The sequence below is a fragment of the Parafrankia sp. EUN1f genome (genome assembly GCF_000177675.1).
Taxonomy (GTDB): Bacteria; Actinomycetota; Actinomycetes; order Frankiales; family Frankiaceae; genus Parafrankia.
The window spans coordinates 1-42,078 of record NZ_ADGX01000075.1 but is presented as its reverse complement, the minus strand read 5'-3'; the positions used below and the strand labels follow the sequence as shown (position 1 = coordinate 42,078).

The 42,078-nt window shown below is 71.4% G+C and carries 32 protein-coding genes, 1 pseudogene and 2 riboswitches; of the genes and pseudogenes, 5 read left to right on the top strand and 28 right to left on the bottom strand.

The features are described 5' to 3' along the window. The 4 genes from FREUN1FDRAFT_RS21820 to FREUN1FDRAFT_RS21805 form a co-directional block, all read right to left on the bottom strand. A partial coding sequence (locus FREUN1FDRAFT_RS21820; RefSeq protein WP_006542360.1) for a transposase domain-containing protein occupies positions 1-395 on the bottom strand: 395 nt, incomplete at its 3' end. A gap of 242 nt (positions 396-637) precedes the next feature. Next, positions 638-1,522, bottom strand: a complete 885-nt coding sequence (gene otsB / locus FREUN1FDRAFT_RS21815; protein ID WP_006542359.1) for a trehalose-phosphatase — start codon at positions 1,520-1,522, stop codon at positions 638-640. A 46-nt stretch (positions 1,523-1,568) separates the two neighbouring features. Then, positions 1,569-2,210 (bottom strand): LytR C-terminal domain-containing protein, encoded by a 642-nt coding sequence (locus FREUN1FDRAFT_RS21810; RefSeq protein ID WP_006542358.1) that lies wholly within the window; start codon positions 2,208-2,210, stop codon positions 1,569-1,571. A gap of 10 nt (positions 2,211-2,220) precedes the next feature. Continuing rightward, entirely contained in the window at positions 2,221-2,553 is a 333-nt protein-coding gene (locus tag FREUN1FDRAFT_RS21805) for a DUF3263 domain-containing protein (protein WP_006542357.1), read from the bottom strand. A gap of 186 nt (positions 2,554-2,739) precedes the next feature. Here FREUN1FDRAFT_RS21805 and FREUN1FDRAFT_RS41730 point away from each other — a divergent pair, with 186 nt between their 5' ends. Further along, entirely contained in the window at positions 2,740-3,201 is a 462-nt protein-coding gene (locus FREUN1FDRAFT_RS41730) for an RNHCP domain-containing protein (protein ID WP_006542356.1), read from the top strand. Here the strand turns inward: FREUN1FDRAFT_RS41730 and FREUN1FDRAFT_RS21800 are convergent. After that, the gene (locus FREUN1FDRAFT_RS21800) at positions 3,146-4,402 is read right to left on the bottom strand and encodes a Glu/Leu/Phe/Val dehydrogenase (protein WP_006542355.1); all 1,257 of its coding nucleotides are present in this window, start codon (positions 4,400-4,402) and stop codon (positions 3,146-3,148) included. The two genes, FREUN1FDRAFT_RS41730 and FREUN1FDRAFT_RS21800, sit on opposite strands and share 56 nt — an antisense overlap. 168 nt (positions 4,403-4,570) lie before the next feature. Here FREUN1FDRAFT_RS21800 and FREUN1FDRAFT_RS46615 point away from each other — a divergent pair. Continuing rightward, positions 4,571-5,533, top strand: a pseudogene (locus tag FREUN1FDRAFT_RS46615) (glycosyltransferase 87 family protein); the annotation flags it as partial. A 418-nt stretch (positions 5,534-5,951) separates the two neighbouring features. On the opposite strand, the gene mptB reads toward FREUN1FDRAFT_RS46615, so the two are convergent. After that, complete coding sequence (gene mptB / locus FREUN1FDRAFT_RS45255) at positions 5,952-7,724, bottom strand: polyprenol phosphomannose-dependent alpha 1,6 mannosyltransferase MptB (RefSeq protein ID WP_006542353.1); 1,773 nt, start codon at positions 7,722-7,724, stop codon at positions 5,952-5,954. A gap of 41 nt (positions 7,725-7,765) precedes the next feature. On the opposite strand from mptB, the gene FREUN1FDRAFT_RS21790 reads away from it, so the two are divergent. Then, positions 7,766-9,502: a hypothetical protein gene (locus tag FREUN1FDRAFT_RS21790; protein WP_006542352.1), complete on the top strand. Its 1,737-nt coding sequence runs from the start codon at positions 7,766-7,768 to the stop codon at positions 9,500-9,502. 26 nt (positions 9,503-9,528) lie between these two features. Here FREUN1FDRAFT_RS21790 and FREUN1FDRAFT_RS21785 read toward each other — a convergent pair whose 3' ends face one another. From FREUN1FDRAFT_RS21785 to FREUN1FDRAFT_RS40000, 3 genes are all read right to left on the bottom strand, one after another. Next, complete coding sequence (locus tag FREUN1FDRAFT_RS21785) at positions 9,529-11,445, bottom strand: NAD-binding protein (RefSeq protein WP_006542351.1); 1,917 nt, start codon at positions 11,443-11,445, stop codon at positions 9,529-9,531. A 25-nt stretch (positions 11,446-11,470) separates the two neighbouring features. Next, positions 11,471-13,162: a PP2C family serine/threonine-protein phosphatase gene (locus FREUN1FDRAFT_RS21780; protein WP_006542350.1), complete on the bottom strand. Its 1,692-nt coding sequence runs from the start codon at positions 13,160-13,162 to the stop codon at positions 11,471-11,473. A gap of 241 nt (positions 13,163-13,403) precedes the next feature. Next, on the bottom strand, positions 13,404-14,027 hold the full coding sequence (locus FREUN1FDRAFT_RS40000; protein WP_006542349.1) for a TetR/AcrR family transcriptional regulator: 624 nt from the start codon (positions 14,025-14,027) through the stop codon (positions 13,404-13,406). 80 nt (positions 14,028-14,107) lie between these two features. Between FREUN1FDRAFT_RS40000 and FREUN1FDRAFT_RS21770 the strand changes: the two genes are divergently transcribed. Continuing rightward, positions 14,108-14,662: a hypothetical protein gene (locus FREUN1FDRAFT_RS21770; RefSeq protein ID WP_006542348.1), complete on the top strand. Its 555-nt coding sequence runs from the start codon at positions 14,108-14,110 to the stop codon at positions 14,660-14,662. 296 nt (positions 14,663-14,958) lie between these two features. Here the strand turns inward: FREUN1FDRAFT_RS21770 and FREUN1FDRAFT_RS21765 are convergent, their stop codons facing one another. From FREUN1FDRAFT_RS21765 to FREUN1FDRAFT_RS21755, 3 genes are all read right to left on the bottom strand, one after another. Continuing rightward, a complete protein-coding gene (locus tag FREUN1FDRAFT_RS21765) occupies positions 14,959-16,452 on the bottom strand; it encodes a metallophosphoesterase family protein (protein ID WP_063745334.1) in 1,494 nt (497 codons plus the stop codon). A gap of 274 nt (positions 16,453-16,726) precedes the next feature. Next, complete coding sequence (locus tag FREUN1FDRAFT_RS21760) at positions 16,727-19,231, bottom strand: ATP-dependent Clp protease ATP-binding subunit (RefSeq protein ID WP_006542346.1); 2,505 nt, start codon at positions 19,229-19,231, stop codon at positions 16,727-16,729. Positions 19,232-19,970: 739 nt separating this feature from the next. Further along, on the bottom strand, positions 19,971-20,933 hold the full coding sequence (locus FREUN1FDRAFT_RS21755) for a ferric iron reductase (RefSeq protein WP_157475135.1): 963 nt from the start codon (positions 20,931-20,933) through the stop codon (positions 19,971-19,973). A 554-nt stretch (positions 20,934-21,487) separates the two neighbouring features. On the opposite strand from FREUN1FDRAFT_RS21755, the gene FREUN1FDRAFT_RS21750 reads away from it, so the two are divergent. Beyond that, positions 21,488-22,033, top strand: coding sequence for a flavoprotein (locus tag FREUN1FDRAFT_RS21750; RefSeq protein ID WP_006542344.1), 546 nt, complete (start codon positions 21,488-21,490; stop codon positions 22,031-22,033). A gap of 105 nt (positions 22,034-22,138) precedes the next feature. Here FREUN1FDRAFT_RS21750 and FREUN1FDRAFT_RS21745 read toward each other — a convergent pair whose 3' ends face one another. From FREUN1FDRAFT_RS21745 to FREUN1FDRAFT_RS21665, 16 genes are all read right to left on the bottom strand, one after another. Beyond that, positions 22,139-23,095: an SGNH/GDSL hydrolase family protein gene (locus tag FREUN1FDRAFT_RS21745; protein ID WP_006542343.1), complete on the bottom strand. Its 957-nt coding sequence runs from the start codon at positions 23,093-23,095 to the stop codon at positions 22,139-22,141. 172 nt (positions 23,096-23,267) lie between these two features. Continuing rightward, entirely contained in the window at positions 23,268-24,029 is a 762-nt protein-coding gene (locus tag FREUN1FDRAFT_RS21740; RefSeq protein ID WP_006542342.1) for a type III pantothenate kinase, read from the bottom strand. Continuing rightward, positions 24,029-25,030, bottom strand: a complete 1,002-nt coding sequence (gene nadC, locus FREUN1FDRAFT_RS21735; RefSeq protein ID WP_006542341.1) for a carboxylating nicotinate-nucleotide diphosphorylase — start codon at positions 25,028-25,030, stop codon at positions 24,029-24,031. Before nadC ends, FREUN1FDRAFT_RS21740 begins: the two co-directional genes overlap by 1 nt. Beyond that, positions 25,027-26,838, bottom strand: coding sequence for an L-aspartate oxidase (locus FREUN1FDRAFT_RS21730; RefSeq protein ID WP_006542340.1), 1,812 nt, complete (start codon positions 26,836-26,838; stop codon positions 25,027-25,029). The genes nadC and FREUN1FDRAFT_RS21730 overlap by 4 nt, the downstream gene beginning before the upstream one ends. 4 nt (positions 26,839-26,842) lie before the next feature. Further along, positions 26,843-27,331 carry an aspartate 1-decarboxylase gene (gene panD, locus FREUN1FDRAFT_RS21725; RefSeq protein ID WP_006542339.1) on the bottom strand — a complete coding sequence of 163 codons (489 nt, stop codon included), beginning with the start codon at positions 27,329-27,331 and terminating at the stop codon, positions 26,843-26,845. Between the two features lie 3 nt (positions 27,332-27,334). Beyond that, positions 27,335-28,480, bottom strand: coding sequence for a pantoate--beta-alanine ligase (gene panC / locus FREUN1FDRAFT_RS21720; protein ID WP_006542338.1), 1,146 nt, complete (start codon positions 28,478-28,480; stop codon positions 27,335-27,337). A 229-nt stretch (positions 28,481-28,709) separates the two neighbouring features. Beyond that, a complete protein-coding gene (locus FREUN1FDRAFT_RS21715) occupies positions 28,710-31,160 on the bottom strand; it encodes an MMPL family transporter (protein ID WP_006542337.1) in 2,451 nt (816 codons plus the stop codon). A gap of 165 nt (positions 31,161-31,325) precedes the next feature. Next, the gene (locus FREUN1FDRAFT_RS21710; RefSeq protein WP_006542336.1) at positions 31,326-32,237 is read right to left on the bottom strand and encodes a phosphoribosylaminoimidazolesuccinocarboxamide synthase; all 912 of its coding nucleotides are present in this window, start codon (positions 32,235-32,237) and stop codon (positions 31,326-31,328) included. A gap of 48 nt (positions 32,238-32,285) precedes the next feature. After that, complete coding sequence (gene purB, locus FREUN1FDRAFT_RS21705; protein ID WP_006542335.1) at positions 32,286-33,593, bottom strand: adenylosuccinate lyase; 1,308 nt, start codon at positions 33,591-33,593, stop codon at positions 32,286-32,288. Further along, positions 33,590-34,138 (bottom strand): 5-(carboxyamino)imidazole ribonucleotide mutase, encoded by a 549-nt coding sequence (gene purE, locus FREUN1FDRAFT_RS21700; protein WP_050795969.1) that lies wholly within the window; start codon positions 34,136-34,138, stop codon positions 33,590-33,592. Before purE ends, purB begins: the two co-directional genes overlap by 4 nt. Positions 34,139-34,149: 11 nt before the next feature. Continuing rightward, positions 34,150-35,415 (bottom strand): phosphoribosylamine--glycine ligase, encoded by a 1,266-nt coding sequence (gene purD / locus FREUN1FDRAFT_RS21695; RefSeq protein ID WP_006542333.1) that lies wholly within the window; start codon positions 35,413-35,415, stop codon positions 34,150-34,152. 88 nt (positions 35,416-35,503) lie between these two features. Beyond that, positions 35,504-36,514, bottom strand: coding sequence for a hypothetical protein (locus FREUN1FDRAFT_RS21690; protein ID WP_006542332.1), 1,011 nt, complete (start codon positions 36,512-36,514; stop codon positions 35,504-35,506). Between the two features lie 145 nt (positions 36,515-36,659). Further along, positions 36,660-37,943: an adenylosuccinate synthase gene (locus FREUN1FDRAFT_RS21685; protein ID WP_006542331.1), complete on the bottom strand. Its 1,284-nt coding sequence runs from the start codon at positions 37,941-37,943 to the stop codon at positions 36,660-36,662. 88 nt (positions 37,944-38,031) lie between these two features. Next, on the bottom strand, positions 38,032-38,460 hold the full coding sequence (locus FREUN1FDRAFT_RS21680) for a DUF3151 domain-containing protein (protein WP_006542330.1): 429 nt from the start codon (positions 38,458-38,460) through the stop codon (positions 38,032-38,034). Between the two features lie 135 nt (positions 38,461-38,595). Continuing rightward, positions 38,596-39,339, bottom strand: a complete 744-nt coding sequence (locus FREUN1FDRAFT_RS21675) for a transglycosylase family protein (protein WP_006542329.1) — start codon at positions 39,337-39,339, stop codon at positions 38,596-38,598. Between the two features lies 1 nt (position 39,340). Beyond that, positions 39,341-39,579, bottom strand: a riboswitch (cyclic di-AMP (ydaO/yuaA leader). A 1,322-nt stretch (positions 39,580-40,901) separates the two neighbouring features. Next, a complete protein-coding gene (locus tag FREUN1FDRAFT_RS21665; protein WP_006542327.1) occupies positions 40,902-41,588 on the bottom strand; it encodes a transglycosylase family protein in 687 nt (228 codons plus the stop codon). A gap of 5 nt (positions 41,589-41,593) precedes the next feature. Beyond that, a riboswitch (cyclic di-AMP (ydaO/yuaA leader) is annotated at positions 41,594-41,840 on the bottom strand. Positions 41,841-42,078: the final 238 nt, after the last annotated feature.

Sequence of the window (42,078 nt, the reverse complement as noted above, 5' to 3'; positions counted from 1 at the left end):
CCGGGCGTGGACGGGCCGGCCAGCGGCCCTGCGACCACCTCGAACAGTGCCTTCACCGGGGCGGGCCCGATCCGGCGGCGCAGGTCCCGCAGCGCCTTCTCCGAAGGCGTGACCAGCACCAGGCCGGGCAGGTCCCGCAGCCCGGCCACGAGCTTGTCCCACACACGGGCGTACCCCAGATGCCCGTACAGGCCCAGCGCGAGAACGAAGTACATCCCGACCCGGCTGGGTAGATCACGCACCCGCTGCTGCACACGGCCGGTTTCCGTCAGCACGGCATCGACCAGCTCGAACGGCGCGTGCTGGGTCAGTTCACCCAGATGCCCGGGCGCGAACACCCCCTCGGCGACCGTGAGGGAACGCGTCAGACAGACCGTGGGACACTGAGCAGGCAACGGGACCTCTGGCAGCAGGCGGATCTTGGCGGATCTCCTACCTACCAGCGGTCCCGTTGCGCGTTCACCACCAGCACCACGACACGCCGACGTCCCTTGACAGCCACCAACCACGCCTAACTACGCGGCCTTGGGGCAAGATCGGAGGATTTTGGTCGCTGGAACGACCAAAATCCTCAGTGCTTCGGGGCGGCTGAGGCAATCAGTGCCGGGCGTCGGGCTCGGGCGTCGGGCCCGGCAGGTCAGGGCATCAGCCGGTCGGCCAGGACCTCCAGCAGCGTGACCATGCCGGCCGGGCCGTCGACGACAAGATCCGCCCGCAGGCGCAGTGCGTCCGGCACCTCGGGGCTGTCACTGCACACGGTGACGCCACCCACGCCGCTGGCCCGCAGCTCGTCGACCGCCTCGAACGCGGGCAGGTCGCCCAGGTCGTCACCGGCGACCAGCACCGACCGGGCCCCGCGCTCGGCGACCAGCGCGCGCAGTGCCCGGCCCTTGTCATGACCGGGTGGGCGCAGCTCCAGCACCCGCTTGCCGGGCGCGGCCTCCAGACCGTGGTCCTGGGCCAGCCGGCTCAGGGCCGGCGTCAGCGCGGCGAGCGTGGCGTCCGGGTCGGCGGTCCGCCGGACGTGCACGACCAGGGCGTGCTGCTTGTCCTCGACGGACGTTCCGGCCGGGGCATCCTGGAGCGCCTCGGTGAGGGCACTGCGCAGGGTGCTCACCCCGGGCAGCGGCTCCGGGCTGGTGGTCTGCCCGGTCTCGGCGTCCCAGCGCTGCAGCCCGTACTGGCCGAGGACGAGCAGCCGGCCGAGGTCGGCGAACCGCGCCGCCTCGGTGAGCTGCAGGACGGCGTCCACCGGCCGGCCCGTGATGATCGCCACGGTGCCGACCTGGCGGGCGATCCGGCTCAGCGCCGCCATGGCGCCCGGGGCGGGCACGGCGTCCCCGGGCCGGGACACGATCGGTGACAGGGTGCCGTCGTAGTCGAGCGCGACCAGGGCGTTCTCCGGCGCGGTCAACAGGGCGGCCAGACCGGCGCCGCCGGCCGGGGTGCGTGGGGTCGGCGGGGATCCCACGGTGGCGGGCGCGGCCCGGCCGGTGGGCGGCGAGGTCGAGGATTCGGTCACGATCGCTCCCGGTCGCATGCGGTGGGTGGTGGCGGGCCGGCTGCCGTCAGGGCTGGTCGCCGGCAGGAAAGTCCCTGGTGATGACCAGGATGAGGGTGTCCGTCTCGATGATTCGCGTCTCGGCGCGGGGGACCATGCGGTCAACCCCGGGGACGGTCTCCAGCAGGGTGCGAGCGGCCTCGGCGTCCTCGGGGTCGTAGAAGACGGTGGTAACCGGGACGTTGTACTGGCCCACGTAGTTGTTGACCCGCTCGACCTTGAAACCGGCGGCCTCCACCTTGTCGGCCGCGCGGTCGGCGAGGCCTTTGATCCGGGAGTTGTTCAACACGACGACAGGCGCGAACACGTGCGGCGCCGCCGGATCGGACCCGGGTTTCGGCGTGGCCGGGGCGGTCGTCGGCGTCGCCTGCCGGGATGGTGTCGGCTCGGTGGTCTCGGCCGGCCTGGTGGATTCGGCGGGCCTGGTCGGCCTGGTCGGCTCGGTGGTCTCGGCCGGCCTCGTCGGCTCGGCGGACTCGGCCCGGGTGGGGCTGGCCCCCGCGGCGGCGACCTCGTCATCGGTGTCGCCGTTGAACAGGTTCACCAGCAGGATGCCGGCGAGCACGGCCAGCACGGCCACGGCGGTGGCGGCCGCCGTGCGCAGGCGGTCACTACCGCGGTTTCGGTAGGGGTGGGAGCCACTGGGCACGGGGCTCTCCTCATGCGTCGTCGGGACCGTCGCCGCCGGGCGCGCCGGCGTCGTCCAAGGCGCCGGCGCGGGCGCGCCGGCGTTCGTCAAGCAGCCGCTGCAGCCGGTTGACGAGCATCGGCTCGGCGGCCAGCGCGGCTGGTGACTTGATCAGTACATGCAGCTTCTGGTAATAGCGGGTCGACGACAGACCGAACTCGGCCTGGATCGCGGCATCCTTGGGGCCGGTATGCGCCGGCCACTTCTTCTCGAATGCCAGCATCCGGGCATCCCGCTCGCTCAGGCCGCCGCCGCCCATCGCCGGGCCGGAATCGGCAGCGTCCGATCCGGGGGCGGGGGGCACGGCGAACCTCCTTGCGGGGCAGCAGCCTCGCTGGGGAGGCACGGACGCCGCCCACTATTTCATCCCGTGGGTCCCACATCCCGGTTCGTTCCTCCGGACACACCGGGCGCGTCGGCCCTCAGTGGCCCATAGCGTCGACGACGCCGGCCCATACCGCGCAGGCGGGGCGACTCATACCGTGGAGCGGTGCGACCGCATGAGGAGACGGCAGGCCCCGAAGAGGGTGGCGGGGGTGAGCCGCGCCGGTTCGCCCGTACGCCGGAGGACTTCGAGTGCCTGGTGTGCGGGGCGGCGGTCCGGGGTGACGGCTACACGAACCACTGTCCGGCCTGCCTGTGGTCGCGGCATGTGGACGTCCACCCCGGTGACCGCGAGGCGGCGTGCCGGGGGCTGATGCGCCCGGTCGCGGTGGAGATGCGGGCCAGGGACAGCATCCTGACCCATCAGTGTGTGGACTGCGGCCATCGGCGCCGCAACCGGACCGCACCTGCGGACGCGGAGGCCGCCCTGTTCGCGCTGGCCAGGATGGTCGCGGAGGAGGTCGGTCGGCACGGGCCGGAGCACGCGGGCCCGCAGCGCGGGGGCCAGCAGGTCAGGGGTACAGGCCCCGGGTCCGGTGCGCCTCGGCGACGCGGGCGACGCCGATGATGTGGGCGGCGGTGCGCAGGCTCACCCGCCGCTCGCGGGCCAGCGCGGAGACCTCCCGGTAGGCGCGCTGCATCAGCTCGCGCAGGCGGTCGTTCACCTGGTCCTCCGACCAGAAGTACGCCTGGATGTCCTGCACCCATTCGAAGTAGGAGACGGCGACGCCGCCACCGTTGGCGAGGATGTCCGGCACGATCACCGTGCCGTTCCCGGTGAGGACCCGGTCGGCCTCCGCCGTCACCGGGCCGTTCGCGCCCTCGACGATCAGCGGCGCCTTGACCCGGTCGGCGTTCCCGATGTTGATCACACCTTCGAGCGCCGCGGGGACCAGCATGTCGACGTCGAGCTCGAGGAGCTCTGCGTTGGTGATCGTGTCGGTGCCGGGGTAGCCGACGACCGTGTCGCCGCCGCGGGCCACGTGCCGGATCAGCGCGGTCGGGTTGAGCCCCGCGCTGTTGTGGACGCCGCCCTTGACGTCGGACACCGCGACCAGGCGGCAGCCGGCGTCGTGCAGGTACTGGGCGGCGAGTGCGCCGACCTTGCCGAAGCCCTGCACGGCGACCGTGGTCTCCCTGGGCTCCTTGTCGAGCTCGCGCAGCGCGGCGAACGCCGCCAGCTGGACGCCACGGCTGGTGGCCCCGGCCCGCCCGGCGGACCCGCCGATCGACAGCGGCTTGCCGGTGACCACGCCCGCGGCGGTGTGACCGGTGTGCGTGGAGTAGGTATCCATGATCCAGGCCATGGTCTGCTCGTCGGTGCCGACGTCCGGGGCGGGGATGTCCTTGTCCGGCCCGATCAGCGGCACCAGCTCGGCCGCGTACCGCCGGGTCATCCGCTCACGTTCCTGCCGTGAGAGCAGGCCCGGCTCGACGGCGATCCCGCCCTTCGCCCCGCCGTAGGGGATACCCATCAGCGCGCATTTCCAGGTCATCCACATGGCGAGGGCCTTGACCTCGTCAAGATCGCAGGACGGGTGGTAGCGCAGGCCTCCCTTGGCGGGCCCACGCGCCAGGTTGTGCTGGACCCGGTAGCCGGACAGGACGAGCAGCTGCCCGTCGTCGCGCAGCAGCGGCACCGAGACGGAGATCGATCGGCGCGGGGTGCGCAGCAGGTCGTGCATGCCGTCGTCCAGGCCCAGGTGGCGGACGGCGTCGGCAAGCTGCACGCACGCCGTGTCCCAGGCGGAGCCGGTCCCGAGGATCACAGAGCACCTCCGTGACTTCTGCTGTCGGGCAGCGTCCAGGGCGTGTGACGCTTGGCCATCGGGACGCCGAGCCGGTGATGTAACGCTAGGTAGCGAAGCGTACTCGCATGGCGATGACTTTCTCACGCCGGTACCTGCCGTGCCGGCGCGGCAGGTACTTTTCGGCAGATGCGACGTGCCTGGGTTAGTCCGTTCGGCCGGTCGCTGCTCGTCCGCTGGGCACTGAGCCGTGCGGTGCTCCTCGTGCTGGCGCTGGCCGGGCAGGTGTTCGGCGCGCAGCAGAGCGTTCTCGGCGATGTGGATCTCTACCGGGACTGGGGGCACACGCTCGTCGCGCAGGGGGAGGTTCCCGGTGACGAGAAGTGGCAGTACCCGCCGGGTGCCGCGGTGGTGCTGGCGCTGCCGGCCGTGCCCCGGGAGTTGCTGGGCATCCCGTACGAGGTCTCGTTCTACCTGCTGATCCTCGGGCTTGACGCGGTCGTGACCTGGGCGCTGGCCCGGCGTTCGCGCCGCGCGGCGAACTGGTGGCTGCTGGGCACCCTCGCGCTGGGCCCGGTCACCGTGGCCCGTTTCGACCTGGTGCCCGCCGCCGGTGCGCTCGCGGCAGTGCTCGCGCTGGGCCGCGGTGGAAGTGGCTCCAGCTCGAGCCCCGGCCCCGGCCCCGGCAGCGGCAGCGACCGCGACCGCGACCGGTTCGGTCGCTTCGGTGGCTGGGTGGCCTTCGGCGCCGCTGTGAAGGTGTGGCCAGGGCTGCTGCTCGTCGCCCTCGGCCGTCGGCACGCGGCCCCGGCGCGGTGCGGGTGGATCACGGCCGGTGCCGCGGCCGTGGTCGCCGGACTGTCCGCGGTGCTCCTGACCGCCGGCTGGTGGCACGGCGCACTCGGCTTCCTGGACGCACAGCGGGCCCGGGGCCTGCAGGTCGAGGCGGTACCGGCCACACCCTTCGTCGTGGCCGCGATGTTCGGGGCCGGCTCCGGCCCGACGTACTCCTACGGGTCGCTCCAGTTCGACAGCCCGGCCGCCCGGGGTGTCGCCTCCGCGTGTTCTCTCGTCGAGATGGCTCTGATCGGTGTGGCGGTGGTGTGGTGGTGGGGGCGCCGGCCGCGGGAGCAGGGGGAGCAACCCGCGGCTGCAACCGCGGCCGGGACGGCGGGCCGCGCCCTGGCGGCGGTGCTCATCATCATGGTCACGTCGCGGGTGCTGAGCCCGCAGTATCTGGTCTGGCTGCTTGCGCTGGCCGCGGCCCAGCTCGCCTGCACCGGCCCGGTGCCGGACGGTCCCGGGCAGCTGGACAGTTCGGCCAGTCAGCCGGACGGGCACCCTCTCGGCCGACTGCCCGGACGGCGAGGCTGGCGGCAATGCTGGCGGCGAGGTGGCCTGTGGGCCGGCCGGCGGGACCTGACGGTGCTGCTCGTGGCCGCCTGCTTGCTGACGCAGATCGTCTACCCCTGGCGGTACAACGATGTCGTGCAGGGCCGGGTGGTCGGTGGGCTGCTGCTGATCGCGCGGAACCTGCTGCTTGTGGTAGCCGCGTGGTACGCGCTGCGGGCTACCGCGAGCGAGCCGCGCGCCGCTGCACCCGCGGTGCCGCCGCCACCACCGCGAGCAGAGCCAGCGCCGCCGCCACTACCGCGCCAGGTACCCCGGCTCGGCCGAGCAGCCGCCAGGTTGCGGCGAGCGGTGACAACGTCGCGGCACACAGCCACACCGACGTGACCACGACCAGCGCGACCACCGCCCTGGTCCGTCGGTCGAGCGCGGCGAGTGCGACGAGGGCTGCCAGGAACGGCACGCTGAGCGCGAGATACCACGGGTAGAGCACGGGGGAACCGAGAGCCACGGCCATCCCGCCGTAGCCCACGACGGCCAGATCATCCCGGTGCCCGCTCGCGGGCGGCCTTGACCAGGCTCGCAACAGGAGCCAGCCGACGATGAGACCAGCCGTGAGCAGGGTGAGGGCGCGGGTGGCCCGCAGCAGGCTGTCGTCCGCGACATCCAGCCCGACCAGCTGGGCCAGCGCGCCGGCTGCGGTCGCGAGGATCGACGCCGGGGCCACACCCGTCTCGAGCTTGCCGGACGTCGCCAGCGCGCCGAGCCAGGTCGGCCCGAAGCCGCCCGCGGCACTTGCGGCGACCACCGCGATCGTCCCGGCGGCGACGTCCGCTCCCAGGGATCTTCGCCATCCGTCCCGGGCGTGGGCGACCACGAGCCAGGCGACTCCGAGGAAGGCGGTGGCCTTGACGCTCCCGGCGAGGCAGGCCAGCGCCACGGCCGCCGCGCCGAGCAACAGGTCGTGGTGCCCGGGGGAGGGCCGCTCGCGGATGCGCATCCGGTCGACGACCAGCGCGGCCGCGAGCAGTGCCGCGGCGAGCGCGTCCAGGTGCGCTCCACCGATCAGATGGATGATCACGAACGGATTGGCCGCGAGCAGGACGAGCACGATCGAGGCGTAGGAGTCGACCGGGCCGGGCGCTGTGCCCGTGCCGGCGGGCGAGCCAGCCGCGGTGAGCGAACCCGGCCCAGCGGTGAGTGGGCCCGGCCTGCGCCACAGGCGCAGCATCAGCAGGACGAGGGCAACAGTGGAGACCACCGCGATGATCCGCAGCACGACCGTCACGGTGGCCGGGCCGGACCCGAGAGCGCTCCCGACCGCTGCCGCGAACCGTTCCACACCCACGGCGAGCCCGCCATAGGGAGCATGCGTCTCGCGCCACCGGGGGTCGACGGCGGCGACGAACGCCGCGCCCGCCGTGCCGGCCGCGTCCGGTGAGAGCAGATCGCCGATCCCGTGGGTCGCCGGATCCAGCCCGTACCGGGCGAGTTCGCCCTGGGCCGCGTAGGCGTAGACGTCCCGACTGAACAACGGAGGGCCGACCGCGAACGGGGTTGCCCACGCGAGGGCGGTGACGGCGGCCGTGCGGGCCGGGAGCGCGTGACGCAGCGCGTACCGCAGCAGGATGACCCAGGTCAGGCAGAGGGCGATCACGGCCAGCACCGCTGTGGCCGCAAGCACGCCCCTGACCGTGTCCGAGGGGGGCGCGGATGGGAGAATTCCCCACCAGGATGACGGGTCGCTGGCCTGTGGGTCCCGGGGGCCGAGCCGCGCCTCGCCGACCATGGCGATGATCGCGGCGATCGTGCCCGCCACGATCAGTCGCCGCCCTGGCGGCGTGCCTGCCTTGCGGCCGGCCGGGGCCCCCGCAGCGTCGGCGTCGGTGGCGTCGGTGGCGTCGGTGGCGCTGGCTGCGTCGGCGGTGGCGTCGGTGGCGCTGGCGGTGTCAGCGGCGAAGATGTCGACGCTGTGTCCGTGCGTATTGATCAAGGTGCCGGTGGGGCCGGCCGTGTGAGCCTGGGAGGTGGCGGGTGGGCCTGCTGGCGACGCCTGATCCGCCGCTCGGGACCACCACCGGCGAAATCCCGGAATCGCCCGAGCTGGCGCGCCACAGTGGGACCGGTCGTCGCCACGACTCACTCCCGCAGACCTCCTGCCTCGCCGTGGGCCCTCGTCGCCGTAGCCGGCTGGCCGAGGCGGCAGCGGCGCTGGGCACCGCGGTGGTGCGCAGGCCCTGGCTGCTGACCGCCGTGCTCTGTCTGATCTCGGTGTGCTTCGACGTGACCGGCCCGGACACTCCCGCTCAGGAGTATCGGGTCTGGCTGTTCGAGCACGGCGGAGCGCTTCTGTGGGACGACGGTTGGTACGGCGGCCATCCCATACTCGGTTACAGTGTGCTCTTTCCCCCGCTGGGTGCCCTGCTTGGGGTCCAGACCATCGGGGTGCTGGCGTGTGTCGCCTCGACCGCGATCGTGACGAGGCTGCTGCGTGGGCCGGGGGGCCGCCGCGGGCATGATCTGGCGCTGGTGTGGTTCGCGGTCGCGACCGTGGCCAACCTGGTCGTCGGCCGGATGCCGTTCGCGCTCGGCATGGCCTTCGGCGCCCTCGCGCTGGTCGGCGCGAGGGAGCGCAGGGTCTGGCTGGTGTGGCTCGGAGCGGTGTTGTCGTCGCTCGCGTCGCCGCTTGCCGCCGGCTTCGTGCTGATGGTCGGCCTGGCTCTGCTCGGGTCGCTGCCGCGCCGGGTGCTCGCCGGGTTCCTGGGCGCGAGTGCGGGGATCATCGTCGCGCTGGCCTTCCCTGACGAGGGCTACCAGCCGTTCCCGGCCGTCACGTTCATCTCCTTGCTGGTCCTGATCGGGTGCGGGTTGCTGCTGGTGCCGAAGGAGCAGCGGGCGGTCCGCAACGGTCTGCTGCTGTGGGCGGCGGCGGCGATCTTCTTCTTCTTCGTGCCCACCCAGATCGGGGGCAACATCGCCCGCCCGGCGACGATGCTCGCCGGGCCGGCTGCCGCGGTGTTCCTGGCCAGCCGTCCGCGGGCGCTGGCTGCGGTGGCGATTCCGCTGATCGCCTGGCAGATCGGCCCGGTCCACGGAGCCCTGGTCACACATGGTGATCCGTCCGCGTCGCCTGGCTACTACACCGAGATGCTGGACTACCTGGACAACGACAGCCCCGTGCCGGTCGGCCGGGTCGAGATTCCCTTCACCCGGTCGCACTGGGAGGCGCGTTATGTGCCCCCGCGGATCCCCATGAGCCGGGGCTGGCTGCGCCAGGCCGACAGCAAGTACAACGCGCTGTTCTACGACGGGACGCTGACGGCCGAGACGTATCACGACTGGCTGCTCGCCCGGGGCGTCACCTATGTCGCGCTGCCGAACGTCGATCTCGACCCGTCAGCGGTGGCCGAGGCCGAGCTGCTCCGTTCCGGGCTGCCGTACCTGGAGCTCGCGTGGCAGAACGCGGACTGGAAGATCTGGCTGGTCCGGGACTCCGCAGGTCTGGTCCACGGGCCGGCCACCCTCACCGAGCTGGGCGTCAGCTCGATCGCGGTGTCGTTCGCGAACCCGGGCTTCGTCACGGTCCTGGTGCACTACACCCCGTACTGGCAGCTCACCGAAGGTGACGCCTGCGTGTTCCGTGCGGCGGGGGGCTGGACCGGCATCCTCACCCAGTCCAGTGGGGCCGTCCGCCTGTCGGCGCGCCTGTCCGTGGACGGTCTGACGCGTGCCAGCGCCCTGGACTGCCCGGCCGACGAACGCCTGCACTGAACCAGCTCCCGGGTCGGGCGGTCGGGTCAGACGGTCGGGTCCGGCGGCCGGGGCATCATCCGCACGATGCCGAGATCCGCCGCGGCGAGCACCGCCGGCATGTTGAGCACGACGGCGCGGCTGCGGTCCTGATCTTCCGCGGAGAGGCTCTCCCACTCGATGAGTGACGGGTGGGAGCCGTCCTGTTCGGTGGGCCCGAACCGCATCCCGCGGCTCTCCCGTTCGCGCCGCCACCTCAGGTGCTCCTCGGGAGCCAGCTGTTCCACCTCCTCCTCGGTGAAGACGAACTCGGGATCATGCTCCCCCAGGGGCACCAGCATCCAGTTCCGCCGGCGCAGGACCTCGCTGTAGCCGATCGCCTGTGCCCGGTTCGAGGCCTGGAGATCAGGTGCCAGCTCCGCCCACGGGCGCAGACCGCGCCGTGAGCCGATCTGCGCGCCCGCGGCGAGCTCCTTCGCGAGGTACTTCTCATGGATGATCTGAGCGAAGTTCTCGATGAGGTCGTTGGCTCCGGGGTCGAGCGGCAGTGCCTCGTCGTTCACGGCGAAGAACCGCAGCCCACCGCCGACGTTGTCCAGCAGCCCACCATCGCCGGCCGGGTCAGTCTGGTCGGTGGTTGGCTCACGCGGGCCGAACACGTCCTCGAAGCTGCGTTGGCGCCCCGTCCGCACGACGATCCTGGTGCGGTTGACGCCGAGGCTGCCGGCACCGACCGCACGGACCACCTCGAGACCGCGCAGCAGGGCCTCCTCCTCCTCCCGATGGCAGACGTACACGAACTCGGGTGGTGTCGGTGCCTCGCCCGGCGCGCGGCTGATCAGGACGAGTTCGGGGGGGAGGTCACCGGAGGCGCTGTCGTGACACAGCAGCGTGACCCGGCCGAGCGCGGGCTCACGCGAGCGCATCGCGGCAGCCTTGACGGACGCGTCCGGTGCGCACAGCACGACGCACAGCAACGGGCCGCCGGCCGGGCTGTTGTCCCGCCACCGCCGCGCGAGCTCCATGACGACGGCCTGCCCGAGGCCCGAGGTGCCCAGGACGACCAGGTGCGGCGGATGGTGCGGTGCGGTGTCGTCGTGCCCCGGCCGGGACCAGGCCGGGGCGTTGCTGTTGAGCAGGGAATGCGCGCCGAGGACCTCGACCGCGAAGAAGTCGAGCCGGAAGCCCGGGTCGCCCTCCAGCCCGATCCACCGCGCGCGCAGGTGCGGGAGCAACGACAGGTCTCCGACCTGGGCGAGGCAGCGCAGTGGGTTGTCCGCCCGGGCGTCGGCGAACCGGCGGAACCGGGCGCGGGTCCGCCCGGCCCGCAGGACCGCCCGGGCGGTGAGGGTGACGGCCAGGTTGGAGGCGGTGTCGGCGAGGCAGCTGTAGATGACGTCGGCACGCGCGACCCCGGCCCCCTGAAGCACGAGCAGCTCGGCCGGATCCCCGTTGATGCGGAGCAGGTTCGGGGGGCGCTCGGCGTCCGGGTACTCGCGTTCGGCGTCCTCGGCGACCAGCACCACCCGCCTGGACCCCACCAGTTTGTCCACCAGCGCCGACGCCGTCGGGCCGCTGCCGCAGACGACGACGTGCCGGCGGGCGTGCCGGGCCCGGAACTGCTCGAACCGGTGCGCGAAAAGGGTGCTGGCCGCGTCGGCGACGCCCACCGCGGTGGCCAGCGGCGCCAGGAAGCGGGCAATCTCCAGCGCGGGAGGGAACTGCCCGCCGCCCTCGAACATCGTCCCGTCCGCGAGGAACAGGGTTGACGCGAAGAAGACCACGTTGGTCCACGTGAAACTTTCCGGCGTCGCCGCGAAGTGCTGGTAGGTACCGATGAGGCTCAGCGCCAGCGCGATGAGCCCCAGCACCACGAACATGCTGAGCAGATGGCGGCGCAGCCACCGCAGCACCCGGCCGACCCGGCTCACGGGCCCGAACAGGAACGCGGGGTCGAGCCTCATACCCCGCGTCACCCGCGGCGGGTCGTCACCGTGACGACGGCTCCGACACGAGGTCGGCGACGACGATCGTGGTGTCGTCTCGAGCGCCGGCGATCAGTGCGGCCTCGACGAGGGCGTCCGCGGCCTTCTCCGGTGGCTCGGCGCCGAGCTCGGTCATGAGCCCGAGCAACTGCTCCGGGGTCATCACCTTCGTGATGCCGTCGCTGGCGAGAATCACCCGGTCGCCCGCGCGCACCGGCTCGTGCAGAAGATCCGCCTCGATCTGGTCGGCGAGGCCGATCGCGTTGAGCAGCGGGCCGTTCTTGATCGCGTGCGGCGTCGTGATCTGGTGCGGGCGCCCCTTCTGCGGCTGCAGCCAGACCGAGCTGTCACCGACGTGGGCGATGAACAGGGTCTCGCCGGTCGACTGCTGTCGCCCGAGGATGACGACGTCGAGCGTGCAGGCCATGCCCCGCCAGGCCGGCTCCTCCCGCGGCTTCTCCCGGACGACCTGGTTGGCCCGCGCGATGGCCTGCCGCAGGCCGTCAACGGGGTCCCGGGCGTACTGGGGGCGGAAGCCCGCGACGGTGGTGACCGCGAGCGTGGACGCGATCTGGCCCGCGGCCTCGCCGCCGACGCCGTCCGCCACCGCCAGCAGACCGTCCGAGACGACCCAGGCGTCCTCGTTCGGGCCGCCACGTTTGCCGCGCCTGGAGCGCCCGGCCGCGGCGAGGCGCAGCGCCGGCGTCGTGGTCTGGGCCGGTTCGGCCGCGACGATGCCAGCCGCGCCTGATTCGGGCGAGGTGCCCTCCGCCTCCGTCTGCGCCTGCGGATGAGCCTGCAGCGGAGGCAGCAGGGGTGGGGCCGGCGGCGCTGGTGCGTGGCCCGAGCCCCAGCTCGGCGCGTGCTCCGGGCCGACGGGGACCCGCCTGGTCTGGGCGGCCGAGGGATCGGGGTAGGACGCCGGCCCGGGGTACCCCGGGCCTGAGCTCCCCGCATCGGAGTATCCCGAGTGCGTGGGTGGCTCGGGGATCGGGAAGCCTCCGGTGGCCGGCCCCCGGCCCTCCTGCGCCGTCGACAGCCGGTAGGCGGAGTCGTCGACGTCGCTGCGGTGCGGGCGGCCGCTGGGAGGCGGGGTCCACCCGGTGGCGTCCGGGTCCCGGCTGTCGTTCATGTAGGTGTCCCTGCTGCCTGAGTCGTATCCGCCCGTGGCGTGCGGTGGGTACACGCCACCGATATTGTGACCCGCGTCCTGGCGGTCATCCGCCGTGGTTGTGGCCGTGTCGGTTTCATCGCCCGGGTCGGGCTCGTTCAGGCTGCTGACCCGGGTGGCATCCGTGTCGACCCACTCGTTCCATCCGGTAGCGTCATCCCACGCCGAGCGGGTGGCCTCGCCCGAGTCCGCGGCGTCCTCGTCGGCGGTCGTTTCGGCCGCGTTGTAGCCCGGTGTGGCCGGCCCGCCCGCGACCGGCCCGCCCGCGGCGGCCGGCGCGGAGAACCCCGGAACCATGCCGTCCGGGTCATCCGTGGCATCCGGGCCGCTCGGCTCGCCCGGCGGCTCCGGGCTCGGTTGCTCCCGCAACGGGATGGCCCCCGGCCGTGAGCGGCGTGTCTCCAGCGTCCGCCGGCGCCCGGCGTCGGCCCCAGTGCGCGGGGCCCGGCTGGAGAGCACGACAAAGACAACGGCGCCCACAAGAAGCACCACAATGAGCATGATCGGTACCAGTGAGCTACCCATGGCCTCCGTCCCCGCCACGCCAACCCGATCACGCTATAGGACGTGTCGGTAGCAGTCCCCATACATAACCAAAGGCGTCTACTCGTAGACGATGGGGTCTGTGTCATGACTCCGACAAAAGTCCGTTCAGGCCCGCTCGGCACCGTTCGGCGAGCAGGTGGACGTGATAGCGGGGTCTGGCCGGGGTGATTCGGGTGTCGGGTAGCTGTCCGGGGCGCCCGAAGGTCATACGGTCATGCGGTCAGGCGACAGGGGCGCCGGGACGGACGTCGGGGGCGGGTTCCAGTGTGGCCAGCCGGCGCTCCAGCAGCCGCACGAGCTCGTCGTGGTCCAGCTCCGCGGGGTCGAACAGGTGCTGCAGTGCCAGCCCGTCGCAGAACGCCAGCAGGGCACGCGCCTCGTCGCCCGGCCGCAGATCGGCGCGGATCTCACCGGCATGCTGGCCGGCCGTGATCACCTCGGCGAGGATGGTCCGCAGCTCGCGATAGGCATCCCTGGGGAAGGCACGCAGCATCTCGCTCGCCAGCACCCGGCTGACGAAGCCGTACCAGACCAGCAGCTCGTCGCGGCGGGCCTCGTCGAGCGGAAGCAGCCCGGTGAGTGCAGCCCGTAGGACGGTGCGTGGCCGGGCGTCGGCGGCGATGTTCGCGAACCGGCGCCGGTAGGCGTCGGAACTGGCCTGGAAGGCCACGGCGAGGATCTCGTCCTTGGAGCCGAAGTAGTGGGCGAGCACGCCCGTCGACCAGCCTGACTCGGCGGCAACCCGGCGCACCGTGACCGCGTCGATCCCCTCACGGGCCACAAGACGGAGCACAGCGGCGCCGATCTCGGCCCGCCGCTGCTCGTGATCTATGGCCCGAGGCACAGTCCGAGTCTACCCGGGGATTTATTTCGGACGTCCGTGTTACAACAGGGGAGGGTTCTCGCCGAGGAGGTGTGGTGCACATGCTTGTCGCGGTACTGGTCGGCTGCGAGATCGGATTCTGGCTGCTGCTGGCGAGTGGTCTGTTGGCCAGGTACGTCCTGCGCCGGCAACGGCTGTCGGCCGCACTGCTCCTCAGCGTGCCGCTGGTGGACGTCGTGCTGCTCGGCGCGACCGTCATGGACCTGCGGGGCGGGGCCGACGCCACCTTCGTCCACGGGCTCTCGGCGGGTTATCTCGGCTTCTCGGTCGCCTTCGGGCACAGCATGGTCCGCTGGGCGGACAGGCGGGTGGCGCACCGCCTCGGAGCGGGCCCGCCGGTACCGAAGCCCGCTCCACGCGGCACCCGGGAACGGGTCCGGTACGAGTGGCGTGAGTTCGGCAAGGCCGCCGTGGCCTGGGCCGTGGCCTGCGGGCTGCTCGCGCTGATGATGGTGCTGGTGGGCGGCGCCGGTGCCGGCGGCGGTGACACCGCCGAGCTTGGGGCCTGGATCGTCCGGCTCACCGTTGTCCTGGTGGTCTGGTTCGTCGGCTGGCCAGGATGGGAGTCGGCGCGGATGGCCGTGCGCCGGACCTGAGCGCTGCCCGCAGCTTCCCGCCCCCGACGCGCCGGGATCCCGCGCCGCCGCGCAGCGCCAACAATTCACCCAAAGAGGGATAAGTAGGACGGGAAGACTCTCGACAATCCGCAAGAAGCGAGGATTTCGGTTGCTTGTCTTCAGGGGGTCATCGCACAGGCTTCTGTGTAGACCTGTGATGGTGTCTTCCAACCCAGGGTCTGTCGAGGTCGGGCGTTGAGCTGGGCGGCGACGCGGGCGAGGTCGTCGGGGGTGTGGTGGCGTGGCGTGGCGGGTACGGGCGGCGCCGTCCGGTCCTAGACGCCGTCCAGTGCGGGCGACCAGGGTCCGTCGGCATCGCCGCGGGGGCGGACCAGGGTGAACGTGTCGAAGGGGACGGGCTCCGCCGTGGACGAGTCGTAGACCGTCACCACGATCCGGGTCGTCCCGCCCGGAGTGCCCGGATCAACCTCGAAGCCGGCGAAGGCGTAGGGGTGGTCCGGGAAGCGGTCGGCGAGCCAGGGTGCGGACTCCATCGCCCGGATCGCCGGGTGATGCCGCTGGCCGGGTGCGGGGTCGCGCACGCCGACGACCACCTGGCAGGCCGGTGGATCGAACAGCTCGTGGGCGGACGGCGTCGACGAGCCGCCCGTACCGACGAGCAGGTGCACGGACCCGGCCGAGGTGTCGATCGTGATGGTGCCGTTCTCGGTGGTGGTGGCAGCCGGTACGGGGCGGGGTGTCCGGGTCGGTGTCCCCTCGATGATGCCCCGCAGCGGGTGGGTGCGTTCGTAATGATGCTCGTGCCCGGACAGCACCAGATCGACGCCGTACTGGTCGAACAGGGGCAGCCACTCCTCGCGCAGCCCCAGGTCGGCGCCGTTGTGGTGGGCGGCGGTGGAGATCGCCGGCTGGTGCGCGACGGCGACGATCCAGTCGACGTCCCGGTCGGCCCGGGCCTGTTTCAGCTCCCGCTCCAGCCACGCGGTCTGCCGGCCGGAGCTGTACCCGTGCAGGTAGACACGGCCGGCGTCCTGGTAGCAGACGTCGTCGCCGCTGAGCACGACGAATCGGACGCCGCCGACGGTGAACGCATACCAGAGGCCGTCGAGGTAGGGCTCGTCGTCGTTGCTCGGTAGCTGGAAGTACGTCTGGTAGGCGGCCAGGCCGAGCGCACCGTTGCCGCGCTCGATCTCGTGGTTGCCGGGGCTTGGCATCCAGGGGCGGCGGTGGGCGGAGGCGCTGATCATCTCGAACCAGCCCGACCAGGCGACCGGCGGGACCGCGTTGACGTTCGCGTAGGCCAGGTCGCCGTTGACCAGGGTGAACAGTGGCGCCACGTGCTCGATCCCGGCCACCAGGGTCGCCGAGGCCGCGGTACCGAACGGGTCCTCGGGGTGATCCGTGCCGTGGTCTCCGAAACAGGTGAAGGAGAACGCCGACCGGCCGCTGGGGGCGGTGCGAAAGGAGGAACCGCCCAGCTCGAGAAGCCGACCGGAGCCGCGGTGCCGGAACGGGGCGTTGCCCGGTACCCGCATCGAGATCTCGTAGCGGTACTCGGTGTCGGGTTCCAGGCCTTCGAACAGCGCGTGATGGGCGAAGATCTCCTGGCGGGTCACCGCGTCGGTGTACGAGCGGGTGACAGCGTCGACCTTGATGTCGGTGCCGGCGGCAGTGTCTGTGGCAGTGGCAGTGGCGGTGGCAGTGTCTGTGGCGGCGTCCGTCGCGGTGGCGGTGTCGTCGATGGGCGCCGGCCGCAGGCGGACCTCGGGTCGCAGCACAGGTGACCTTGTGATCCAGGAGACGGCCATCGAGCTGGCCGGATCGGGACCGAAGGTGAGATGTACTCCGTGCCTGGCCAGCCCGTCGGACTGTCGGCGCGGCGCTGCGGACTGGTCTTCGTCCTGGTGGCGGCGAGGCATGACTTCCGATGCGGGTCGATGGCGAGCCGGTGCGGTGTGCGGTGAACATGCCGAAGGGCGGTTACGCGTGACGCGCAACCGCCCTTCGAACAGGTCTGGCGGTGGTGTGCGCCGGCCAGTGTGACCGCCGGCCGGAACCATCGGTCACACTACCGACACAGTGTCACTCGCTGGACTTGGCCAGGTCGATCGGCGGGGCGTCCGGCACCGAGTTCGGCTTCGGCTCGCCGCGGAAGACGAACTTCGCCTCCTCGCCTTCGCCCTCGACGTCGCCGACGACGATCTCGCCGGGACGCAGCGTCCCGTAGAGGATCTTCTCGGACAGGACGTCCTCGATCTCCCGCTGGATCGTCCGGCGCAGCGGCCGGGCGCCCAGCACCGGGTCGTAACCGCGCTTGGCGAGCAGGACCTTGGCGGCGGGAGTGAGCTCCAGCGCCATGTCCTTGTTCTTCAGCTGCGAGTCGACCCGGGCCAGCATGAGGTCGACGATCTGGATGATCTCGACCTCGGAGAGCTGGTGGAAGACGATGATGTCGTCGATCCGGTTCAGGAACTCAGGCCGGAAGTGCTGCTTGAGCTCGTCCTGGACCTTGGCCTTCATCCGCTCGTAGTCGATCGCGCCCTGACCGGTCGCGAAGCCGATGCCGGGGCCCTTGGAGATGTCCCGGGTGCCCAGGTTCGACGTCATGATCAGGACGGTGTTCTTGAAGTCGACCAGCCGGCCCTGGGAGTCGGTCAGGCGACCGTCCTCCAGGATCTGCAGGAGCGTGTTGAAGACGTCCGGGTGGGCCTTCTCGACCTCGTCGAAGAGGACCACGGAGAACGGCTTGCGCCGGACCCGCTCGGTGAGCTGGCCACCCTCCTCGTACCCGACGTAGCCGGGCGGGGAGCCCACCAGCCGCGAGACGGTGTGCTTCTCCATGTACTCGGACATGTCGAGCTGGATCAGCGCGTCCTCGTCGCCGAAGAGGAACTCCGCCAGCGTCTTCGAGAGCTCGGTCTTACCGACACCGGACGGGCCGGCGAAGATGAACGAGCCACCGGGGCGCTTCGGGTCCTTCAGGCCGGCGCGGGTACGCCGGATCGCCTGCGAGACGGCCTTGATCGCCTGCTCCTGGCCGATGACGCGCTTGTGCAGCTCGTCTTCCATGCGCAGGAGGCGGGCGGTCTCCTCCTCGGTGAGCTTGAAGACCGGGATGCCGGTCCAGATCGCGAGGACCTCCGCGATCTCCTCGTCGCCGACCTCGGCGACGACGTCCATGTCGCCGGCCTTCCACTCCTTCTCCCGCTTGGCCTTCTCGGCCAGCAGGGTCTTCTCCTTGTCGCGCAGCGACGCGGCCTTCTCGAAGTCCTGCGCGTCGATCGCGGACTCCTTGTCCCGGCGGACGTTCGCGATGCGCTCGTCGAACTCGCGCAGGTCCGGCGGAGCGGTCATCCGGCGGATGCGCATCCGGGACCCGGCCTCGTCGATCAGGTCGATCGCCTTGTCCGGCAGGAACCGGTCGGAGATGTAGCGGTCGGCCAGGGAGGCCGCGGCCACGAGGGCGGCGTCGGTGATCGAGACGCGGTGGTGCGCCTCGTACCGGTCGCGCAGGCCCTTGAGAATCTCGATGGTGTGCGCCACCGACGGCTCCGCGACCTGGATGGGCTGGAAGCGCCGCTCCAGGGCGGCGTCCTTCTCCAGGTGCTTGCGGTACTCGTCCAGGGTGGTCGCGCCGATCGTCTGCAGCTCGCCGCGCGCCAGCATCGGCTTGAGGATGGAGGCGGCGTCGATCGCGCCCTCGGCGGCACCCGCGCCGACGAGCGTGTGGAGCTCGTCGATGAACAGGATGATGTCGCCGCGGGTGCGGATCTCCTTGAGGACCTTCTTCAGCCGCTCCTCGAAGTCACCGCGGTAGCGGGACCCGGCGACTAGAGCGCCGAGGTCGAGGGTGTAGAGCTGCTTGTCCTTCAGGGTCTCGGGCACCTCGCCCTTGACGATCGCCTGCGCCAGCCCCTCGACGACGGCCGTCTTGCCGACGCCGGGCTCGCCGATGAGGACCGGGTTGTTCTTCGTCCGGCGCGACAGCACCTGCATGACGCGCTCGATCTCCTTCTCGCGCCCGATGACCGGGTCGAGCTTGGACTCACGAGCGGCCGCGGTGAGGTTGCGGCCGAACTGGTCGAGGACCAGCGAGGTCGACGGCGTGCCCTCGGCCGGGGCGCCGGCGGTGGCCGGGTCGCCCTTGCCCTGGTAGCCGGACAGGAGCTGGATGACCTGCTGGCGGACCCGGTTGAGGTCCGCGCCGAGCTTGACCAGCACCTGGGCGGCGACACCCTCGCCCTCACGGATGAGGCCGAGCAGGATGTGCTCGGTGCCGATGTAGTTGTGGCCGAGTTGCAGAGCCTCGCGCAGGGACAGCTCAAGGACCTTCTTGGCCCGGGGCGTGAACGGGATGTGCCCGCTCGGCGCCTGCTGACCCTGACCGATGATCTCTTCGACCTGCGACCGCACACCCTCGAGCGAGATCCCGAGCGACTCGAGGGCCTTAGCAGCGACGCCCTCGCCCTCGTGGATCAGGCCGAGCAGGATGTGCTCGGTCCCGATGTAGTTGTGGTTGAGCATCCTGGCTTCTTCCTGAGCCAGGACGACGACCCGACGTGCCCGGTCGGTGAACCTCTCGAACATGTGCGCTCCTTCGAGCTGCGACCGACCACACGACAGCCGGTATCCGCATGCTAGCTCCGCCGAGGCATGTCCTCACGCATCGAACAGAAACCTACCCGCCGGAACCGCCCTCTTCGTCGGGGACGGCGCTGCGGCCGGATCGCCGGCCTACCAGCGGAGACGTTCATGGCAACCGTGGCCGACCAGGCATGATTCCGTCACGTGGTTCCGCCAAGAGCGGAACGACATGTCTACCCCGACAACCTCGGTGTGGGGCTCGATGGCGGGCGATGATGATCAGATTCACGCTCGGAGCCGCGATGCTCCGTGCTGGCGGTGGGAGCGGTTCGGACCGCGACCAACCGTCACCGGCCCAAGCCGGCACTACCGACGGTAACGTATGCGCCTGGGTCGAGGGTGTGATACGGATCACATTTGGCCGAATGTGGTCGCCAGGTTCCCTTCCGGCGTTGATTGTCGTGCCACCTTCTGTGACATCGCCGACCGCGGCCCACGCCGGTCGTGCACGCCCCGTAGGCAGGCGGGGGGCTTGGGCCCTCGTCGACGTCCTGTCACGGCTGGCCTCAGCTCATCGCGATCACCTCATAACTGGCCTGGCTGCTGCTCGCGGTGACTGAGCCTTTTCCGTCGTCGACTCGGACTCGCGGCTTGGCTGGCCAGGGCCGTGAGACGGAGAAGGCTCACCGCTCCTGCTTGTGCGGCCTTCCTTCCACTGTTCCCCTGCCCTGCGACGGGCGTCTCAGACGGCCAGACCGCCGGGTCCCTGGGCGTCGATCCACTCCCGCAGCCGATGCTCACGCTCGTCCGTCGCCACGAACGGGCAGGCGGTGCAGAACTCCTCGGTCAGCCGATGCGCCAGGCAGCATGATCCGCGGCGCATACCCGTGTAGGTCCGACCGTGGTGGACGAACTGCTGCCACGTCGGCCGGGCCCGCAGGGTCGGCGCCGCGTCGGCGAAGAAGGCGTCCGCCTCCAGGCGCCCGATGTGCGGATCACCACTCACCCGTTCGGTGAGCAGAAACGCCCGCCCGCACTGGGACGCCACCGCTCCCCACAGGGCCGCGAGCCCGAGCCGCGCGCGTGACCGGAGGCTGTTGATCATCGGTTCCAGGTGGCCGATGATCTGGCCGACAAGCTGCGCACGCAGGGCGTCGACGTCCGCCGCGACCATCGTCACCTCGATCGGGTCGGTGCCGCCGAGGTCGACGCTCACCTTCGCGTCGAGCAGGTCGAGGTGATCGGCAAGCGCCGGATCGGAGCGCAGCAGCGCCAGCCGCGGGCGGTGGAATGCCGTGCTGTCGCACCATCCGCCCTCGTGGCAGTGCACCGAGATCCCGGCGGGGGCAAGGTCCGGCACCCGCCGGGCCAGGACGAACATCGCGATGGCCGGGCCGACGATGGTGGCGGCGTACCACGCGGTGAAGTAGCTGACGGCGACCTCCGCCGTCGCCTGGTTGTGATCGCGAACGACGGCGAGGGCCTCGTCGAGCTTCGCGGGATCGTGCAGCTCGTCGGCCCGGATCCAGCCGTCCGGCGACGGTGGCGGGCCGGCGATCGCCCGGCGGTGGTCCAGCGCCGCCCGCACCGTGCACAGGGTGGTTTCGAGGCCGGTCAGGTTGGTGGCACGGACCGCCAGGTCGACCGGCAGGCGAGAGGTACCCGTGGAGAGGTGCTGCGGGTGGCGGGGCGGCGCGTGAGACATGGTGTTAGGTAAGCCTAACTTCAACTCGACAGTCAACTCGGCGTCGCCCACCTGTCGCGGTCGCTCCAGGTGTCCTGGTTGCTGGCAGCCCGCTGACCTGTGGATTCACCGGTCGCGGGCCGATTTGTTGGAAATGGTCACAACCTGCCCAGGGGTCCGGCTTCTGGCCCTGACCCCCTGGTGGAGTCGGTTGCCCGACAGCCGGCGACAGTGATCGATATGGGCGGCGACTCCGGGAACCGAGTGTCCCGGTGTTGACTCCACATCCCGAGATCAAGAAGTGAGGCTAACCTTATCTTGAGACGGCTCGTGGTGCAGCGCAGCCGATGCGTGACAGTCGCGGGCGCAAGACTTCTTCCTGCGAACGAGTCGCTGCGGTCCAGGTTGTGGTGGTTCCAGGCGGCGCTGACGGGCGCATTCCACCTTCTTCCCGGTCTGCTCCGCCCCCCGGTTCGCCGTGGCCGGCGTGTCGCGAACCAGTCGCCGATGTCGGCCTGGCCGTCGGGACGTCGATTCGACCCCGCCCTGGTCGCTGACAGTCCAGACTTGTATCCATGACGTCACCACAGCGTGTGCTCTACCACGTCGTCTGCGCGGCACCGCCCGCGCTCGCCGCCGCCGAGTTCGTGGCGCAGGCCCAGCAGGACGGGTGGGACGTGTGCGTCGTGACGACGTCGCGTGCCGCGGTATGGCTGGACCTGCCGGCGCTGGCCGCGGTCAGTGGGCATCCCGTCCGGACCGACTACAAGCTGCCGGGGCAGCCGGACGTGCTTCCACCACCGACCGCCTTCGCCGTCGTCCCGGCGACCTTCAACACGATCAACAAGTGGGCCGCCGGTATCGCGGACACGCTCGTCCTGGGTCTGCTGACCGAGGCACTGGGGCTCGGCCTGCCGGCCGTCGTCGCACCCTGCCTCACCGCCGCGCAGGCGGCCCACCCCGCCTATGCGACGTCCTGCCAGACGCTGCGTTCCGCCGGTGTGCGGATGCTGGACCGCTGGACGCCGCAGGACGCCGACCGGGTCTCGGGTGGCTGGGAAGGCGCGGACAGCCAGCGGGTGCTGCTCGAGCTCGGACGACACCCGCACCTGGTGCGTTGACGTCGCCGCTGGTCTGTCAGCTGCTGTCCAGCCAACGGCTGGACAGTCAGTGGCTGTCCGATCAAGCCGCCGTCCGATCGGCCGACTGACCGGCCGACTGATCGGTCAGCGTTTGTCGACGAGGGCGTCGTGGATCGTCCGGGCCAGCGCCTGCTGCCCCTCCTGGGTGGGGTGAGCGCTCAGGTCTCGGTCCGCGCTGAGAAGGCCCACCCGGTTGACCCACGAGTCCTTGGTGCACATCTCGTGGTCGCGCAGGGATCTGCTGGTGGAGATGAACTCGACGCCGGCATCCTTGGCGGCCCGACGAATCGTCCGATTGAGAGTGTTGTTCAGGCCGACGAGCTGCCTGCGCTCGCTGCTGTCGAGCCAGCGGCAGGTGTTGTTTCGCTGGGATCGAGGGAAGATGTCGGGATATCCGACGACGACGATCCGCGAGTTCGGCGCCGCTGCCTTCACTTCCTTGTAGGTGGTGACGAGAATTCCCGGAAGCTCGTCCTGCAGGTAGTCCCGCCGCCGCCGGTCGTTACCGTCCCAGAAGCACTTCCAGAGCACACAGCTCATGATGACCCGGCCGAATCCGGCGTCATTGCCGCCGATCGTGATCGTCACCACGTTCGGGGCCTTCGGCAGCGCGCGCAACTGGTCGAGCTGGGAGGGGTTGCCCCGCTGGGACGTGGTGATCTCCTTCGTCGTCGCGCCACCGCAGGCGGCGTGCAGCACTGTGGTGATCGGCGGGTCAAGAGTGGCGAGCAGCCGTGGCCAGGCACCGGTGCTACGGCGGCAGCTGCCCGCGTCGGCAAGGAACGGAGGCGAGCCCTCGCCGGAGGAGTAGGAGTCGCCAAGCGCGGCGATCGTGAGCGCGCCCGTCGTGGTGGGCTGCGCGCCGGCCGTCGCGGCCGGCACCGCGGTGAGGAGGATCAGTGTGCTTGACGCGAGGAATGCGGCCCAGGTGAACGGCGAGCGCCGGACGAACGGGCCGGTCGGGAGAGATCGGGACGGCCCGGATGCACGTTGCCCGCGTGGACCAGGGATTCGTGAGACCGCCCACGTTCTGCGCCGCATGGAGAGAGGCTAACCCGCGCCCGTGACCGGCGGAGGAATTCCGACCCGCTGCGCGCCCGACACGCCGGAGAACCGACCGAAACCGCCCTCGGCGATGCATAAGCGCACCGCGGTGAAAGCGTGAACCGCGCGGTTCTCCGGTCACCGAACCGCGCGGTGAGACGGCGCGGCGTCAGCGTGTCTCCGCATTCTTCTCGAAGACAAGCCTAAGGCCGATCAGGGTCAGATGCGGCTCATGGTTGTCGAGGGTTTCGCTCTCCTTGAGCACCAGCGAGGCCAGCCCGCCGGTGGCGATCGCGGTCGCCGGGGCGCCCAGCTCGGCGCGGATGCGCCGGACCAGCGCGTCGACCTGCCCGGCCGCCCCGTAGATCATGCCCGACTGGAGTGCCTCGACCGTGCTCTTACCGATCACCGAACGTGGCGTCGTGAGCTCGACCTTGCGGAGCTGGGCGGCCCGCGAGGCGAGTGAGTCCAGGGCGATCTCGATGCCGGGCGCGAGCGCGCCACCCAGGAACTCGCCGCGTTCCGAAACGACGTCGAGGTTGGTGGACGTCCCGAAGTCGACCACGATCGCCGGTCCGCCGTAGAGGTGGTGCGCGGCCAGTGTGTTCATGATCCGGTCGGCCCCCGCCTCCTTCGGGTTGTCGATGAGGATCGGCACCCCGGTGCGGGTGCCCGGCTCGACCACGACGGTCGGGATGCCCCGGTAGGTGCGGCTCACCATCCGGCGGATCTCGCGCAGCGCCGCCGGAACCGTCGAGCACACGGAGACACCGTCGATCTGGTGGCTGCCGAGCAGGCCGGTGTAAAGGAGCCCCATCTCGTCCGCGGTGGCATGGGGATCGGTGCGGATCCGCCAGGAGTTGGCGAGCTGGGCGCCGTCGAACACGCCCAGGACGGTGTTGGTGTTTCCAACGTCGATCGTCAGCAGCATCAGCCGGCCACCGCAAGGTCGAAGCCGAGGTCGAGGGCGGGCGCCGAGTGGGTGAGACCACCGACGGCCAGGTAGTTCACGCCGGTCGAGGCGACCGCGGCGGCGACGTCCAGGGTCAGCCCGCCACTTGCCTCCAGCAGGACGCCCGCGGGCCGGGCGATGGCCACCGACGCACGAAGATCGTCCAGTGACATGTTGTCGCAGAGGATCAGGTCGGCCCCGGCGCCCACTGCCTCGGACACCTGCTCCACGGTGTCGCACTCCACCTCGACGGCCAGGTGCGGGAAGCGGGCGCGCACGGCCGCGAAGGCCGCCGCCACCCCGCCGGCCGCGATCACATGGTTGTCCTTGACCAGCGCGGCGTCGGTCAGCGACATCCGGTGGTTGCTGCCGCCGCCGCAGCGCACCGCGTACTTCTCCAAAGCCCGCAGGCCCGGGAGCGTCTTGCGGGTGTCCCGCACGACCGCGCCCGTGCCGGCGACCGCGTCCACCCATCGCCGGGTCGCCGTGGCCACGCCGGAGAGATGGCAGAGCAGGTTCAGCGCCGTTCGCTCGGCGGTGAGAAGACCACGCACCGGCCCACTGACCTGCAGCACCGCCGTGCCCGGGGCCACCCGGTCACCATCGGCGATCACCGGCGTCACGGTGACGGCCGGACCGAGAAGGAGCTCGAACACCGCGGCGGCGACCGGCACCCCCGCGACCACGCCGTCGGCGCGGGACACCACCGAGCCATGGCTCGTCAGCGCCGCATCCACGGTCGCGGCCGACGTGGCATCCTCGCCGTCGGGCCCCGGAAGGTCCTCGTTCAGTGCTCGGCGGATCACGTCGAAGACCACCGACTCGGCCAGCCCGGTGGACCTCAGGGCAGTCAGGACGGGAGCCGAGATCTGAGCGGCCGTCGTCTCGGTCGTCGTCTCGGTCGTCGTCTCAGTCGTTGTCTCGGTTGTGGTCCTGGTCGTCGTCGACGGCTCCGCCGGCGCGACGCGGGTGGGGCTCATGCCGACCGGAGCCGGGACGAAGCGGGAGCAGCGGCGGAGTCCGATGTCGGTCGGCTCTGCCGGGCCCACGGTGAGACAGACGTGGCCGAGCCGGCTTCGGCTGGCCGCGGCGGTGCCTCGTACGTCAAGATCAGCTCCCCTTCCGGGTCCAGCCTGGTCAGCACGTGTCCGCTCCAGTGCTCGTCATCGCGGTCGGCGAAATCCTCCCGCCAGTGACAGCCCCGGGTCTCGGTGCGCATCTGGGCCGCGGCGACCAGCGCGGTCGCCACCATTCGCAGGTTGGTCATCTCCCAGGCCGCCGGGCCGGCGGTGACCGTGGCCCCGCTGACCCGAAGATCGCCGAGGCCGGCCAGCATCTTTCCCGTCGCCCGCAGACTCTCGGCGCTGCGCAGCACGCCCGCGCCATCCGTCATGGCCCGGGTCAGGTCGCCGCGTTCGGTCGGGTCCGTCAGACCGCGGCCACGCGCGCCCGCCGGAACACCGATCACGGCGGCGGCACCGGCGAGCGGTGAAGCAGCCGGCTCCTGGGATCCGTCCCAGCTCGATGTGTCCTGTTCGGAGATGTGCTGGGCGATGCGCGCCGCGAAGACCAGGCCCTCCAGCAGGCTGTTCGACGCCAGCCGGTTGGCGCCGTGCACTCCGGTGCAGGCGACCTCCCCGCAGGCGTACAGCCCGGGAACGCTGGTCCGCCCCCACAGGTCGGTGCGGACCCCGCCGCTGGCGAAGTGCGCCGTCGGAGCGACCGGGATCGGTGCCGTCACCGGGTCGACCCCGGCCTCCCGGCAGCGCGCGGTGATCGTGGGGAACCGGCGCAGCAGGGTCTGGGTGCCCAGGTGCCGGGCGTCCAGATAGAGGTGGTCCACCCCCTGCTCCGCCATCACCCGCGACATCTGCTTCGCGACGACGTCCCGGGGCGCGAGGTCGGCCAGCGGGTGCACGTCGCGCATCACCCGCCGGCCGGCGGCGTCCACCAGCAGCGCGCCCTCGCCGCGCAGAGCCTCGCTGACCAGCGGCTGCTGACCGGCCTCGGGGGAGGGCAGCCACAGCGCGGTCGGATGGAACTGGACGAACTCCAGGTCCGTCACGACTGCACCGGCCCGCAGGGCGAGCGCGACGCCGTCACCGGTCGAGACCGCGGGGTTGGTCGTCGACGCGAAGATCTGCCCCATTCCGCCGGTGGCCAGAACGATCGCCCGGGCTGTCACGGCGCCGACGCCATCCTGGCTGCCCGCCCCGAGGACGTGCAGCGTCGCACCGACCGCCCGGCCCGCCTGATCCATCAGCAGATCCAGGACGAGGGCGTTCTCCAGCACCTCGACGGCCGGGTCGGCGCGCACCGCGGCGATCAGTGCCCGCTCGACCTCCAGCCCGGTGGCGTCGCCGCCGGCATGTGCGATCCGGTCGCGCAGGTGGCCACCCTCGCGGGTGAGCGAGAAGTCGCCGCCAGGGTCCCGGTCGAACCGGGCACCGAGTGCCGCGAGCTCACGTACCCGGGCCGGACCTTCGGTGACCAGGACCTCGACCGCCGCCGGGTCGCACAGGCCGACGCCGGCGACGAGGGTGTCGCGCAGGTGCTCGGCAGGGGAGTCCTCGGCGCTCAGGGCCGCGGCGATCCCGCCCTGTGCCCAGCGGGTCGAACCGGCGTCCAGCAGGGCCTTGGTGACGAGGAGGACCCGGCGGTCCGGGCTGGCCGCCCGGGTGCGCAGCACCGTGGTGAGACCCGCGATACCGGATCCGATGACCACGACGTCCGCGTCCCGGCTCCAGCCCGGACGCGGTGCGCCGAGTCGGTGTGGGAGAACTGGCACCGCGCTACGCCCTCCCCTGCCCGGCGCCCACGATGTCACCAGAGCCCAGGACAGCGCCGGAGCCCAGGACGCCACCGGCCGCCAGGATGTCGCCCCGCAGGCTGGACGGGTCGCCGGGGAGTGCCTCCGCCGGGTCGCCGCCGCGGCCGATGATGCGGTTCTGCGCGTCGAGGAAGAGGACCTTGGGGGTGTATCGCCGCGCCTCGGCGTCGTCCATGATCCCGTACGAGATGATGATGACGAGATCGCCGGGATGCACCAGGCGGGCCGCCGCCCCGTTGATCCCGATGACACCGCTGCCCGCCGGGCCGGTGATCGCGTAGGTCTCCAGGCGCGCGCCGTTGTTGATGTCGACGATCGTCACCTGCTCGCCGGGAAGCAGGTCGGCGGCTTCCATCAGGTCGGCGTCGATCGTGACGGAGCCGACGTAGTGCAGGTCGGCCTGCGTCACCGTCGCCCGGTGGATCTTGGAGGTGAGCATGGTTCGAAACACCGGTCAGACCCCCTGGTAACCGTTGCCGTCGGCTGCGCAGACCGCGGCCGGCTGCCGGCCGGCGGACTGCCGCGCGGATCGTGCGGCCGGGTCGGCCAGCACGAGGTCGATGTTGTCGATGAGCCGGGTGGTCCCGACCCGGGCCGCGACCAGCAGCAGTGCAGGTCCGGTGGAGACCGGCCCGAGGTCGGACCGGCTGGCAAGGGTCAGGTAGTCGACGTCCACACCGGGCTCGGAGGCGAGCTCCGCCCGGGCCGCGGTGAGCACGGCGTCGGCGCCATCGGTGGCCCGGGCGGCACCGGCGGCCAGTGCTCGGGAGAGAGCCAGCGCGCTGCGCCGCTGGTCGGCGTCGAGGTAGGCGTTGCGGCTCGAAAGGGCGAGCCCGTCGGTGTCACGCACCGTCGGCACGCCGACGATCTCCAGCGGGAACGCCAGGTCGTCGACCATGCGGCGGATGCAGACCAGCTGCTGGGCGTCCTTGCGGCCGAAGAACGCCACATCCGGCCGGACAAGGTGGAACATGGTCCCCACCAGGGTGAGCATCCCGTCGAAGTGGCCTGGCCGGGACGCTCCCTCCAGGACGTCGCCCAGTGGCCCGGCACTCAGGGTGACCAGCGGAGCCGGGTCGTGCACCACGCTCGGCGCGTAGACGATGTCGGCCCCCTCGCTGGCGCAGACGTCCAGGTCGGCGGCGAAGGTGCGGGGGTAGCGGTCGAGGTCCTCGCCGGGCCCGAACTGCAACGGATTGACGAAGATCGTGACCACGACCTGGTCGGTGCGCCGCCGGGCCTCCCTGATCAGGGCGGCGTGACCGCGGTGCAGCGCACCCATGGTCATGACGACACCGCGGACACCTCGGGCGGGTGCCGCCTCCCGCGCCTCCCGCGACTGGGGAGTCGAGGCTGCGGGGGCCTGGCCCGTCGGGGCCGGGTCCGTGGGGGTGTGGTCGGGGGGTGTCTGGTCCGCGGATGCCGCGGCGGTCTGCTCCCTGCGGACGACCGGCTGGGCCAGTGCCGCGGCGAGCTCGGCGCGGGTGCGGACGACGACGGGCCGGGCGGTGCCGCGTGATGCGGCCGGTGCCGGGCTCGCGGTGCCGGCTGGTGCCGGGCGCGGGGGGATGGGCATCTGAGCAGGCATGAGTACAGGCATTCGGATTCGTTCCAGTCCTCGGGTGGGGTACCGGACGTCGCGGACACTGTAGCTCGCCCGCAACGTCCCCTGAACCCATCTGTGACCTGGCTGTCTTTCCCTATCGCCCGATCAGGGGACAGCAACGGCGAGCCGCCGCCCGGGGAGATCTCGGGCGGCGGCTCGCGGTCTGTCACGTCTGTTGCGGACGTCCGTTCGCTGTGCCTGCTCGCCTGCCGGCCAGCGGTGCCTACTCGCCGATCGCGGCCGGCGGGATCTGGCTGGCGAGCCGCGGGTGGGTGCCCGCCGCGGTGGCGTCCGTTGTGGCCTCCCGGCTCGTCGACGGTCTCGGAACGGACACCCCGACGGCGGTGACCGCCGGGCGGCGCCAGGCGCGTTCGCCGATCAGCGTGAGGACGGCGGGCATCAGGATCACCCGGATCACCGTCGCGTCGAGCAGGATCGCGGCGCCCAGACCGATCCCGAGCTGCTTCATGCTCACCTGCGACAGCGTCGCGAACACGCTGAACACGGCGACCATGATCACGGCGGCGCTGGTGACCACGCCGGCGCTGCTCCGGACGCCGGCCAGCACCGCCTCGCGCATCGGAAGCCCGGCGCTGTATGCCTCCCGGACCCGGCTGAGCACGAAGACCTGGTAGTCCATCGACAGTCCGAACAGGATCACGAACAGCATCAGGGGCAGCCAGTTCGTGATGGTGCCGGTGGAGGTGTAGCCGAGCAGGCCGTCCGCCCAGTGGTGCTGGAACACGACCACGAGCAGGCCGTATGCCGAGGCGACCGAGAGCAGGTTCAGCGCCACGGCCGCCGCGGCCACGAGCGGGCTGCGGAAGGCCGCCAGCAGCAGCAGAAACGCCAGGACCAGGACGAAGCCGATCACCAGCGGGGTCCGCCCGTTGAGCTGCCGGTTGAAGTCGACCGAACCCGCGGTCCGACCGGTGACGTCGGCGGATGTCCCGTGGACGGCGCCGACAGTCGCCGGGATCACCGTGTCACGCAGCCTGGCCAGCGCCCGCTGGGACACGTCGTCGGTACCGCTGCCGGCGATCGGGATGGCGATCTTCGCCACCCGGTCGTCGCCACTGATCTCGGTCGTGATCGGCTCGTACATCACTCCGGTGGCGACGGCCTCGCGCCTGAGCCCGGTGATGGCCGCGGCCACCTCGGCCGAGCGCACGTCGTCGGCGGAGACGACCACCACCGCGGCACTCTGCTCGCCGGGGAAGGCCGCCTCGACCCGGTCGTAGGACTGGATGATCGGCAGGTCGTCGGGGAGGTCGTCGATGCCGGGCTCGCTGGTCCGCAGCCCGAACGCCGGCAGGGCGAGCAGGACCAGCAGCCCACCGGTGACGACGGCGACCGGGCCGGGACGGCGCAGCAGGCGCCCCATGATTCCGAGTCGCGCGGGGCCGGTCACGGTCCCGGTGCCGGTCCCGGTGCCGGTCGTGGTGCCGGTCGTGGTGCCGGTCGTGGTGCCGGTCGTGGTGTCGGTGTTGGTGTCGACGGAGGCGGCGTGAGCCGGGGTGCGGTCGGTGACCCGGCGGCGCCCCGGCAGCCGCAGCAGCTCGACCCGGTCACCCAGCCAGGACAGCACCGCGGGCAGGACGGTCAGCGAGCCGAGGACCGCGATCAGGACCACGATCACCGTGCCGCCGGCGACCCCGCTGAACACGTCCAGACCTGTGATCAGGAGGCCCGCCATGGACACGGCGACGGTCAGGCCGGAGACCAGGACCGCGTGCCCCGATGTGTCCGCGGCGATCTCCAGCGCCTGCCGCGGGCTGTGCCCGGCGGCCCGCTCGGCCCGCTCGCGCCGGATGTAGAACAGCGCGTAGTCGACCCCCACGGCCAGGCCGATGAGCAGCATGACCGACGTCGCGGTCTCGTCTGTCGGCAGCAGCCTGCTGCTGAACGCGACCACGCCCAGCGCCGCGACGAAGGCGGTCAGCGCGAGTACGACCGGGATCAGCGCGGCGACCACGGCACCGAAGACCGCGAGCAGAATGCCCAGAGTCAACGGAATCGCGAGCAGCTCGGCCCGCTTGAAGTCCTTGCCGACGGTGTCTCCGAGTGCCTTTTCGGCACTGGCCTCGCCGACCTCCTCGACACGCAGCCCTGGATGCTCCCGGGCAGCGGCGTCCACCGCGGCGAGCACCGGCTCGATCCGGTCGGTGGCGGTGTCGGCGTCGCCGAGGATCTCGAACGTCACCAGAACCGAGCGCCGATCGGGAGAAACGAGGCCGAGGTCGGCCTCGGTCTCGACCCGCGGCAACGTGACCGGCGCCCGCAGGTTCGTCACCGCGCCGGTGGCGAGGACCCGCTCGGCGACGTCATCGATCGCGGCACGGAGCCGCTGGTCGGCGAGGAGCGCCTCCGGGCTGCTCGCCGCGTCCGGCCGTTGGATCAGCACGTTCTCGCTGGCGGGAGTCGTGAAGCCGTGGTCGGCGAGGGTGCGCTGGGCGCGCGCGTCCTCGCCGACGCCGTAGTCGCTGTCGGTCAGCGTGTGAGTGCCGACGAGGGAGCCCAGCACCGTCAGAAGGACAACGCCGAGGAACCATCCCCCGATGGCCAGCCGCCGGTGCCGCACGCTCCACCTGGCCGCCCGGGCGGCCAGGTGGGTGGCAGGCGTGGAACGGGTCGAATAGTGCGACGTCGATGTGATCGGAGGTCTCGTGCGCATGCGAGAACGATCTCGCTGCGCGAGCCTTCGGTCACTGCGGCGGACCGCCGAATCCGGGGTGCGGAGCGCTGGCGGGGGCAGGGTAGGGCTGTCCCCCGGTCGGCGCCTCGGCAGCGCTCCCGCTCAGCGCTCCCGGCCGGCGCTCCCGGCCGGCGCTGCGCCGGCTCAGGCGGTGGACAGATAGTCCTGGAAGGAGATTCCCGTCAGTCGCTCGTACGCCTCGACGTAGCGCGCCCGGGTCGACTCGACGATGTCGGCCGGGAGCTCCGGCGCCGGCGGGTTACGGTCCCACCCGGTGTCGACCAGGTAGTTGCGGATGAACTGCTTGTCGTAGGACGGCTGCGCCCCGCCAGGCGTCCAGGCGTCGGCGGGCCAGAACCGGGACGAGTCGGGGGTGAGCACCTCGTCGGCGAGCCGCAGCACGCCGTCGGTGTCGTGGCCGAACTCGAACTTGGTGTCGGCGAGCAGGATCCCGCGCTCGGCGGCGAGGTCACTGGCCCGGCCGAAGATCTGGAGGGTGAGGTGCTCCAGCTCGGCGGCCAGCTCCTTGCCGACCCGGCCGGCGGCGTCGTCCCGGCTGATGTTCTCGTCGTGCTCGCCGATGGGCGCCTTCGTCGACGGGGTGTAGATCGTCGTGGGCAGCTTGCTGCCGTCCTCCAGCCCGGGCGGGAGCGGATGACCGCTGACCGCGCCGGTGCGGCGGTAGTCCTTCAGCCCGCTGCCGGTCAGGTAGCCACGGGCGACGCATTCGATCTGGACCATGTCCAGCCGCCGGCACAGCATCGAACGGCCGCGGAGCTGCTCCTTATAGGGAGCGAGCTCCGCGGGGTACTCGTCCACGCTGGAGCTGATCACATGGCTGGGCACCAGGTCACGCAGCTGGTCGAACCACCACAACGAAAGCCCGGTGAGTACGGCCCCCTTGTCGGGGATCTCGGTGGGCAGCACGACGTCGAAAGCCGAGATGCGATCGCTCGCGACGAGCAGTACCGCGTCGTCCCCGACGGCGAACAGCTCGCGTACCTTTCCTGAGCCCAGGTGCGTGAGCCCGGCGAACTCCTCATGTGTCAGCGGCATGGTCTGACCGTACCGCCCGGCCAGCGGGCCGGGCGGCCGTCTGGTGGCTCAGACCAGCGCGGCGAGCCGGTCGAAGACGGGGCCGAGCCGTTCGACATAGCGTTCCGGCCGGCTGACCTGGTCGAGGCGGGCCTCGTCGAGGGGCAGCCCGCGGTCGGCCGCGTGCTTGCGCAGCGTCTCGCGGAACGGCACGCCCGTCTGCCAGGTCTCCATCGCGGCGGCCTGGGTGATGGCGTAGGAGTCCTCGCGTGACAGCCCCGTCTCGACCAGTTCCAGCAGCACCGCCGAGGTGTAGACGAGGCCGCCGGTGGCGTCGAGGTTCGCCCGCATCCGAGCCCGGTCGACGACGAGGCCGTCGACGAGCCGGGTGGTCAGGTGCAGCAGGTAGTCCACACCGCAGGCAGCGTCCGGCAGGGCGATGCGCTCGGTCGACGAGTGTGAGATGTCCCGCTCATGCCACAGCGGGACACCCTCCAGCACGGGCACGTACTGGGCCCGCACGATCCGGGCGAGCCCGGCGATGCGCTCGGACATGATCGGGTTCTTCTTGTGCGGCATCGCGGACGAGCCCTTCTGGCCCGACCCGAACGGCTCCGACAGCTCACGGACCTCCGTGCGCTGGCCGTGCCGCACCTCCAGCGCGACCGCCTCGCACACCGTCGCGAGGCCGGCGAGCGCGGCCACCCAGGACGCGATCCCGTCACGCAGGACGACCTGCGTCGCGACCGGCGCCGGGGTCAGCCCCAGCTTGTCCGCGACGTAGCTCTCCACATCGGTGTCGATGTTGGAGTAGGTGCCGACCGCGCCGGAGATCTTCGCGACGCCGACGTCCGCCCGCGCCGCGCGCAGCCGGTCACGGCACCGCGCCATGCCGAACGCCAGATCGGCGACCCGGTGGCCGAACACCGTGGGCTCGCCGTGGATGCCGTGGGTACGCCCGACGCGCAGCGTCTCCCGGTGCGCCAGACCAAGGTCACGCAGGGCGGCGACGAGCCGGTCGGCCCGCGCCAGCAGCAGGTCGGTGGCCTCGACGAGCTGGCAGGCGAGCGCGGTGTCGAGCAGGTCCGACGAGGTCATCCCGAAGTGCACGTAGGCCGCGGCGGAACGTGGCTCGGTGTTGTCCGCCCAGGCAGTGAGGAAGGCGATCACGTCGTGCTGGGTGACCGCCTCGACCTCCGCGACGGCCTCGGGTGTCGGCGCGGGCGCGGCGCGCACCGGGTCCACCGAGTCGGCGGGGATGCGCCCGGCGGCCGCGTGGGCCTCCATCACGAGGACCTCGACCTTGCACCACAGCTCGTACTTGTTGGCCTCGGACCACACCCGGCCCATGTCGGGCAGCGTGTAACGACCGATCATGCGCGCGCCGCCGCGACGTCGGCGAGGGAGTCGGCCGCCGCCTGCTCGAACTCGTCCTTGAACGTCGCCAGCTTCAGCCCCAGGTCAGGGTCGCCGAGCGCGAGGATCTGGATCGCCAGGATCGCCGCGTTCGTCGAGTTGTTGAGCCCCACCGTCGCCACCGGCACGCCGGGCGGCATCTGCGCGATGGCCAGCATCGAGTCCATCCCGTCCAGCGCGCCGCCGGAGATCGGGACGCCGATCACGGGCAGTGTCGTCATCGAGGCGACCGCTCCGGGCAGCGCCGCGGCGAGCCCGGCGCCCGCGATCACGACGGAGATCTCCCGCTCGCGCAGCTGCCCGACGTACTCGGCCAGGGTGCGCGGCGCACGGTGCGCCGAGAGTGAGACCTCCTCGTAGGTGACGCCGAAACGCTCCAGCGTTGCACCGGCCTTACTCATGGTCTGGGTGTCCGACGGAGAGCCGTAGACGATCGCCACCCGCGGCCCAGCCGAGCTGCTACTCGATCCATTGCTCTGCGACGACTTGCCCTGAGACACGCTCACTCCTCTGCTTCCTACCGGTTTCTGCTGGTTCCCGCGTGGGGCATCCGGGACGGGTCCCCGATGTCAGTGCGGTAGTGCGCCCCGTCGAGCGAGATGCGGCTGACCGCTTCGTACGCCGATCCTCGCGCGGACTCGAGGTTGGAGCCGATGGCCGTGACCGAGAGCACCCTGCCACCCGATGCGACGACCTGCCCGCTCTCGTCGCGGCGAGTCCCGGCGTGCAGTACATCGACACCGGTCAGCGCACCCGCGGCGGTAAGACCACGGATCGGGCCACCGAGCCGAGGCGCGGTGGGGTAGCCGGGCGCCGCCACGACGACGGTGATCGCTGCCCCGGAACGCCACGTCGGGCGCACGCGGCCGGACAGCACCGCGGTCAGCGGCGAGTTCAGCAGGGCCAGGATCGCCTGAACCTCGGGGTCACCGAAGCGAACGTTGAATTCGACCACACGAAGGCCACGGGACGTCAGCGCCAGCCCTGCGTAGAGCAGGCCTGTGAACGGGGTCCCGCGCCGTGCCATCTCGTCCACCGTGGGTCGGATCACGGTACGGACCACCTCGTCGACCAGGCCTGCGGGCGCCCAGGGCAGCGGGGTGTATGCGCCCATGCCGCCGGTGTTGGGGCCGGTGTCACCGTCGCCGACCCGCTTGTGGTCCTGAGCGGGCGACAGCGGCACGACGGCACCGGACTCGGTCACGATCGCGAACAGCGAGACCTCGGGCCCGTCGAGGTACTCCTCCAGAACCACCCGGTCGTCGGTGTCACGCAGGCTGGCACGCACGGCCTCGACCGCCACGTCCCGGTCAGTGGTCACCGTGACGCCCTTGCCGGCCGCCAGGCCGTCGTACTTCACGACGTAGGGCGGGCCGAACGTGTCGAGGTCGGCCAGCGCCGAGGAGATCTCGGTGTGATCTCGTGAGTCGGCCGTCGGCACGCCGGCCGCACGCATGATCTCCTTCGCGAAGGCCTTGCTGCCCTCCAGCCGTGCCGCGGCGGCGGACGGCCCGAACACCGGCAGCCCGCGGGCCCGAAGCTCGTCGCCCGCACCCGCCACCAGCGGGACCTCCGGGCCGACGATGGTCAGGTCGGCGTGGACGGCCTCGGCCAGGCTGGCGACCGCGTCCGGATCCTCGACCCGAAGCGGGCGTGGCTCGGCAAGCTCCGCCGTACCAGCGTTTCCAGGGGCGCACACGAGCGCGCCGACCGCCGGATCCCGGGAGAGTGCGCGGCAAAGAGCATGCTCACGCCCACCGGACCCGACAACAAGAACCTTCATCGCTTGGAGGGGGCGAAGGACGCAGGCGCGGAAGTCACGGGGTCCAGGTTAGCGCGCACCTTGATCGTTGAGCCTTCTTCCCGTGGTCTCAGAGGCCGACCCCGGCCTGCCAGAGCATGTGGGCCATGCCGTGCACGAGGTGCAGCGCGCAGCGCCGGGCATCAACCTCGGCCATGGTCGCGACGATGGCCGGAGCGTCGACGGGCCACACGCGGACCTCGCGGCCGAGCACGGTCAGCGGTGCCGGGTCGTCCCGGCCCTCGAAGGTGCGTCCGCCGGGCTCGACGAACAGGTGCAGCGACCGGCCGGGAGCAGGGAAGCTCTCACACCGCCAGTAGAGCAGCGGCCAGGCATGCAGCCGCTCGCGACGCAGCAGCGGCCGCCGGTGATCGCGCGGGGCACCCGCGCCCCGCGCGCCCCGTTCGCCCCGCCGGTCCGCGGACGGAACATCCTCGGCCTCCACCGCGTCCTCACCGTGATCGTCCTCATCGTGACGACCATGACGCCCGCCGCGATCGTGACGATCGCCGTGGTCCTCGTCGAAGCCGGCGCCGGCTCCGGGGATCCGGATCGATCCCGGCCGGCCCGAGCCGGGGACGCCGCTGACGCCGGCGTCCCAGCCGCGGTCCGCCCGGCGCCCGTTCGCGCGCACCGTCACCGGAGGCGTCAGATTCTCCGCCGCGCAGAAAGAGAGGAAGTCCGTGATCTGCGCCTGGACGTGTTCGGCGATCGCCGCCGCCCGTTCCAGACGCAGCGCCTCGGCGCGTTTCGAGCTGCGGATCGCGTGGCTTCCGCGCAGCAGTACATCGGTCAGGGTCTCCGGGAGCGCCTCCCCGGTCGGGGAGAAGCCGACCGGCCAGGTCGCCGGGTCGATTCCGCGTCCAAGCGGATGATCCGGCCGGACCGTCGGCGACCAGCGGGCCGGGCTGGGCTGACGCGGCGCGGTCGCCCTCGTCGTGTCGAGCTCGGTCGACGTCGACGCCGACGCTGGTGCTGGTGCGGTCGCCGACGCGGGCGTCGGCACCGGCTGGGTCGGCCCGCTGTCGCGCGCGTCGGCGCGGTCGTCGTCCCAGGAGGGGTGCGGCGGCAGCCCCGCCATCGTCATCACCCCCGGTCGTCGCCAACTGTGACGACGTCAGCCTGGGCTGTAACTCTGTGTCGCGCAACCCGAGGCCGTTGTCGGCGCGTGGGGGATCACCGCGCCGAATCTGGGCGTCGTGCGCCAACGTGGCGGGCCAGCGTGATCAGAGCAGTTCGTTGATCACCAGGGTCTGTGCCCGGCCGGGACCGACGCCCACAGCCGACACCGGGGCACCGGACATCTCCTCGATCGTCGCCACGTACGCCCGGGCGGCGTCCGGGAGATCGGCGAAGTCCGTCACCCCGGAGATGTCCTCATGCCAGCCGGGGAGCTCTTCGTAGATCGGCTTCGCGTGATGGAAGTCCGTCTGCGTCATCGGCATCTCGTCGGTCCGCTTGCCGTTGATCTCGTAGCCGACGCAGACCGGCACGGTGTCGAAGCCGGAAAGCACGTCGAGCTTTGTCAGGAACAGATCGGTGAGCCCGTTGACCCGTACGGCGTAGCGGGCGATCACCGCGTCGAACCAGCCGGTGCGCCGCGCCCGGCCGGTCGTCACGCCGAACTCGCCGCCGATCCGGCGGAGCTCCTCACCGACCTTGTCGTCGAGCTCGGTGGGGAAGGGCCCCGAACCCACCCGGGTGGTGTACGCCTTGATGATCCCGACGACCCGGCTGATCCTGGTCGGGCCGATCCCCGCCCCGGTCGCCGCGTAGCCGGCCGTCGGGTTGGAGGAGGTCACAAACGGATACGTGCCGTGGTCGACGTCGAGCAGCGTGCCCTGCGAGCCCTCGAGAAGCACGACCTTGCCGTCGCGCAGCGCCGTGTCCAGCAGGAGACCGGTGTCGGCGATGTGTGGCGTCAGCCGCCGCGCGTAGGCCGCGTACTCCTCGACCACCTCGTCGACATCGATCCGGCGCCGGTTGTAGACCTTCGTCAGGACCTGGTTCTTCTCCCGCAGCGCCAGCTCCAGCTTCTGCCTGAAGATGCCCGGGTCGAGCAGGTCCTGGACACGGATCCCGGTGCGGGCGACCTTGTCCCCGTAAGCGGGGCCGATGCCGCGGCCGGTGGTACCGATTCGCGCCTTGCCGAGGTATCGCTCGGTGACGCGGTCGAGCGCCCGGTGGTGCGGCATGATCAGATGCGCGTCCGCGCTGATCAGCAGCCGGGAGACGTCGACCCCCCGGGCCTGCAGCCCGTCCATCTCGGACAGCAGCACGCCCGGGTCGATGACGACACCGTTCCCGATGACCGGGACGCAGTCGGCTCGCAGAACTCCGGAGGGGATCAGGTGCAGAGCGTAGCTTTCCGCACCGATCACCACCGTGTGGCCGGCGTTGTTACCTCCCTGGTACCGAACGACGTAGTCGACGGCGCCGCCCAGGAGGTCGGTCGCCTTTCCTTTTCCCTCGTCGCCCCACTGGGCGCCGATGAGGACTAGAGCAGGCACCGGGCGAGGTTACTAGGGATATCGGCCTGTCGGGACCCGATCGGCCCCGACAGGGAAAAGCTGGCTGCGTTATGCCATCTCATGACTACTATGCGAGGTCGAGCTCACGGAGTGCGACCGGATCACTGTCGGCGAGAAACTCGCGGCACCTGGTCGCCTCCGCGTCCTCGCCGATCTCCGCCGCGGCCCGCGACAGTGCGGCCAGAGCGCGCAGGAAGCCGCGGTTCGGCTCATGAGACCACGGAACGGGCCCGTGGCCCTTCCATCCGGACCGCCGGAGCTGGTCGAGGCCCCGGTGGTAGCCGGTCCGCGCGTAGGCGTAGGCCGCCACCGGCTGACCCGCGCCGAGCGCCTCCTCCGCGAGGATCGCCCAGCCGAGGCAGGCAGCGGGGAAACGGGCCGCGACGGACTCCGCGCCGGCACCCGAGCTCAGCGCCTCCACGACAGCGGCGTCGGATGGAAGCAGCGTTGGCGGCGGACCCGACAGCAGGTTCGGGTTCGCGGGCGGTGTCGTCATGGGCACATCCTGCCCGACCGCCTTCCCGCCCGGCGCCGGGCGGGTCCACCGGCCGGCCGCTGAGCCCGCCGCGGCCCACAGGCCAACCAGGCATGCAACGATCTGCCAGGCTGGCATGAGGCGCCCGGAGACAGGTCAGCTGGTGACGGTGGCGCTCCACAGGTTCTGCCCGACCACGCCGGGCTGCCCGTCGCTGATCCGGGTCAGGTACGAGTAGAGCGCGGCGACGCCCTGGGACTCCTGGCCGAACTTGCCGTCGACCGTCAGCACGAACTTGCGCTCGCGCATCTCGGCCTGCCACACGAACGCGTCGGCGCGTACCTCGTCGCCCATGCCGACGTTCAGCGCTTCACCGCCGAAGCTGGTGCCGACCTGGTTGCGTGCGCGTTCGAGGGTCATGGGCGGCTCGGCCGGTGTGAGGGCCTGCTCGACTGCATCGCCGATGGTGCCCGAGGATGCCGGGGCTGGGCCGTTGCGCGTCAGGCCGAGCTTGTTGCTGCAGGCCGGCCACGGTGACCAGCCACGCGAGTCGTACAGCTTGTAGGCGGCATCGTCCTGCATCGCCGGCGGAGCCTGGTCGGGTCGACCGGGGTAGCCGAGGCCTGTCCAGGTGCGCTGGTCGAACTGGTAGGCGCCGTAGAAGCCGTTGCCCGTGTTGATGGCGTAGTTGCCGCCGGACTCGCACTGGCGCAGCCGGGCGAAATCGTCCGCCGTCGCGGCGCCGGCAGGGGCCGCGGTGACGGCGAGCCCTGTTCCGACCAGGGCCGTTACGGCCCCGGTGGTCCGCAGGACACGGGTGGCGGTGGACGGCGGCTGTGCCGCGCGGTGCCTGCCACCACGACCGGTCGAACGGACGGGATCACGATCATGCGACCGCATCAGGTGTCCTTCCCGTCGCCTGCGGGGTGAGCTGTCGGGTTCGGGCTGGAAGCTGCCCGGTCGGCGTACCAGGACCCGGCCCGTCCTCGCGGACCGGTGTGTCCCGGCTGTATCGGTACGCCGGCTTAACCCCTAGGACGCAACGAATGCGCCCGGATGGTGGGTCCCCCACTCCTGCCCTGTGTCGTCCGCTCCAGTACCGGCCGAGTGGACGGGGGCAGGATTCGGCGTCCGTCCACACGACCTCGCCCCGGGGGGAGGCGAGTGGGCGGAACTGTAGCGAGATCTACCTACATGACGCAAATCCGGCTGGCCAGGGCGGGATCGGAAAGGACCATATCGGAGTCACCCGAACGGGCCAATTGACGGATGGGTGGAGGAGATGGTCATCACACCCCAACCGCGCCACATTACCGTCGCCTCGACATCTCGGACGCACCGGGGGTCCATCGTGCGGCTGGCGCGTCTGCCGGCTCCAGGCCAGGACGGTCCATGACCCGAGGCGGGTCCATGACCGGGGAAGCCCGCCCGGCGGCCCAGGCCTGGGCGCCCGGGGACACGGGGCGGCGCCAGGGCGGGTCGGCGGCGGGCGGTGGATGGCCGGCGACATCGCCGGCCACCGGAAGCTGGAGAGCACCGACGCCACGCCCGCCTACCGGGATCGCCGGCGTGTGGCGGGTACCGATCTGGCCATGACCGGTGCGGTGAGGTGGCGTCGTCGAGGGAGGCCGTTCGGCGTGGCCGTGGAGGGAATGCGCGCCGAACTCGTCCCGCGGGTGATCGAGATGATCGGCGGGAGGGCCGCGACGCCCGGACACCTGCCCCGGGGCCGGTACCGCTCCGGCGGTGGGGCTGTCCGGGTCCTGCGACACGCGGACCGTTGGGGCGCTCCGCGTTGCGTCCCGCGCGCCACGGCCGGGTCAGCGCCGGGCGGGCGGGCCGTCGCACGTCACGGCGACTGGATGAGACGCCTCCCGGGCTTGACGGACCGGGCGGAACGTCCCGTCGGGCGAGGTGCTCGACAACTCAGGTGTGGATCAGGTGTGGAAAACCGTGTTGGGACGGGTGCAGCCACGGTCGGTGGTTCCTGGGGCTCCTGGCATCACCGCGCCCGGCCGGGACGGAGCGGGCGGGTGCGGTGAGCCTCCCCGGCGCGCGTCCGCGCTTTCGGGGCTGGGGCGAGGGAGGGACGAGGATCCGGTCGGACGGCCGTGAAGGCCCGCTCTCAGGGAGCGGGAACGCAGTCGGTGGGCCGACCGTTGTCAGACGAGGACGGCATGCACGTCCCCGAGCGACTTCCGGTTCGCGGCGGGGTCCTTGTCAGCGTTGAGGCTTTCCCATCGTCGGCTCCGGCCTGCGGCATCCCTGGCCGTGCACCGTGAGCGAGGTGGAAAAGGCTCAGTGAATCCGGTCCGGGCGGGGGCATTCCCCGTGCAGCCGGGAGGGTTCGGCTACGGAAGGCAGGTCGCCTTCACGGGGTGCTGGCTGTCGGTGCCGCGCGCTGGGGCCTGCGGATGAGCGGGCAGGCAGGCGACCGAGTGCTCCGCCGGGGCGGGCAGGCGTCAGCCGAAGGTGGCCGCCCAGGTCTGCGGGCCGAGGATGCCATCGACGATGAGGCCGCGCGCCGCCTGGAAGTCCCTGGCCGCGGCCGCGGACTTCGGCCCGTAGCAGCCGTCCACGGCGAGGGAGTAGCCGAGGGAGTTCATCTTTTCCTGCCAGGTCTTGATTTCGTCAGTGACCTGGTTGTGCACCGACGCGGAGTAGTTGCGCGTCAGAGGGGGCACACCCGTGGTGGCGACGGGCTGCGCGACCAGACTGGTGCGCTCGGCCGTCCGGGAGGCCTGGCTGCCGGATCCCGACGACGACGCGCCGGGTAGGAGCTGGTCGTTGCCCATTCCGCTCCCGCACACCGGCCACTGGCCGAATCCGGAACGGAGCGCGAGCTGCAGCGCCGCCTCGTCCTGCAGGGCGGGTGGAGCGGTGTGTGGTAGGCCCGAGTACCCAAGACTGCGCCAGGTCCCGGCGGAGAACTGGTAAGCGCCATAGTAGCCGTTACCGGTGTTCGTTGTGTAGTTGCCGCCGGACTCGCATTGCCGCAGACCTTCCCAGGTCGTTGCGGCGTTCGCCGGTTGGCTGATGGCGATTGTGCCTCCGACCGCCGCGACAAGGACGGGTACGGGGACGAGTGTGCGGGCCCGGCTGCGGGTACTGCTGCGGCGTTGTCGGCCACTGGTACGTGCGTCGGACATGCGTGAGTTTTCCTTCCCCACGCCTGCGAGGTGAGCTGTCGGGTTCGGGCAGGGAACAAGCCCGGCCGCATGTCAGGAACTCCCAAATCCTGTGCCTTCGACAGCAAGGAAGACGGTTCCTCATTGCTGCCAACGGCCCTGCGGCTTCACCCCAAGGCCACCAGGTTCGGTGGCCGGGTATTGGTTCCCCCGCTCCTGCCATCGGGTTTTTGTTTCCGGCGGGTGGGGGCAGGGATTCGGCGTGCACCCGTCGGGTGCCCGGCCTGTCTCCGGGCACGGCGAAGACCATAACCACAACGTCGGGCGAGGCGACAAGGATTGAATGGTCGACGTGAAGAAGAGCACACTCCCGCGCGCCTTCTTGAGATTGGCTGCCGGCCCTGGTATCGCGCGCGCACGCGCGCTCATTAACTTGGCGGGCGTTTCGGGATGGAGGGTTCGGGCCGACTGATCACGCTCGCGAAAGATCGCCGGTATTGCCTGCGCTGCG

Bases quoted from the DNA above. Each gene is read 5' to 3' on its own strand.
- FREUN1FDRAFT_RS21750 (WP_006542344.1), top strand. From the start codon at position 21,488: ATGACGTCACCACAGCGTGTGCTCTACCACGTCGTCTGCGCGGCACCG.
- FREUN1FDRAFT_RS21770 (WP_006542348.1), top strand. From the start codon at position 14,108: ATGCTTGTCGCGGTACTGGTCGGCTGCGAGATCGGATTCTGGCTGCTG.
- FREUN1FDRAFT_RS21665 (WP_006542327.1), bottom strand. From the start codon at position 41,588: ATGTCCGACGCACGTACCAGTGGCCGACAACGCCGCAGCAGTACCCGC.
- FREUN1FDRAFT_RS21680 (WP_006542330.1), bottom strand. From the start codon at position 38,460: ATGACGACACCGCCCGCGAACCCGAACCTGCTGTCGGGTCCGCCGCCA.
- FREUN1FDRAFT_RS21740 (WP_006542342.1), bottom strand. From the start codon at position 24,029: ATGCTGCTGACGATCGACGTTGGAAACACCAACACCGTCCTGGGCGTG.
- purB (WP_006542335.1), bottom strand. From the start codon at position 33,593: ATGATCGGTCGTTACACGCTGCCCGACATGGGCCGGGTGTGGTCCGAG.
- FREUN1FDRAFT_RS21780 (WP_006542350.1), bottom strand. From the start codon at position 13,162: ATGGGTAGCTCACTGGTACCGATCATGCTCATTGTGGTGCTTCTTGTG.
- FREUN1FDRAFT_RS21710 (WP_006542336.1), bottom strand. From the start codon at position 32,237: ATGCCGCTGACACATGAGGAGTTCGCCGGGCTCACGCACCTGGGCTCA.
- purD (WP_006542333.1), bottom strand. From the start codon at position 35,415: ATGAAGGTTCTTGTTGTCGGGTCCGGTGGGCGTGAGCATGCTCTTTGC.
- FREUN1FDRAFT_RS21760 (WP_006542346.1), bottom strand. From the start codon at position 19,231: ATGTTCGAGAGGTTCACCGACCGGGCACGTCGGGTCGTCGTCCTGGCT.
- panC (WP_006542338.1), bottom strand. From the start codon at position 28,480: ATGCCTGTACTCATGCCTGCTCAGATGCCCATCCCCCCGCGCCCGGCA.
- nadC (WP_006542341.1), bottom strand. From the start codon at position 25,030: ATGAGCCCCACCCGCGTCGCGCCGGCGGAGCCGTCGACGACGACCAGG.
- FREUN1FDRAFT_RS21715 (WP_006542337.1), bottom strand. From the start codon at position 31,160: ATGCGCACGAGACCTCCGATCACATCGACGTCGCACTATTCGACCCGT.
- FREUN1FDRAFT_RS21765 (WP_063745334.1), bottom strand. From the start codon at position 16,452: ATGGCCGTCTCCTGGATCACAAGGTCACCTGTGCTGCGACCCGAGGTC.
- FREUN1FDRAFT_RS21675 (WP_006542329.1), bottom strand. From the start codon at position 39,339: ATGCGGTCGCATGATCGTGATCCCGTCCGTTCGACCGGTCGTGGTGGC.
- FREUN1FDRAFT_RS21755 (WP_157475135.1), bottom strand. From the start codon at position 20,933: ATGTCTCACGCGCCGCCCCGCCACCCGCAGCACCTCTCCACGGGTACC.
- FREUN1FDRAFT_RS21745 (WP_006542343.1), bottom strand. From the start codon at position 23,095: ATGCGGCGCAGAACGTGGGCGGTCTCACGAATCCCTGGTCCACGCGGG.
- FREUN1FDRAFT_RS21690 (WP_006542332.1), bottom strand. From the start codon at position 36,514: ATGGCGGGGCTGCCGCCGCACCCCTCCTGGGACGACGACCGCGCCGAC.
- FREUN1FDRAFT_RS21785 (WP_006542351.1), bottom strand. From the start codon at position 11,445: ATGAGGCTCGACCCCGCGTTCCTGTTCGGGCCCGTGAGCCGGGTCGGC.